This window comes from Erythrobacter sp. WG, from assembly GCF_026586795.1.
Classification (GTDB): Bacteria; Pseudomonadota; Alphaproteobacteria; order Sphingomonadales; family Sphingomonadaceae; genus Erythrobacter.
Map to the genome: position 1 here is coordinate 1 of NZ_JAPFGY010000008.1, position 53,493 is coordinate 53,493.

Below are 53,493 nucleotides of genomic sequence, written 5' to 3' on the forward strand. Positions count from 1 at the left end.
CGCGGCGCCGGGCATCGCCGCGAGCGCGCGGCGCGCCAGCCGGGCGGCGCGTGCGAGGCCGGTGACGAGCGCTTCGGGATCGGTGGCGGTTGCGGATGGGTCGAAGGCGACGTTCATGCGCGTGTCCTAGCACCGCCCGGAGCACCTGTCAGGCCCGCGCGGCAGCTGCGAATCGGCCGGTCGCGGCCACCCGGCAAGTCCCACCCGATCAAGCGGCGGCCCATGTTGGGCTGCGCACGCAGTTCGTCGCGAATCCTTTTCCGCTCACCTGTGTCAGGAACATAGGATTCGACCGCGCCCGCGCGGCTTGATAGCGGGACCGCCCGTGGGGCAGTCACAACGATAATCGGGGCCGCATTTGTCAGTGAAACAAACCGCACAGGCGTGGGGGGAACGGCTGCGGCTGTGGTTCCCGGATCGCGAATTCTTCATGCGCGCCGATGGTCAGGTGCGCTTTGTCAGGATTTCCTCCAAGCTCCAGATGCGCATCGCCGCCGGCGTCGTCGCGATGGTTGTCCTGTGGCTCGTCGCGCTCGCTGTCATGGCCTGGAGCCAGTACCGCGCGCAGGCCGACCTTGCCTCCTTTGCTGCGGAAAAGGCGCGGGTCGCCACCGCCAGCGAGCGCCTGAAGGCTTACGGCGGCAACCTCGACAAGGTGGTGGGCGAGCTTCAGGAGCGCCAGGAATTCCTCGAGGAAATGGCGCGGATGCTTCCCGAGGACATGGTCCAGGAAGGCGCGGCGACCGGGACGGTCAGCGATTCCACCGCCGAGGCCGAGGCGACCGTCAAGAAGGTCGGCGCGCTGATCCCGCAGGCGAAGGGCCTCGCCGCGATCGAGGCGCGCCAGCTCGCCTTCGCCGAGCGCCTCACCCGCTTCGCCGATGCCCGCGCGCGCCGCGCCGAGGCGGCGATCCGCAAGCTCAATCTCGATCCCAACCTCCTGAGCCGCAACACGCAGGCCGCGATGGGCGGTCCCTTCGAGGCGATCAAGGGCGCCGAAGATCCCCGCTTCGAGCGCCTCGGCCTCAGCCTTGCGCGCATGGCGGTGCTCGAACGCGCGATCGACGGCATCCCGCAGGTGGTGCCGGCCAGCGACCAGAACATCACCTCGGGCTTCGGCTATCGCCGCGATCCGTTCAACGGGCAGGGCGCGATGCACGCCGGGATCGATTTCAAGGGGGCGGTCGGCTCGCCGATCTTCGCCGCCGCCGACGGCCGCGTGACCTTTGCCGGACAGAAGTCGGGCTATGGCAACGCGATCGAGATCACCCATGGTAACGGGATGTTGACCCGCTACGCGCACTTGTCGCGGATCGGTGTCCGGGTCGGCCAGGAGGTCGCCGCCGGAGCGACCATCGGCGGGCTCGGCAGCACCGGGCGCTCGACCGGTCCGCACCTGCATTTCGAAGTCCGCATCAATGACCGCGCGGTCAACCCGCGCCCGTTTCTGGAGGCCGCCCCCGATGTTCTCAAGGAAGTCCGCCGAACCGGATCCAACCGTCCCGTCGCCGCCGCCCGCGCGGCCCGTTAACAGGAGCAGCAGCAGCATGGCCAACGGATCGACCTTCTCGGTGATCGGCGCCGACGTGACGATCCGCGGCGACATCGCCGCCACCGCCGACCTGCATATCGACGGGACCATCGAGGGCGACATCAAGTGCGCTTCGCTGGTGCAGGGCGAGAAGAGCAGCATTTCCGGCGCTGTCGTTGCGGAAAGCGCGCGGTTGGCGGGCAAGGTGTCGGGCTCGATCACCGCGCGCGAGCTGGTGATCCTCAAGACCGCCCGGATCGAGGGCGACGTGCATTACGACGCGCTGACCATCGAACAGGGCGCCGAGGTCGACGGCCGTTTCGCCCCCAATGCCCGGCAGGCGGTGAAGGCCGTGCCGAGCGCCCCGCGCGTCGAGGCGGCAGAGTAAGCCTGCATCCCCCCTCCCGCCTGCGGGAGGGGCCGGGGGTGGGCCCCTTGCTTCTCTAGACCCCCTCCAGCCTCGTCTAAGTCGGCGCTAGACCCCCTCCAGCCCCCCGTCACCCCGGCGAAAGCTGGCGCTTGGGGCGGGTCAGGGGGGCGCTTTCGGCCCAAAATCCCAGCTTCCGCTGGGATGACGATGGCATTGGTCAGGAATGTTTCACGTGAAACATTGCGACTGTCATAGCACCTCGGCCCGCAGCGTCTTCCTGTCGAGCTTGCCGATCATGGTCTTGGGCAAGCTTTCGCGCACCACCACCATGTCGACCCGCTCGTGCTTGCCGATGCGGGCGTTGAGCCACGCGGCGAGCTCCTCGCCGGTGGCGCTGGCGCCTTCGTTGAGAGTGACATAGGCGCGCGGCACCTCGCCGCGGTATGCCTCGGGAACGCCGATCACCAGCGCCTCCTTGACTGCGGGGTGCTCGAGAATCACGTCCTCGACGACGCTCGGGAAGACCTTGAAGCCGCCGACGGCGATCATGTCCTTGATGCGGTCGACGATCTCGAGGAAGCCGTCCGCGTCGACCCGCGCGACGTCGCCGGTGCGCAGGTAGCGCTTGCCCTCGATCGTGACGAAGGTGTCGGCATCGGTCTCCGGACGGTTCCAGTAGCCGCGCATCACCTGGGGGCCGTGCACCGCCAGCTCACCCGGCTCGCCTGCGGGAGCGAGTTTCGTGTGGTCTTCCTTGTCGAGCAGCACGACCTCGGTCCCGGGGATCAACTGGCCGATCGTGCCGCGCTTGCGGAACCCGTCATAAGGGTTGGCCGAGACCACCCCGGCGCTCTCGGTGAGGCCATAGCCCTCGCAGATGCGGACACCCGTCACCGCCTCGAACTTCTCGTGGACGGGTCCGGGCATCGGCGCGCCGCCCGAGATGCAGACCTTGAGGCTCGAAAGATCGGTCTTGGCGAGGTCCGGGTGGTCGAGCATCGCCTGGAACATCGTCGGCACGCCGGGAAAGCCGGTGCAGCGGTATTGCTGGATCGTTGCGAGCACCTGCGCGGTCTCGAAGCGCGGCACCATCGCGATCGACGCGCCGGTGACGCAGGCGTGGTTCAATAATGCGGTGTTGGCAAAGACATGGAAGAAGGGCAGCGCCCCCATGAACACCTCGGCAGTCGGATTGCCGAAAGGGTTCAATGCGGCAACCTGCTGGGCGTTCACCGAAAGCTGGTCGTGCCCGAGCATCGCCCCCTTGGGCCGCCCGGTGGTGCCGCCGGTGTATTGCAGCAGGGCGAGGTCGGCAGGTGTGACTTCCACGGAAGGCGGCGTGCCCGCCGGGGTCATCTCCGCCCAGCTCTTCACCGCCGGGCCATGGGCGACCTCGGCAATCTGGCTGCGCTTCAACAGCTTGAGCGCCAGTCCCTTGTACCACGGCAGCTGGTCGGCGAGGCTGCCCACCACCAGCGTCTCCAACGCCGATCCCTCGAGCACCTTGGCGGCCGTCTTGTAGAGCTCCGGCACGTCGAGCGTCACCAGCACGCGGGTGCCGCTGTCGCCGACCTGCCAGCTCAGCTCCTCGACCGAATAGAGCGGCGAGAAGTTCACCACCACCGCGCCCGCCATCATCGCCCCGTAATAGGCGGCGGCGTAGATCGGCACGTTGGGAAGGAACAGGCCAACGCGGTCGCCCTTGGCGAGGCCGAGTTTGGCAAGGCCGAGCGCGAAAGCCTGTGCCTGCGCATGAATGTGGCGATAGCTGTAGGTCCGCCCGAGAAAATGCAGGAACGGCGCATCCGGGTTGCGGCGCAGGGTGCGCTCGAGCATTGCCGGGAGGCTCATCGGCGCGAACGGCGTATCGAGCGGGGTCGGATGGTGATAGGCGGCTGGGGCGGGCGCGATACTGACAGTCATGTCAGTAATTCTGGCGCACAATGGCTTGGCGCACAAGCGAAAGTGGCGGAGAGCCGCCTTATTCTAGGCAAGTGGGACAGAGCGACTTCGGCCCGCCAACGGACGGGCCGCGAGCGCACGGCGCGAGCCGCAGGTGCACGGAACGAAGCGAAGCGAAGTGGAGGAACAGCGCCGAGGACGGGGGCGCGGAGGCGCCCCCGCAATCAGAACATCAAATAAACCCGCTCTCGGGGTCGATCTTCTGCTCTTCGGCCTCGGCGGCGCGGCGGCGGGCGAGCCAGGCTTCGGCCTCGGCTTCCTGCGCGGCCTCGCTCGCGGCCTTGGCCTGCGCGTCACGCTCGGCGCGCAGTTCCTCGATCAGCTTCTCGCGCTCGTTGCGGTCGCCGCGCACCGGGGCGTCGGCGTCCTCGGTGATCCCGGCGCGCTTGGCGGCCTTGGCGACCATCGCATCGAGCTCGCGCTGCGAGCAGAGCCCGAGCGTCACCGGGTCCTTGGGCGTGATGTTCTGGATGTTCCAGTGCGAGCGGTCACGGATCGCGCCGATGGTGTTGCGGGTGGTGCCGATCAGCTTGCTGATCTGCGCGTCCGACACCTCGGGGTGGTTGCGCAGGATCCAGGCAATGCCGTCGGGCTTGTCCTGACGCTTCGACACGGGGGTATAGCGCGGCCCCTTGGTGCGCGTCACCTCGACCGGCGCCTTGTGCATCTTGAGCGAATAGGAGGGATCGGCCTGGCCCTTCTCGATCTCGGCCTGGGTGAGCTCGCCCGAATGCACCGGATCGCGCCCGGTGTACTTGCTGCCCGCGAGATCGTCGGCCATCGCCTGCACCTCGAGGATGTGCAGCCCGCAGAACTCGGCGATCTGCTCGAAGGACAGCGCGGTGTTGTCCACCAGCCACGTGGCGGTGGCATGGGGCATCAGCGGCTTGGGCTGACTGGTCGCCATGAGGGGAATCTCCGTTGAAAATAGAAGGGCCGCCCCTTTCGGAGCGGCCTCTTGGATTCTCAGATAGGCGAAACCCGGCGAAACGGCAAGCAATGTTGCGTCAGAAGGCGAGCGCCGCCCCGAGCGAGACGGCCTCTTCCTCCTCCAGCGCGACGAGCCCGGCGAGGAACTGGCGGGTGGCGGATTCCCACGAATAGCTCGCCCCGTAGGTGGCGCAGGCCTTGCGGTCGCAATAGCGCGCGGCATCGATCGCGCGGGTGAGGTCCTCGGACATGGCGCCGACCCGGTCGGTGAGGATGTCGAGCGGCCCCGCCACCGGGAAGGCGGCGACCGGCGTGCCGCAGGCAAGCGCCTCGATCATGACGAGGCCGAAGGTGTCGGTGCGCGAGGGGAAGACGAAGACGTCCGCCCCGGCATAGCAGCCCGCCAGTTCGACGCCGCTCCGCTTGCCGAGGAACAGCGCGTCGGGGAACCTCGCCTGAAGCGCCGCGCGCGCCGGGCCGTCGCCGACCACCACCTTGGTGCCGGGATAGGGCGCCGCGAGGAAGGCCTCGATGTTCTTCTCGACCGCGACCCGCCCGACATAGAGGAGGATCGGCCCGGCGAGCCCGGCATATTCGGGCGGCGGCGGCGCTTGGGGAGAGAAGCAGGCGAGGTCCACCCCCCGGCTCCAGTGGGTAAGGCGGGTGAGGCCCTGCGCGCGCAGCTGGGCGCGGATCGTCTCGGTGGCGACCATGATCGTCTCGGCCGGGCGGTGGAACCAGCGGATGTAGGGCCAGAAGACGCTCGCCGGAAGCCCGGTGCGCCGCGCCAGGTAATCGGGGAACTGGGTGTGATAGGCGGTGGTGAACGGCACCCGGCGGCGCACGCAATAGCGCCGTGCGGCAAAGCCCAGCGGGCCTTCGGTGGCGATGTGCACGGCCTCGGGCTTGATCCGCGCGAGTTGCCGGCCCACCGCACCCGGAGCGGTGAGCGCGAGGCGGATCTCGGGGTAGGTCGGCGCAGGGATCGAGGGGTAGGTCTCGGGCGAGATCACGGTGACTTCGTGACCCCAGGAGCGCAGCACCGCGCAGGTGGTAGAGAGCGTGCGCACCACACCGTTGGTCTGCGGGTGCCAGGCATCGGTGACGATCGCGATCGATGCCGGGCTGTGCCCGGCGGGAGCGATCGAGGCGGGCGGCGACCCCGCAGCGTCGACTGGGAAGGACGCCCTGCAGCTCACGCCGCTTCGCGGGCCCCGTCGTCGCCGCTCTCGGCGAGGGTGTCCTGCGCGGCGGCGCGGCGCTTCATCTCCTCGGGCCAATGGAGGATCTCCATCCGACCGTCATGATGCTCGACGAGCGCATTGCAGCCCTCCACCCAGTCACCGTCGTTCCAGTATTCGATGGCGCGGCCATGGTGCTCGAACATCCGGAACTCGGCGGTGTGGATATGGCCGCACACCACCCCGTCGACCCCCCGCTCCCCGGCGGCGCGGGCGACGACTTCCTCGTACTTGCCGATGAACTCGACCGCGTTCTTGACCTTGTGCTTGGCCGCCTTGGACAGCGACCAGTAGGGCAGCCCCAGCCGGCGCCGCACCCCGTTCACCGCCTGGTTCAGGCCCATCATCAGGTGGTAGGCACTGTCGCCGACGAAGGCGAGCCAGCGGTGCGAGAGCATCACCGCGTCGAACTCGTCGCCGTGCAGCACCATCAGCCGCCGACCGTCGGCGGTGTCGTGGAATGCGGCGCGGCGGATTTCGATCCCGCCGAAATTGAGGCCGGTGAACTGGCGGAACATCTCGTCATGGTTGCCCGGGATGTAGATCACCCGCGTGCCCCGACGCGCGCGCTTCATGATCCGCCAGACGATGTCGTTATGGGCGGATGGCCAATAAAACTTCTTCTTCAGCCGCCAGCCATCGATGATGTCGCCGACGAGGTACATCGTCTCGCTGTCGACATTGTCGAGGAAGTCGATCAGCAGCTCGGCGTTGCAGCCCTTGGTGCCCAGGTGAACGTCGCTGATCCACACCGTGCGGTAGCTGCGACGGGGGTTGCCTTCGGGCTCGGGCCAGCGCGGGGCGGTGAGCGGAAAGCTTGCGACATTGTCGCCAAGCAGCGTTTCGAGGTCGGCAGCGGTCATCGGGCAGCCCTTGCATCGTGATTTGCGCTGGGCTTGCGATGACAGCGAATTGTTACACCCGACTCACAGAGCCGTGACGGTTTCAAGTCATTGCATTGGCACGAAACCGGGGAGCGCCTGCATCCGCCCGATCCATGACCGGATATGGGGATAGTCGCTCAGAGCGAAGCCGCCTTCTTCGGCCACGTGCGTGTAGGCGAACAAGGCGATGTCGGCGAGCGTCGCGGCGTCACCGCAAAAAAAGGCATTGGCGGCAAGATGGCCATCCATCAGCCGCAGCGCCGCGCACCCGGCCATGCGCTTGGGCATCATCTGCGCGCGCTGTTCGGCCGAAAGCTTCGCCTCGCCCACGAAGGCAAGCCAGAAACGCAGCGTCGCGATGTTGGGCTCGTGATTGTACTGCTCGAAGAACATCCAGCGCAGCATATCGGCCTGCGCGAAGCGGTCTTCGGGGACAAGCGCCGTGCCATGGGCGAGATACCAGCAGGCGGCGTTGCTCTCGGGCAAGAAGCGCGCGCCATCGCCGTCACCGATCTGGAGCACGGGAATGCGCCCATTGGCGTTGACCCCGGCCAGAAATTCCGGCGTCCGCGTCTCGCCCTTCATGATGTCGTAGCCGCGCGTCGCCAGCGGCAGGCCGAGCAGCGCGGCGGTGAGCCTGATCTTGTAGCAGTTGCCGCTGCGGGGATCCTCGTGGAGGATCAACGTGTCAGCCACCGGCCACCTCGAGCACGATCTTGCCGATGTGCTCGCCCTGCTCCATCCGCGCGTGGGCGGCGGCGGCCTCGGCGAGGGGGAAGGTCGCGTCCATGATCGGCGCCAACTCGCCCTCGGTGAACAGCGGCCAGGCGTTCTGCGCGATGTCGTCGGCGAGCGCGGCCTTGAAGGCATCCGAGCGCGGGCGCAAGGTCGATCCGGTCAGGGTGAGCCGGCGCATCATGATCTGCGCCATGTTGAGTTCGGCGCGCGGGCCGCCCAGCACCGCGATGGTGACGTGCCGCCCGTCCTCGGCGAGGCATTTGAGGTTCCTCGGCACGTAATCGCCCGAGACCATGTCGAGCACGACATGGACGCCCTTGCCCTCGGTGTGCGCCAGCACCGCCTCGACGAAATCCTGCTCACGGTAGTTGATCGCGAGATCTGCGCCGATGCGGGTCGCGGCGGCGCATTTGGCGTCATCGCCGCAGGTGACGATCACCTCCATGTCGAAGGCCTTGGCGAGGAGGATCGCCGTCGTGCCGATCCCCGAAGTGCCGCCGTGGACCAGCACCGTCTCCCCGTCACGGGCAAGGCCGCGCTCGAACAGGTTGTGCCACACGGTGAAGAGCGTCTCCGGGAGCGCCGCAGCCTCGGCCAGCATCATCCCCTCGGGAACGGGCAGGCAGTGCTGCCAATGCGCCGCGCAATATTCGGCATAGCCGCCCCCCGGGGTCAGCGCGGCGACGACCTGACCGATCATCTCGCGCGGGACTTCGGTGCCGACGGCGACCACCTCGCCCGAAACCTCGAGCCCCAGCAGCGGCGATGCGCCGGGTGGCGGCGGATAGAGCCCGGCGCGCTGGAGGCAATCGGGGCGGTTGACCCCGGCATAGGCGACGCGGATCAGCACATCGTCGGGGCGCAGGCGCGGCAGGGCCGACGTCTGGAGCCGCAGCACCTCAGGCCCGCCGGGCGCGTCCATCCCGATCGATTGCATGGTGTCCGGCACTTCAAAGCCGGTGCTTGCGATCATCTGTGTTCCCCCGGGGCGCCCCATTAACCACTCTTGCACCGCGATAACCGCCTCGCCGATTGACAGCAAGCCGCTTGGGGCGGATGCTGCGACGCGATGGAAGAACCCGATCGCCCACGCCCCAGTGGAGACGCGGCGACTCGCCTCGCGGGCGAGGATCTCGGCCCCTATTCGCAGGCCGAACTGGATGAACGCATCGCCCTGCTCGAGGCGGAGATCGCCCGCGTCAGGGCGCATCGGGACAAGGCCGCCGCACACCGTGCCGCCGCCGACGCTCTGTTCGGAAAGCCGGGATGAGCGCGCGCGCAACAATCCGTCGCATTCCTGATGCGGGGGAGTCGCAATTCGCGCAGCTTGTCCCATATTGCAGGAAACCGAGTCTCCCCGCCCGCCACACCCGGGCCCACCCTCCCCGCTAGAAGGCCTCTCCCATGCCCAGCTTCGCCCAGAACCTCGAACGCACGCTGCACAACGCGCTCGGCAACGCGTCCGAACGGCGGCACGAATATGCCACGCTCGAACACCTGCTGCTCGCGCTGATCGACGACGAGGACGCAGCCCAGGTGATGGCCGCCTGCGGGGTCGATCTTGCCGAGCTGGGCGAGGTGGTGAAGCAGTATCTCGATCAGGAATACCAGAGCCTCAAGACCGAGGACGGCGCCGATCCGCAGCCCACCGCCGGCTTCCAGCGGGTGATCCAGCGCGCGATCCTCCACGTCCAGTCGTCGGGCAAGGACACCGTCACCGGCGCGAACGTGCTGGTCGCGCTGTTTTCGGAGCGCGATTCCTATGCCGTCTACTTTCTCCAGCAGCAGGACATGAGCCGCCTCGATGCGGTGAGCTACATCAGCCACGGCATCGGCAAGGGCGGGCGACAGATCGAGAGCAAGACCCCGCAGGGGACCGACAAGGCGGAAGAGGCCGCGCAGACCAAGGAAGCGGGCGGCAACAAGAAGGAAACCGCGCTCGACCAGTTTACCGTCAACCTCAACGCCAAGGCGGAAAGCGGCAAGATCGACCCGCTGATCGGCCGCGGGCCGGAGGTTGACCGGACGATCCAGATCCTGTGCCGCCGCTCCAAGAACAATCCCCTCTACGTGGGCGATCCGGGCGTTGGCAAAACCGCGATTGCGGAAGGTCTCGCGCGCAAGATCGTCGAGGGCGATGTGCCCGAGGTGCTGGCAGAAGCGGTCATCTACTCGCTCGACATGGGTGCGCTGCTGGCCGGCACGCGCTACCGCGGCGACTTCGAGGAGCGGCTGAAGCAGGTCGTCACCGAGCTCGAGGCGATGCCCAACGCGGTGCTGTTCATCGACGAGATCCACACTGTGATCGGCGCGGGCGCGACCAGCGGCGGGGCGATGGACGCCTCGAACCTGCTGAAGCCGGCGCTGTCGAGCGGCGCGATCCGCTGCATCGGCTCGACCACCTACAAGGAATTCCGCAACCACTTCGAAAAGGACCGCGCCCTGCTGCGCCGGTTCCAGAAGATCGACGTCAACGAGCCGACCATCGAGGACACGATCAAGATCCTGAAAGGTCTGCGCACCGCCTTCGAAGATCACCACAAGGTCAAGTACACCCCCGACGCGATCAAGACCGCGGTCGAGCTCTCGGCGCGCTACATCAATGACCGCAAGCTGCCCGACAAGGCGATCGACGTGATCGACGAGGTCGGCGCGATGCAGATGTTGGTGCCCCCCAGCCGCCGCAAGAAGACCATCACCGCGCGCGAGATCGAGCAGGTGATCGCGACGATGGCGCGCATCCCCCCCAAGTCGGTCAGCAAGGACGACAAGAAGGCGCTCGAGAACCTCGAACGCGACCTCAAGCACGTCGTCTTCGGGCAGGACGAGGCGATCACCCGCCTTGCCACCGCCATGAAGCTGAGCCGTGCGGGCCTGCGCGATCCGGACAAGCCGATTGGCTCCTTCCTGTTCAGCGGCCCCACCGGCGTCGGCAAGACCGAGGTTGCGCGCCAGCTCGCCACCATCATGGGGATCGAGCTCAAGCGCTTCGACATGTCCGAATACATGGAGCGCCACTCGGTCAGCCGGTTGATCGGCGCGCCTCCGGGCTATGTCGGCTATGACCAAGGCGGCCTGCTCACCGACGCGGTCGACCAGAACCCGCATTGCGTGCTGCTGCTGGACGAAATCGAGAAGGCTCACCCGGACCTCTACAACATCCTGTTGCAGGTGATGGATAATGGCCGCCTGACCGACCACCACGGCAAGACGGTCGATTTCCGCAACGTGGTCCTGATCATGACCACCAATGCGGGCGCGGCCGACATGGCGCGGCAGGGCATCGGCTTCGGCGACGTGTCGAAGGCCGACGCGGGCGACGAGGCGGTGAAGAAGATGTTCACCCCCGAATTCCGCAACCGCCTCGATGCGATCGTGCCCTTTGCCTATCTCGGCAAGAGCATCGTCGCGCGCGTGGTCGACAAGTTCATCCTCCAGCTCGAACTCCAGCTGGCCGAACAGAACGTCCACATCCAGTTCGACAGCGACGCACGTGGCTGGCTCGCCGACAAGGGCTACGACAAGCTCTACGGCGCCCGCCCGATGGCCCGCCTGATCCAGGAAAAGATCAAGCAGCCGCTCGCCGAGGAACTGCTGTTCGGCAAGCTGGCCGAGGGCGGCGAGGTCCACGTCAGCATCAAGGACGGCAAGCCCGCCTTCGAGATGACCCCGGCCCCGCCCAAGGTGAAGCCCGCCAAGAAGGTGTCGGTGAAGAAGAAACCTGCGGCCGAGAAGGACCCGGCGCCGGAAGCCGACGAGGGCTGAGGCGGAGCGACACACAAACGGGGCGCGGAAGAGGAACCTCTTCCGCGCCCTTCTTGTTTAAACCAGCAATGAGCCCCCCCTTTTCCTGGATTCGGCCCGAGCCCTGGGGCATCCACATCGTCCCCGCCGACGCCTGGGTCGATCCCTCGCGGCCCGTTGCCCGCGCGCTCGTCACCCACGGGCACGCCGACCATGCACGCGGCGGGCACGGGGCGACCATCGCCACCCCGGCGACCCTCGCGATCATGGAGCTGCGCTACCAGACCCGCGAGGGCGCGCTGCCGGTGGAATATGGCGAGAGCGTGGAGATCGGCGGCAATGTCACCGCGACCTACCTCCCCGCGGGCCATGTGCTCGGCTCGGCGCAGATCCTGCTCGAGCACGCGGGCGAGCGGGTGGTCATCACCGGCGACTACAAGCGCGCCCCCGATCCCACCTGCGAACCCTTCCAGGTCACCCCCTGCGACATCTTCATCACCGAGGCGACCTTCGGCCTTCCGCTGTTCACCCATCCGCCGATCGGCGAGGAGATCGGTAAACTGCTCGAGGCGCGGCGGGAAAACCCGGATTCCTGCATCCTCGTCGGCGCCTATGCGCTGGGCAAGGCGCAGCGGGTGATCGCGGAACTGCGCGCGGCGGGCCACCACGACACCATCTGGCTGCACGGCGCGATGGAGGCGATGTGCCGGCTCTACGAGACACACGGCGTCCCGCTCGGCGATCTCCGGCTGGTGAGCGATGCGACCAAGGACCAGATGCGCGGGGGCATCGTCATGGCCCCGCCCTCGGCGCTCGGCGATCGCTGGAGCCGCCGCCTGCCCGATCCCGTCACGGCGATGGCATCGGGCTGGATGCGGGTCCGCCAGCGCGCCCGCCAGCGCGGGGTCGAACTGCCCCTGGTCATCTCGGATCATGCCGACTGGGGCGAACTCACCCGCACCATCGCGGAAGTGAACCCGCAGGAGACCTGGATCACCCACGGCCGCGAGGAGGCGCTGCTGCGCTGGTGCGAACTCAGCCAGCGCCGCGCCCGCGCGCTGGCGCTGGTCGGCTACGAGGACGAGGATGATTGAGGCGGGGCACCGATATGCGAAAGGGCAGGCGCGGCCCGGAAAGCCGCGCCTCCCCCTCCACTATCCTGCGGATGGGCCCTTTCCCCCGGCAGGGGAGGAAGGCTTACTTGATCGCGGTCAGATCGGTGTTGATCTTGGTCAGCAGCTCTTCGCTGATCATGCCCTGCGAATAGGGGGCGAGCGCCTTGAGGCTCAGCGCCTTGAACATATCGTACTGCGGGACCTGCACGATGCCGGGCAGGTACTTGTCGAGCACGGCCTTGGCGCGCGCGTCGGCGACCAGCGCCTCGATCGGTGTCTCGATCGAGAACAGCGACGCGGGCGCGGTCGGCGCGGCGGGCGCGTCCTGCGCGGCGGCGGGGGCGGTGATGGCGGCAACGGCCAGGCCGAGGGCGGCAAGCGGAGCGAACTTCATGGAGGGGATTTCCTTTCCTTAGCGCGCGTCCACGGCGCGCCCGCCGCTCTCTCTAACCGATTCGCATGGCCGTGCAATGAACCGTTGCGGGCGTGCGGCTAATGGAGGAGTTCGCCGCCCTCCTCGACGCGCTGGTCTACACCACGAGCCGCAACCGGAAGCTTGCGCTGATCGCCGCCTACCTGCGCGAGGCCCCGGACCCGGACCGCGGCTGGGCGCTTGCCGCGCTTACCGACGGGCTCGATTTCCCCGCGGTCAAGAGCAACACGATCCGCACCCTGATGATGGAGCGGGTGGACCCGGTGCTGTGGGCGCTCAGCCGTGATTTCGTCGGCGACACGGCCGAGACCGCGAGCCTGCTGTGGCCGGAGCCCGACGATGCCGCCCCGCAACCGGATCTGTCGCTGACCGAGGTGGTCGAGCGCCTCTCCGCCCTCACCCGCGCCAGCGCCCCGCGCGAGCTGCCGGGGCTGCTCGACCGGATGGACGCGAACGGGCGCTATGCGCTCATCAAGCTCGCCACCGGAGGGATGCGCGTCGGGGTCTCGGCGCGGCTCGCCAAGACCGCCTTCGCGCTCGCCTTCGAGGTGCCGGTGGAGGCGGTCGAGGAATACTGGCACGCGCTTGCGCCGCCCTATGCCGAGCTGTTCCAATGGGCGGCGCATGGCGGCGCTGAGCCCGATCTCGCCCATGCGCCGCGGTTCCGGCCCTTCATGCTCGCGCACCCGCTCGAGGACGGGGTAGTCGATCTCAAGGATTACGCCGCCGAGTGGAAGTGGGACGGCATCCGCGTGCAACTGGTCCGGGCGGGCGGCGAGACGCGGGTCTATTCGCGCTCGGGCGACGACATCTCGGCGACCTTTCCTGAACTCCTCGACGTGCTGCCGATGGACGCGGTGCTCGACGGGGAACTGCTGGTGCGCGGCTCCGCCCAGGGCGGCGAGGCGGGAGGCGCGGCGAGCTTCAATGCGCTCCAGCAAAGGCTCGGGCGAAAGACCGTGTCGAAGGCGATGCTCCGGGATTACCCCGCCTTCGTGCGGCTCTACGACGTGCTGCTGCTCGAGGGCCACGACTGGCGCGAGGCCCCGTGGAAGTCGCGCCGCGCGACTTTGGAACGCCTGATGCCGCGCCTGCCCGCCAGCCACTTCGACCTTTCGAGCCTCGTCGACGCCGAGGACTTCGCCGCCCTCGCCGCGATCCGAGACACCGCGCGCGACGAGGCGATCGAGGGGCTGATGCTCAAGCACCGCGAGAGCCCCTATGTCGCGGGCCGCAAGGTGGCGCTGTGGTACAAGTGGAAGCGCGATCCGCTGCTGATCGATTGCGTGCTGATGTATGCCCAGCGCGGCAGCGGCAAGCGATCGAGCTTCTATTCGGACTACACCTTCGGCTGCTGGGACGGCGACCCCGATGCCGGCGCCGAGCTGCTCCCCGTCGGCAAGGCCTATTCGGGCTTCACCGACGAGGAGCTGAAGAAGCTCGACCGCTTCGTGCGGCAGAACACGCTGAACAAGTTCGGCCCGGTGCGCGAGGTGGAGAGGAAGCTGGTGTTCGAGGTCGCCTTCGATAGCGTCCACGCCTCCAAGCGCCACAAGTCGGGCCTCGCGATGCGCTTCCCCCGCATCCACCGCATCCGCTGGGACAAGCCCGCGCACGAGGCGGACCGGATCGCGGCGCTCAAGGCATTGATCAAGGACTGATCGCGGCTTAGCAAGGCGGAACACATGGGGAGACCGCGATGTCCTACGCCACCGCCGCGCTTGCCACTTTCGGCAATGTCCTCGGCACGCTCGATCATCTCGTCACCAAGGCGCAAGCCCACGAAAAGGGCGAGGCGCTGCTGCAATCGCGGCTGGCGCCGGATATGTTCGCGCTCCACACCCAGATCCGCTTCACGATCGACCAGGTGCTCGTCGCGCTCGACCGGCTTGGCACGCTCGGCCTGACGCTCGATGCCGCCGACATCACGAGCTTCGCCGAAGCCCGCGCCCGCATCGCCGCCGCCAAGGCACAGCTCGCGGCGACCGATCCGGGCCTGTGGCCGAGCTCGACCGAGGCGGTGTCCTTCGACCTCCCCAACGGCATGGGCTTCCTGATGCGCGCGCACGAATATTGCCGCGACTGGTCGATCCCCCAGGCCTATTTCCACCTCACCGCGACCTACGCGATCCTGCGCATGGAAGGCGTGCCGCTCGGCAAGGCGGATTTCGTGGGCCATATGTTCCAATACGCCAGGCAACCGGTCGCCTGACGGAGCCTGCCGGCCAGCGACCTGCTGGCCGGACCCGGCGTCGCGGATCAAAACGGCGCCTGCGCGACTTTAGCTGTCCATGAAGACCAAAGTCCGCGCCAATTGGTCGCACGCCGTGCTGGTGTGCCGGAAGTGTTCGAAGAAGCTCGCGAAGAAGGATCTGGGCTTCGGCCCCGACGACAAGCGCCTCGCCGTCGCCCTGAAGCGCGAACTGGGCGCGGGCAAGGGCCGAAAGGCGCGGGTCGGGATCGTCGAGGTGCCGTGCCTCGGCATCTGCCCGAAAGGCGGCGTGGTGGTCATCGACAGCCGCCGGCCGCAGGAATGGCGGATCGTCGCAGCCGGGGCCGACGTGGCCGACGAGGCGGTGCTGTTGCGCTAAGGGCCTAGCCGAGCGCCGCCGCCACAGCCTCGGCATGGTGCTTCGCGTTTTCGGCATAATGTGCCGTCCCGATCCGCATCCCCATGATCGCCGCCTCATCTAGGTCGCGCATCTTCTTCGCCGGGCGCCCGCCCCACAGTTCGCGCGGCGCGATCACCTTGCCCTCGGTCAGCATCGCGCCCGCCGCGAGCATCGCATCGCTGCCGATCACCGCCTTGTTCATCACGATCGCGCCGAGGCCGACGAAGCCGCGATCATGGATCGTGCAGCCGTGCACCATCGCCATGTGTCCGATCAACACATCATCGCCGATGATCAGCGGCGAGCCATCCGGATCGCCCGGGCGCGGCGGGTCGCAGTGGAGCACGCTGCCGTCCTGCACGTTGCTGCGCGCGCCGATCACGATGCGCGACACGTCGGCGCGCAGCACGCAGTTGTACCAGACCGACGAGCCCGCCCCGATCGTCACGTCGCCGATGATCGTCACGCCGGGCGCGATGAAGGCGCTATCGTCGATCCTGGGGGTCTTGCCGTGGATGGGGACTATATTGACGCCGGGGCGTTGCATAAGCGGCTCCTCTACAGGAAGTTCGACCACATGATCTGCGGCAGGATCGAGGCATAGTCGTCGCGCCACACGCTCGGTGCCGGCTTGGCGAGCGGGCGCCAGCCGCCGCCCGCCGTCAGCGCGGCAAACTTGGCCGGGTCGCGCGACAGCACCACCCAGTCCGAGGCCGAAAGGTGCCGCGCCTCCGGCCGGTCGGAACGGATCGCTGCGGCGAGGCCCTCGTCGCGGGCGAGCGCGGCAAGCACCGGCTCCAGCTTGATGAAGCGGTTGGAGATGTGGATCAGCAGCAGCCCGTCCTCAGACAGGGTGCGGAAATAGATCTGCGCGGCTTCCTCGGTGAGCAGGTGCAGGGGGATCGCGTCCGAGGAGAAGGCGTCGATCACCAGGACATCGAAGCTGTCGGGGTTCATCGCTTCCAGCTTCAACCGCGCATCGCCGATCACCACCGGCGCCTTTGGCGCGCAGCGTTCGAGGAAGGTGAACTGGCGGGCTTGCGAATAGGCCAGCACCGCGGGGTCGATCTCGAAGAAGGTCCAGCGCTGGCCCGGCTTGCGGTAGCAGGCGAGCGTGCCCACCCCGAGCCCGACCACCCCCACCCGCGCCGCGGGGCCGAACAGCCGATCGGCGGCGCCCAATGTCAGCCCGACCCCGGCCTTGGCGCCGTAATAGCTCGTCGCCATGGTCTCCCGCCCCGGCGCGCGCAGCTGGACGCCGTGGAGCGTGGTGCCGTGCTGGAGCTGGCGCTGCTCGCCCGAGGGGGTGTCGGAGACGGTGTAGATGCCGAAATAGCTGCGGCTGCGGGCCTGCTTGAGCGTCAGCTGCGCCTGGGTCAGCGCGCCGAGCGCGGCGATCAGCGCGAGGCAGGCCGCGATATAGCTCCAGCGCTTTGCTGCCAGCAGCGTGGTGGCGACGATCAGGAGGAGGAAGGCGGCAATGTCGAGGGCGCTCCACGTCGGGCTCTCGATCCGCTGGGTGTGGAAGGCGAGGCTGCCGACGAAGACCACGAACAGCAGCAGGATCACCGCCATGCGGAAGGCATCGGGGCTGCGGAAGATCCGCCCCAGCTGGCCCGCGAAGGCGCCGAGCGGCAACAGCGCGGCGGCCGCGAGGATCAGCAGCGGGTGCTCCCACGTCCAGTCGAACACCAGCGGCGCGATCAGCGCGGTGAACAGCCCGCCCAGCACGCCGCCTGCCGACATGACGAGGTAGAACTGGGTGAGCCGCGCGGGCGCGGGCCGCGCCTCGTAGAGCCGCGCGTGGAGCGCGACCGAGACCACGAACAGCATCGCCAGGCTCGCCGCCACCGCGATCATGCCCGTCCCGGCCGAGGGGAGCATCGCGAGCGCGCCGCCGGTGGCCAGCACCAGCGGGGCGGCGGCAGTCAGCGCGTTCGCGAGGGTGCGGTTTTCCGCGAAGGCGATCGAGAAGGAGAGGAGGTAGAGCCCGAGCGGGATCACCCACAAGAGCGGCATCGCGAAGATATCGGTGGTGAGGTGGGTGGTGGTCGAGAGCATCAGCCCCGAGGGCACCGCAGCGAGCGCCAGCCACAGGGCGATGCGCATGGTCGAGGGCGCCTCGTCGGCAAGGCCGACCTCGGCGGACGGCCGGGGCGCCGCCGCGCCGCGCCGGGCCATGGCGGCGGCGATGACCAGCAGCACCAGCACGCCGTACCCCGCCGCCCACGCGCCGCTCTGCGCGCCGATCGGCAGCAGCGGCTCGGCGATCAGGGGATAGGCGAGCAGCCCGGCGAAGCTCCCGAGGTTGGAGGCGGCATAGAGCGGATAGGGATCGCCCGCGCGGGGGTGCGCGGCGAACCACCCCTGCATCAGCGGGGCTTGTGCCGAGACCACGAAGAACAGCGGCCCGATGGTGAGCAGGAAGAGATACGGCACCCACCACGCCTCGCTCCCCGCCGCCGGCGCAGCGATATCGGGCAGCGCGATCGGCAGGGTGAAGGCGGCGGCAACCAGCAGCGCGAGGTGGATCAGCGCCTGCCGCGCCACCGGCAGTCGCGAAAGCAGGTGGGCATAGGCATAGCCGCCCAGCAGCAGCGCCTGATAGACCAGCATCGCGCTGTTCCAGACGTTGGGCGCGCCGCCGAGCCGCGGCAGGGCCATGCGCGCAACCAGCGGCTGGACAAGGAACAGCAGGAAGCTCCCGGTGAGGATCGTTACCGCAAACAGCCAGCGCTGCGGCGATCCCGTCTCGGCCGCGGCGGCAGGAGCGCCGATGGCGGCGGCGGGGCTGTCACTCATCGCAGGGCCTCCCATCGCGCCCACTCGAGCGCGTATTGGATCGTCGGGTTCGCCTCGGGTGGCATTGCGGGGTCGGTGAAATCAAGGTCGGGGCGGCGGGTCATGCCCAGCTTCTCCATCAGCCGCCAGCTGCCGACATTGGCCTCGAGGGTCAGGGCGACGAGCAAGGGCACGCCATGGACGGCGAAGCCCCAGTCCACCACCGCGCGCATGGCCTCGTGGGCATAGCCCCGGCGCCAGCGATCCTCGCGCACCACCCAGCCGATCTCGTGATCCTGCGGGTTGGGCGCGAGCGGATGGGCGACGTGGCGCAGCCCGCAATGGCCGACGATCTCGCCGGAGGACCGCTCGACCATCAGCATGAAGCCGAAGCCTTGCGCGGCAAAGCTCGCGCGCGAGGCGGCGTGCTTGGCGGCGATCACTTCGCGCGGCTGCACCCCGCCGAGGTGGCGCATCACCGCCGGCGTGTTGAGCAGCGCCATGTGCGGATCGAGGTCGTCCTCGCCGATCTGGCGGAGGATCAGCCGGGCGGTGGTGAGAACCGTCGCCGTCACGCCGCCCCCTGCCAGCGCGCGCGGGTGATCGCATAGGCGATGATCACCGGGTTCTCCGCGTCGAATTCGCCGCTGGCGAAGTCGAGGTCCTCGCGCCGCTCCATCCCGAGCCGCAGCATCAGGCCCCAGCTCGCCCGGTTGCGCTCGACCGTCAGGGCGATCACCTCCTCGGCGCCGAAAGGCCCGAAGGAAAGGTCGAGCGCGGCAGCGGCGGCCTCCTTGGCGTAGCCCTGTCCCCAGGCGTCCTCGCGCAGCCGCCAGCCGACCTCCATCATCCCCTGCGGCCCGCCCGCCTGGTTCGAGCGCTTCAATCCGCAGAAGCCGAGCAGCGCGCCGTCCTCCCAGTGCTCGACCACCCAGAAGGTGTGGCCGTGCTCGGCCCGGTAGCTCTCCAGCCGCGCCCGTGCCGCCGCGCGGCCGGCCTCGTCCGCCACGCCGCCGAGCCAGCGCATGACGGCGGGCGTGTTGGTGACGCGCCAGAACTCCGGCCAGTCTTCCTCGCGCCAGTCGCGCAGGGTGAGGCGCGCGGTGTCGTGACGGAACTCAGGCATGGGGCGCCGCCAGCGACCAGACGGTGGTCGGGTTGTCTTGTGCAGGATAGTCTGGATCGACATAGCCGAGCTCGGGCCGGGCCGTGAATCCCAGCCGCCGCATCATGCGTGTCGAGGCCCTGTTGGAGTCGCTGGTCTGCGCATAGATCAGGGGCAACCCCAGGACCCCGAAGGCGAAGCCGAGGGCCTCCTCGGCCGCCTCGGTCGCATAGCCCTGGCCCCAATGCGCTGCGGCAAAGGTCCAGCCGATCTCGCGCTGGCCGTGCAGCACCGCCGGGGCCGCGGGCGAGCGGATGTGGAACAGGCCGACGCGCCCGACCCGCGTGCCTGCCTGTTGGGGGCCGTCACGCAGCCAGACAGTCCACCGCCTGTGCCCGTCCGGCGCGGCGAAGGCGGCGATATCCTCGGCAAGGCTAGCCGCCACGGCCTCGGGCGAGCGCACTCCGGCAAGATGGCGCATCACCGCATCGGTGTTCATCGCTTCGAGCAGCCACGGCAGATCGGCCTCGTCGGGCGGGCGCAGGATCAGGCGCTCGGTGACGAGCGTGGCGTCAGCCCCCATCTCAGCCAGCAAGGAGGCGCGCGGCATGGGGGGCGTGGTAGGTCAGCACCCCCGAACAGCCCGCGCGCTTGAAGGCGATGAGCTTCTCCATCAACAGCGCGTCGCGGTCGCCGATGCCGGCCGCCTGCGCGGCTTCGATCATCGCGTATTCGCCGGAGACCTGGTAGGCGAACACCGGCACGTCGAAACGCTGACGCACGCGGTAGATGATGTCGAGATAGGCAAGGCCGGGCTTGACCATCACGCTGTCCGCACCCTCGGCAATGTCGAGCGCCACCTCGCGCATCGCCTCGTCGGCGTTGGCGGGGTCCATCTGGTAGGCTTTCTTGTCGCCCTTGAGCAGCCCGCCGCTGCCCACCGCGTCGCGGAACGGGCCGTAGAAGGCGCTCGCATACTTGGCGGCGTAGCTCATGATCTGGACGTTCGGGTGCCCGTTCATCTCCAGCGCCATGCGGATGGCCTTGATCCGGCCGTCCATCATGTCGGAAGGGGCGATGATGTCCGCCCCGGCATTGGCCTGGTTGACCGCCTGGTCGACCAGCACCGCGACGGTCTCGTCGTTGACGACATAGCCGGTGTCGTCCACCAGCCCGTCCTGCCCGTGGCTGGTGTAGGGATCGAGCGCCACGTCGGTGAGCACGCCCAGGTCGTTGCCCACCGCGTCCTTGATCGCCTTGATCGCGCGGCACATCAGGTTGTCGGGATTGTGCGCCTCGGCCCCGTCGTCGCTGCGCAGGTCGTGCGGGGTGTTGGGGAACAGCGCGACCACCGGGATGCCGAGCGCCACCGCCTCCTTCGCCCGCTTGGCGATCCCGTCGACCGACCAGCGCGAGACCCCGGGGAGCGTCGCGATCGGCTCCTCCACGCCCTCGCCCGCGGTGACGAACAACGGCCAGATGAGGTCTGCGGGGGTGACGATGTTCTCGCGGTGGAGCGCGCGGCTCCAGCCGTGGGCACGGGTGCGGCGCAAGCGGGTGTTGGGATAGCTTCCGGTCATGGCCGGGAGGTTTAGGCGCAAGACGCGGCCGACGACAAGCGTGCGGTTACAGCTTCGGCGATCCGCTCCACTTGGCGCTGAGCTCGACCTTCTCGATCTCGCGCACCGGCTCCTTCACCTCGCCCGGCTGGGGCGCGAGGTCCTTCAAGGCGGCGCCGACCTCGATCTGCTTCAGCTTGATGAGCTGGCGCTGGAAGTCGATCAGCTCGGTGCCCGCCAGCAGCGCGCGGGTGACGAACTGGATGCTCGCCGGGTTCACCATCGCGCCATTGCGGTACATCTCGTAGTGGAGGTGCGGCCCGGTCGACAGGCCGGTCGAGCCGACATAGCCGATCACCTGCCCGCGCCTCACGCTCATGCCCGGGGCCACCGCCATGCGGCTCATGTGGCAATAGCGGGTCGAGAGGCCCCCGCCGTGCTCCAGCCGCACCGCGATGCCGCAACCGCCGGCGCGGCCCGCGCTCGAGACGCGGCCATCGGTCGGCGCGACGATCGGCGTGCCGTAGCTCGCCTTGAAGTCGATCCCGGCGTGCATCCGCATATAGCCGAGGATCGGGTGGCGGCGCATCCCGAAGCCCGAGGACACGGCGCCCGGCACCGGGGCAAGCAGCCCGCGGCGCTGTTCGCCCACGCCCGAGGCCTCGTAGAAGCGCCCTTCGCTGCCCCAGCGCATCAGCTGCGTCCGGGGCCGCCCGGCGCGGTCGACGCCGGCATAGAGAAGCTGTCCCGCCTGCCGCTCGCCGGTGGCAGCGCGGCGGTAGGCGATGATGATGTCGAACTCGTCCGAGGGCCGGACCTCGCGCTCCATGTCGATCTGCGCATCGATCGCCTTGAGGTAGTCCTGCACCGCGCTCGCCGGAACGCCCGCTGCGCGCATCGAACGGTAGAGGCTCGATCCGACCGGGCCGCGCACGCGCAGCGGGGTCTCGTCGACACGGATCACGTTGCGCTTCAGCGCGAGCGGGCCTGAAGGCACCACCGGCGTGCCATCAGGCAGGGTCTCGCCCACCCCCGGCCGGGTCAGTTCCAGCGCAAGGTCGAACCGCGCGCGGAAGGCGAGGCTGTCGAGCGGGCGCGGGCTCCCCGGCGCGGGGCGGCGGCCCAGCACCAGGTCCATCTGCGTGCCCGGCTGGATGTCGCCCACCGCCACCGCCTGCCCGACCAGCGCGGCGGCACGGTCGATATCACCCGCCGCCACGCCCGCACGGCGCAGCATCGAGGCGAAGCTGTCGCCCGGCGAAAGGGTCACCGCGAGCTGGATCTGCGGCCGCTCGGGCGCGCTCTTCAGCGGGATCACCGCGCCGGTCGGGCCCATGCGCCGACCCGAATCCGCGCCGAGCGCAAGCGGCAGGATCATCTGGCTGCGCAGCTCGTCCTGCACCGCATCGCCCGAGGGCATGGCGGGCCGCGCCTCGAGCGGGGTGAGATCGGGCCAGAAGGCCAGCGCCAGCGCGCCCAGCGAGACCATCGTGCCGAGCCCGCGCAGCCAGCGGCGGCTGCCAATCTGCTCGGCAAGATCGGGGGCGAGATCGAGCTTCGCGAACCATGCCGAGGCGCGGTCACGCCATGCATCGTAGCGTGCACCGAACCCGGCGACGCTGTCCTCGAGCTTGCGGCGGGCTTCTTCGCTGCGGCTCGGCGGGGCAAGCTTGCGGGCGTTCTGGAGATAGGGCGCAAGACCCCGCGCGAAGGCCGGATCGACCGGTTCGGGCGGCGCGGCGCGGTAGGGCGGGATCGGCACGGGCACCAGCGCAGTCACGCCAGCGGGGCGCGCGACGGGTTCCTCGTCGCCCTCCGGCTCCCGGTTGACATTGTGCGCTTGATCCAACATCGCTGCCCTGAAGCGGTGCCGTCGGTGGCATTCCGGCCGCTTGATCCCGGTTGTCCCATGGCCGATCCTTGTGCCGGAACAAAGTAAATTGCGCCTTAACCAGCGACCAGCCGCGCCCCGCATGCGACGAGGCGACACGGGTGGTGATGGTCGATCGTGCGCCATGTGCTTGCCCCCCTGCGCCAAGCCTGACAGAACTCTCCGCGTCGTGAACTCTCCCCCACCTTTCCGCCCCGCCGATGACGCGCGCGTGCGCGCCGTGCTCGGGCCGACCAACACCGGCAAGACGCACCTCGCGATCGAGCGGATGTGCGGCCATTCCAGCGGCATGATGGGCTTCCCGCTGCGCCTGCTGGCGCGCGAGGTCTATGACCGGGTGCGCGCCATCAAGGGCGACAGGCAGGTTGCCCTCATCACCGGCGAGGAGCGGATCGAGCCGCCGGACGCGCGCTATTTCCTGTGCACCGCCGAGGCCATGCCGAGGACAACGGGCGAGGTCGCCTTCGTCGGCCTCGACGAGGCGCAATTGGGCGCGGACCCGGAACGCGGGCACATCTTCGCCGATCGCCTGCTCCATGCCCGGGGTCGGGAGGAGACGATGATCCTCGGCAGCGCGACCCTCGAACCGATGGTCAAGGCGCTGATCCCCAAGGCCGAGATCACCAGCCGCCCGCGCTTTTCCACGCTCTCCCACGCCGGGATCTGCAAGCTCTCCCGCCTGCCGCGCCGCTCGGCGGTGGTCGCCTTCAGCGTGGAGCAGGTCTACGCCATGGCCGAGGCCCTGCGGCGGTTCCGGGGCGGCGCGGCGGTCGTCATGGGCGCGCTCTCGCCCGAAACCCGCAACAAGCAGGTCGCGATGTTCCAGGCGGGCGAGGTCGATTACATCGTCGCCACCGACGCGATCGGCATGGGGCTGAACCTCGATCTCGATCATGTCGCCTTCGCCAGCCTCTCCAAGTTCGACGGACGCAGGAAACGGCGCCTGACCCCCTCCGAAATGGCACAGATCGCCGGGCGCGCCGGGCGGCACCAGCGCGACGGAACCTTCGGCACTTTGTCGGGCATGGCGAAGGGGGACGGCGAACCCCTCCAGTTTACCGACGAGGAGGTCTACGCGATCGAGGAACACAAGTTCGCGCCCCTCACCCACCTGTTCTGGCGCGACGCCGATCCGCGCTACGATTCGCTCGGCGCATTGATCGCCGATCTCGAAGCGCGACCCCGCAAGCAGGTGCTCAAGGCGGCGCCCGAGGCGATCGACCTCGCCGTGCTGAAGCGCCTCGCCGCCGATCCCATCGCTGACACGGTAAAGGGCGCAGGCAGCGTGCGCCGGTTCTGGGAGGCCTGCTCGCTTCCCGATTTCCGCTCGCTGGGGGTGGAACAGCACGCGCGCTTCGTCGCCCGGCTGTGGGACGACTTGCAGGGGGGATACATCGGCGCGGATTTCGTCGCCGCGCGGATCGCCGAGCTTGACCGGATGCAGGGCGACATCGACACGCTGCAGGGGCGGATCGCGGCGATTCGCAGCTGGGCCTACATCTGCCAGCGGCCCGATTGGGTGCTGGCCCGTGACGAAATGGCCGCGCGGGCACGCGCGGTCGAGGCGAAGCTCTCGGATGCGCTGCACGCGCGGCTGACCGAGCGTTTCGTGAACCGAAGGACGACTCTCTTGATGAAATCGCTGGGGCAGGACGCGGGCGCGCTGCCCGTCACGCTCGAACCCGACGGGCACCTCACGGTCGAGGGCGAGTCGATCGGACGGCTCGAGGGCTTCCGCTTCCATGTCGATCCCTCGGCCGGCGTCGCCGACCGGCGGATGCTGCTCGCCGCAGGAGAAAAGGCGCTGCCCGCGCTGCTTGCGGAACGCGCCGAATGGCTGCTGGCGCAGGGTCTTGCCGAGCTGGCGATCAGCGGCGGCGCGATCCGCTGGCAGGGCCGCGCGCTCGCCGAGATCACCTTCCCCGGCCAGCCCGGTGCCGGGCACTTCGGCACGCCGCGCCTCGCCCTGACCCGCGACCTTGCGCTTCTGCCCGATGCGGCGAAGACGAAGCTGGAAGCGGGCCTTGCCGCATGGCTCGAGAAGGAACTGGAGCCCTTGGAGCCGCTGAGGAAACTCGCCGAGGCGGCGCGCGATCCGGCGGCGGGCTCGCAGGCGCGCGCGCTGGTCATCACCCTGATCGAGGCGCGCGGCGTGATTTCCCGCGAGGAGGCCGGGTTGGAGAATCTCCCCAAGGAGATGCGGCCCTACTTGCGCAAGCTTGGGGTGACCTTCGGCGCGCTCGACATCTTCGATGCGCCGCTGCTGAAGCCGGCCCCGCGCCGGCTGCTCCACGCCTTGGGCCTCGATCCGCGCCCGGTGCAGGAGGCGATGCTGCCGGTGCTCGCCGAGGGAAGCTGGGCGAAGGGGCGCCTGCCCGCCGGCTACCGCTATGCGGGTTCGCAGGCGATCCGGGTCGACCTTGCCGAGAAGATCTTTCGCGCCGCCTTCGAGGCGCGGGCGAAGGTGGCCGAGGCGCATCCCAAGGAGCGGGGCCGCCCGTTCCGCGTCGACCTCGCGCTGGCGGTTTCGGTGGGTCTGGAGGCGGACAACGCCCGCCGCCTGCTCGGCAGCGCCGGGTTCCGCTGCGAACGCGCCCGCCCGCTTGCCGAAGGCGCCTTCGGTCCGGCGGCGCCCGACCGCTGGTTCTGGCGGCCCCGCAAGCCCGGGGACAGGGAAGAGCGCCGACCGCCCGCGCGCCATGACAACAAGGGCAAGCCGCGCGGCCAGCGTCCGGCAGGGGGCGGCCAGACCCCGTCCAGACCCCCGGTAGAGGGCGTCAAGCGTGGCCCAAGGCCCGCCCAGACCCCCGCCAGACCCCCCCTAGACACCGGCCCGGCGCGCGCCGGCGGCGCCTTCGACAAGCTGGCGGACCTGTTCAAGCGATGAGCGCAAGCGGGACGGCGAGCCTGCGGATCGACCGGCTGCTGGTCTATCTGCGCTTTGCCCGCACCCGCTCCGCCGCCGATGCGCTGATCGCCGCCCGCGCGGTCAGGCGCAACCGCCAGCACGTTGCGCGCGGGGCGGAAGGGGTGCGGATCGGCGACGTCCTGACCCTTGCCGTCGGGGGCCGCGTCCGGGTGATCGAGCTCCTCGCGCTGCCCACCCGGCGCGGCGGCCCGGCCGAGGCGCTGGCGCATTATCGCGAGGTTGACGGGGCGGCTCTTGACCCTCAGGGACAAAACGCCATAGGCGCATCCCCTGTGCCGGGCGCGGGGCCCGGCGATCCTTCAGACACCTGGTGAAAGAGCCGCAATGACTTACGTCGTCACCGAAGACTGCATCAAGTGCAAGTACACCGACTGCGTGGAAGTGTGCCCGGTCGACTGTTTCTACGAAGGCGAGAACATGCTGGTGATCAACCCCAGCGAATGCATCGATTGCGGCGTGTGCGAGCCGGAATGCCCGGCCGAGGCGATTCTCCCCGATACCGAGGACGGCCTCGAGAAGTGGCTGGAACTCAACACCAAATATTCCGCGATGTGGCCGAACATCACCAGCCAGAAGGCGCCGCCCGAGGATGCCGACGCGCATAAGGGCGAAAAGGGCAAGTTCGAGAAGTACTTCAGCGCCGAGCCGGGCGAAGGGGACTGAGTTTTCTGCTTATCTGCGGAGTTTTGCAACTCCGCAGGTTGCCTGCAACGAGCGACTCGCAATTTCGTCGCGGGCGTGTTATATAATGTCCCGACCGCGCCGGGCCGAGCCCCGCGCGCAGGCGTGAAAACCAGGAAGGCCCGACACCAGCAACCCCCCGACCGGACGTTCCGCACCCGGCGCTCGCCCCGTGAGGGGCCAGGGTCGCGCCGCCGGGTTCGTCGCCCCTCTCCCCGTTGCCTGGATCGGCCGATTGAAAGGACCTTGCATGGCAAGCACCGCTAACGCGTTCACCGTCGGCGATTATGTTGTCTACCCCAAGCACGGCGTTGGCCGGGTGGTCGAGCTCCAGCGCGAGGAAATCGCCGGGATGCAGCTTGAACTCTATGTCCTGCGGTTCGAAAAGGAGCGCATGACCCTGCGCGTCCCCGTCAACAAGGTCGAAGCGATCGGGATGCGCAAGCTGTCTTCCGACAAGACGCTGAAGCAGGCCATGGAAACGCTGAAGGGCAAGCCCAAGGTCAAGCGCACCATGTGGTCGCGCCGCGCGCAGGAATACGAAGCCAAGATCAACTCGGGCGACCTCGTGTCGATCGCCGAGGTGACCCGCGACCTGTTCCGCCCCGAGGACCAGCCCGAGCAGTCCTATTCGGAACGCCAGATCTTCGAAGCGGCGTCCTCGCGCCTCGCCCGCGAACTGGCGGCGATGGAGGAAACCGACGAGCCCACCGCGCTCGGCAAGATCCTCGACGTGCTGCGCGAGCACGCGCCGCAGTATTACGAGAACGCCGCCGAGGAAGGCTGAGCCCTCCACCAGCGTTGGATTACCGAAGGGCCGCTCCAACCGGGGCGGCCCTTTTCGTTTGCGCGGGCTTGCGAGGTGTATTACACAGACAATACGCCAAGGGAGAACCACCGCATGATCATCGCCCCCCAACGCCGCCTCGCCCCGCTCGCGCTGCTGGCGCTCGCCGCCACCCTCGCGGGATGCGATGGCGCGGATATCGAGATCAACGGCCAGAAGGGCGTGCCGCTCAGCGAGGTCGAGATCGCCGGTCCGCCGCCTTCGGAGATCATCCTGGGCTCGGGCGACACCGTGGTCGTCACCGAGGGCAACACTTTCGCCCTCAAGGTCGAAGGCGAGGACACCGATTCGCTGCGCTTCGTGCGCGATAGCGAGGTGATCGCCGTCACCCGCACAGACGGCTGGTCGGGCCGGAGCGACGCGGTGATCCGCATCACCATGCCCGCCCCCAAGGAGATCGTGATCGGCGGATCGGGCACGGTGAAGACCCCCGCCCTCGCCAGCACCGCATCGGTGAATATCGGCGGCAGCGGCACGGTCGAATTCGGACGCGTCGCCGCGGAGAAACTCGATATCAACATCGGCGGGAACGGCACGGTACAGGGCGCCGGCACGGCCAAGGCCCTTGAGGTGCTGATCGGCGGGAGCGGCAAGGTGATGATGCCGCAGCTCAAGGCCGACAAGGCCGAGGTCTCGATCGGCGGCAGCGGCGATGTCGCCTTCGCCTCGGACGGCACGGTCGAAGCCAATATCGGCGGCGCGGGCGATGTGCGGGTGACCGGCAACGCCAAGTGCACGGTCAACGCCTTCGGCTCGGGCACGCTCACCTGCGCGCCGGGCGGCGGTGCGACAAGCGGGGCGAGCGCGGCGATCCCGGCACCCGCCCCTGAGGGCAACTCCGCGCAATAGCATTTGCCTTCCGGCAAGTCCGGGGCGACAAGGGCGGCGTCATGCGCACCCTCCCAATCCTCGCCCTCGGGCTTGCTTCGCTTGCCCTCCAGGGCTGTCTCGCCAAGGCCGCCGTCGGTGCCGTAACGCTGCCGGTCAAGGCCGCCAGCCGCGGGATCGACCTTGCCACCACCAGCCAATCCGAAGCCGACGAGAAGCGCGGCCGCGAAATCCGCAAGCGCGAGGAACGCCTCGGCCAGCTCGGGCGCGACTATGACCGGGCGATGCGGCGCTGCCAGCAGGGCGATGCGCGGGCCTGCGACAGCGCCCGCGTGATCCGCGCCGAGATGGACGCGCTGATGCCGGGCGTCCCGGTCGAGCGCTAGGCGGCGGCGCGGCGCAGCCGGTCGTTGATCGCCCGGCCGACGCCGTGTTCGGGCACCGGCGCGACCGCGATGCGCGGCTGAGGCGCACGCGCGGCTTCGTGAAGGCAGGCGTAGAGGCGGGATGCGGCTTCACTCAGAACCCCGCCTGCCGATAACGTGCAATCGCCTTCGACCGGCCCGAACCCGATCAGGAACTCGCCCGGCTCGGCGTCCAGCGCATCGAGCCGCACTGGCTTGCCGGGGGCGTAGTGGCTGGCGAGCTGGCCGGGGGCTTCGATCCTCGATCCTGCAGCCTCCGCTTGCCGCGGGTATGGCGTGTCCCGGTAATGCCGGTGCAAGGCATCCAGATCGACCGGCCCCGGCCTCAGCTCTCGCCAGGTCCCGTCGCGTCCTATGGCCAGAATGGTCGATTCCACACCCGCCTCGGTCGGGCCGGCATCGAGCACCATGTCGATCCGGCCGTCGAGCGAGGCGAGCACGTGCTCGGCGGTGGTCGGGCTGATGAAGCCGCTGCGGTTGGCCGAGGGCGCGGCCAGCGGAAAGTCGATCCGCTCCAGCAGCGCGCGCATGACCGGATGCGCAGGCGCGCGCAGGGCGACGGTCGGCAGGCCGGCCGTCACCGCTTCGGCAAGATCGGCATGATCCTTCCTCGGCAGGACGAAGGTCAGGGGCCCCGGCCAGACCAGTTCCGCAAGGAGTTCGGCATCGGGGAGCCAATCGACATACCGCTCGGCCTGCTCCACCCCGCGCACATGGACGATCAGCGGGTTGAAGTCGGGCCTGCCCTTTGCGGCATAAATCCGCGCCACCGCCTCGGCGCTGTCGGCGCGCGCCGCAAGGCCGTAGACCGTCTCGGTCGGCACTGCCACGAGCCCGCCCGATTCGAGGATTCGCGCCGCTGCGGCGATCCCTGCGACGTCCGCCAGCCGCACTTCCGTAACGTTCTTGCCGCTCATGGTCCGGCGCTATATTCGTTTGCCCGCCCTGCCAAGTGCGCCGGGCCTTCCCCTGATCCGAGGACCCTTTCCCAGTGACCCCCTTCACCCCGCCGACCGCCGACCAGCTGCTCGCCATCCGCGTCAACGCCGGGATCGACGAGCTCGCCGCAACCGAGCGCTTCGCCCATGCCGAGCCCGATCTGGTCGAGGCGATCGTCGAGGGCGTGGGCCAATTCGCCGCCGGGGAATTCGCGCCCCTGAACCGCGTCGGCGACCTTGAAGGCGCGAGGCTGGAGAACGGGGTGGTGCGCCTGCCCGACGGCTTCGCCGCCGCCTACAAGGCCTATGTCGAGCAGGGCTGGAACGCCATCGCCTCCCCGGCGGCACACGGCGGTCAGGGCCTGCCCTTCACCCTCGCCTGCAACGTGCTCGAAAACCTGGGCGCCGCGAACATGGCCTTCACCCTCCTGCCGATGCTGAGCGTCGGTGCGATCGAGGCGCTGGAGCACCACGGTTCCCCCGCCCAGCAGGCGATGTATCTGCCCAAACTGGTGAGCGGTGAATGGTCGGGGACCATGAACCTCACCGAACCCGCCGCCGGGAGCGATGTCGGTGCGCTGCGTTCGACGGCGGAACCCATCGAGACAGGCGAACACGCAGGCAAATACAAGATCACCGGCCAGAAGATCTACATCACCTGGGGCGAGCACGACCTTGCCGAGAACATCATCCACCTCGTGCTGGCGCGCCTCCCCGGCGCACCCGAGGGTTCGCGCGGGATCAGCCTGTTCGTGGTGCCCAAGTATCACGTGACCGCCGACGGCAGCCTCGGGCCGAAGAACGACCTCAGGTGCGTCAGCCTCGAGCACAAGCTCGGCATCAACGCCTCGCCCACCTGCGTGATGAGCTACGGCGACAACGGCGAATGCATCGGCGAGCTGGTCGGCCAGCCCAACAAGGGCCTCGCCGCGATGTTCACAATGATGAACAACGCACGCATCAATGTCGGCAACCAGGGCGCGCAGATCGCCGAGCGGGCGACCCAGCAGGCGCTCGCCTATGCGCGCGATCGGGTGCAGTCGGCGCGTGCGGGCTCGCCCGACAAGACCCCCGTCGCGATCATCGAGCACCCCGACGTGCGCCGCATGATCCTGCGCATGAAGGCGCTGACCGAAGGCGTGCGCGCGCTGCTCTACTACTGCGCCGGGCAGGTCGACCGCGGCAACCTCGGCGACGAGGCGGCACGAGCGCGGGGCGAGATCGTGGTGCCCCTGATCAAGGCGTGGGGCACGGATGTGGGCGTGGAAGTCTCGGGCCTCGGCATCCAGATCCACGGCGGCATGGGCTTCGTCGAGGAAACCGGCGCCGCCCAGCACTGGCGGGATTCGCGCATCGCCCCGATCTACGAAGGCACCAACGGCATCCAGGCCGCCGACCTCGTGACCCGCAAGCTCGGGCTCGAGAGCGGCGAGGCGATGGTCGCGCTGTTCGACACCATCGCCCGCGAGACTGCCGACGAATTCGCCCTTTCGGCCCTCGCGCGGGACTGCGGCAATGTCGCGCGGTGGATGCGTGACGATGCCAGCCTCGACGATCGTCTGGCCGGCAGCGTGCCCTTCTGCACGATGGCGGCGGTGTGCGTGGCCGGGTGGCAGCTGACGAAGCAGGCGGCGGCGGTCAAGGCCGGCGCGGCGCCCGAACTCGCTGCGACCAAGCCGGTGACGGTGCGCTTCTTCCTCGACCGGATCGTACCCGAGGCCGCGGGCCTCAAGGCTGGCGCCGTCGCGGGCGCAGACCTGCTTTACGCGCTCCCCGCAGAAGCGCTGGTCGGCTGACGTGAACGGGGAGGCGCTGGAGCGGATCGCAGCCGCGCTCGAGCGGCTCGCGCCCCCGCCCGCAGCCCCGACCGACTGGCTCGCCGCCCCCGCCTATGTCTGGGAAGGCGAGCGCGCGCGGCCGGTGCCGGTGCTCGACGCGCTGCCCTTGCGCGCGCTCCACGGGATCGACGCGCAGGCCCGCGCGGTGCGCGACAATTGCGGTCGGCTCGCACAGGGCACGGCGGCGCACGATATGCTGCTGTGGGGCGCGCGCGGCATGGGCAAGTCGGCGCTGGTGCGCGCCGCGGTGGCCGATGTGCAGGCGGCGGGCGGCGCGCTGGCGCTGGTGCAGCTCGCCCCCGGCACGCTCCCGACCTTTCCAGCGCTGGTCGCCGCGCTGGCGGAGCAAAGCCGTGCCTTCCTCCTCTTCATCGACGACCTCGGTTTCGGCGCCGACGGGCGCGCGGAGATGCTGGCCTTGCGCAGCCTCCTCGACGGCGGGGTGAGCCCCCGCCCCGCGCACATCCGCCTCGCGGTGACCGCCAATCGGCGCGCCATCGTCACGCGCGAGGACACGTCGGCGGCGCTTCACGAACGCGACGAGCGCGACGATGCGCTGGCGCTCGCCGACCGCTTCGGCCTGACGCTCGGTTTCCATCCGGCGGATCAGGACATCTACCTCGCGATCCTCGACGGCTACCTCGCCCCGCTGGGCATCGCCTTCGATGCCGAGGAGGCGCTGGCCTTCGCCATCCAGCGCGGCAACCGTTCCGGCCGCACCGCGCTGCAATTCGCGACCGAAATCGCCGGGCGCGCGGGCCTCGCGCTCTAGTTGACGCTCTGCCCCGCCTGTCGGCGCAGGTAATCGGCCTCGAACTCGGCGCGGGGGTCCTTCAGCGCGCGGGGCGGAAGCCGCTCGCCTTCGAGCCGCGCGATGGCCGGCGCGGGCGCGGCGGAGGGTGAACGCACCCGCCAGACGATCCCAGCGGTATCGTCGGTCACCAGCAGCGCACCGTCCTGCGCCCAGCCCACCCAGGTGGGACGGCCGCGGGTGGTCCCGTCCTCCTTGAGGAAGCCGGTCAGCACCGGCTTGGGCTTGCCGACCGGATTGCCGCGCGCGTCGAAATCGACGAACACCACGTCATAGCCCGAGGGCGGCTTGCGGTTCCACGAGCCGTGGCGGGCGATGAAGGCCCCGCCGCTGAAGCCCGCACCCATCCGGTCGCCCTCCTTCGAGAACACCATGCCCAGCGCCGCGACGTGCGGGCCGAGCGCATATTCAGGCTTGCGCACGTACTCCATCAGGAACTGCGGCATCGGTGCCTTCACCCGGCGATCAATATTGGTGCGGTAATAGACCCACGGCCAGCCATACTGCGCGCCGACGGGCACGTTGGTGAGGTAATCCGGGACGAGGTCGCTGCCGAGCATATCGCGCTCGTTCACGGTGGTCCAAAGCTCGCCCGACCAGGGGTTGAAATCGAGCCCGTTGGGATTGCGCAGCCCCACCCCGAACTGGCGCGGGCGGCCGGCGGCGAGATCATATTCCCAGATCATCGCCCGACCTTCCTCGGCCTCCATCCCGTTGTCGCCGACATTGCTGACCGAGCCGACCGCGACGTAGAGCTTGGTCCCGTCGGGCGAGAGCACGATGTTGCGCATCCAGTGTCCGCCGCCGCCCGGCAGGTCCATCAGCTTGCGAGGGCCGCCGCCGACCCGGTCGCTGCCGAGCTGGTAGGGAAAGGCGAGCAGGGCATTGTGATTGGCGACGTAGAGCGTGCCGTCCTTCCACGCGAGGCCCGAGGGCGAGGACAGGCCGTCGCTGGCGATCACCTTGCGCGTTTCCGCTGTCCCGTTGCCATCGGCATCGCGCAGCAGCACGATCTGGTTGGGCGAGGGGCCGGTCGCGCCCGCCTTCGAGAGCAGCCGGTCGGCCACCCAGGCGGTGATCCTGGCCATGATCCCGCCGCCTGCGTTGTCGTCCTTGGGCGCGCGGGTGAGGCTCACCAGCACGTCGCCGTTGGGCAGGGTGACGAGCGTGCGCGGATGGTCCAGCCCCTCGGCGAAGCGCGTGACCTCGAGACCCTCTGCCGCGACCGGCGCCTCGCCCGCCTGCCAGCCGACCGGCTCGGCGATCTGCACCGTCGGGAAGCGTTCCGTCTTGGCCTTCTGCAACACCGGATCGGTCCCGGCGACCTCCTCGACCGAAAGTTCGGCGGTGTTGCCGCGCGAGAGATAGAAGAATGCGCCCCCGGCGATCACGAGGAACACGACGAGAGCGATTGCGATCTTGCGGAAAATGGCCATGTGGGACGAGATAAGCCCGGCCCGTCCCGGCGGCAACCGGGTAGCGATGAAAGGCGACAGCCCCCGATGTACGATTTCATGCCCGCCGCCCAATCCGCCGCGGCGGACCTCTACCGCGACCTCCTCGCCGCCGCCGATGCCCTGACCGCAGGCGAGCCCGATGCCGTCGCCAACATGGCCAATGTCGCGGCGTTGCTGTGGGAGTTCCTGCCGGACCTCAACTGGGCGGGCTTCTACCGGGTCGGACCCGCCAAGGCCGGCGGCGCTGAGGAACTGGTGCTCGGGCCCTTCGTGGGTCGCCCGGCGTGCATCCGCATCCCCTTCGGCACCGGCGTGTGCGGGACCGCGGCGCAAAGTCGCGCCACGCAACTTGTCGCCGACGTCCACGCCTTCCCCGGCCACATCGCCTGCGATGCGGCAAGCGCCAGCGAACTCGTCGTCCCGGTGCTGCGCGACGGCGCGGTGATTGCGGTGATCGACCTCGACAGCCCCACCCCCGCGCGCTTCACCGCCGAGGACGCGGCCGGCATCGAGGCGCTCGCCACCATGCTCGCCGCGCGTATCTGACCCCAAACGGGACAATCCTGCGCGCGCCGCTTGGGCGCCGGGTGGAGTCGATGGTAAGCTTTCGCTAACCATCGACTCCACCCGGCTGATCTGAGGGGAATCACGCTCATGCCCACCCGTTTGCCGACCCTGCCGCTGGCCGCGCTCGCCCTCGCCGTTCCGGCGTTCGCCCAGGCGCAGAGCTATCCCTTGGCACCGCCGCTCCCGCCGATGAGCGATGCCGAGGTGCGCGCCCTGCCGCAGGATATGCGCAGCGCGCCCATCGCGGCCTTTGAGGATGAAACGCGCACGGTGGTCGACGGGGTGGAGACCATCACCCGCACCCGCCGCATCGATTCGCCCCGCCCGGCCCCGGCCCCGCAAGGTTATGCCCAGGGATATCCGCAGGGTTACACGCAGGGCTATGCCCAACCCGCCGCAGTCGGCGGCTACTACGGCGGTGCCCCCGCGGTGTTCGAGCGCCAGCAGTGGATCGACGAATGCCGCAGCCGCACCCGCGGCCGCAGCCGCAACGATACCGGGCTCATCATCGGCGGGCTGCTCGGCGCGATCGGCGGGGGCTTTGCCGGCAACGCCATCGCGGGCGCAGGCGACAAGGTGCTCGGCACGGTCCTCGGCGTCGGGGGCGGCGGGCTGATCGGGGGCCTGATCGGCAGCCTGTTCGACGGCGGCCGCAAGAGGAGCCTCTATGACTGCGAGGCCGCGCTCGACAGCTACCTGTCTGCCTACGGCACGCCCGCCCCGCGCATCGCGAGCCGCGAGATCGCCTATCCGGGCGGCTACTACGCCGCGCCGGCCTTCGGCTACGGCTACCCGCAGGGCTATTCCTACGGCTACAGCTACGCCCCGCCGCCGCAGATGGTGCTGGTGCCGGTCCGCACCGAGGTGCAGCAGCAGGTGGTGGTGCGCGAAAACGAGCGCTACGAGAGCTACACCGTCCCCGGCGCCGAGCGCACGATCCCGGCGCCCTCGCCGAAGATGATCAAGCTCCCCTCGGGCAAGATGATCAAGAACCGCTAGGTTTTTCCGAAACTTGGCCTCACCCGGTGGGGCCAAAGAGAAGCCCCGCACGGTCAGGCGACAGTGCGGGGCTTCTTTATGCCGGCGTTCGGCAGGTGCGCGGCGGCGGCGTCAGATCTCGCCGCCGGTGAGGCGCTGGCACACCAGGTCGAGCTGGTCGAGCGTGGTGTAGCGGATCGTGATCGTCCCCTTGCGCGGATCGACCTCGGGCTTGATCCGCACCGACAGGCCGAGAAACTCCTCGAGATGCTGCTGCACGGCGAGGATATCGGCGTGCTCGGCCGGCAGGTAGGGCGCGTCCTTGGGCCCCTCGGCGGGCTTGCCCGGCTTGCGGGTCAGGGTCTCGATATCGCGCACCGAGAGCCCTTCGGCGACCGCGACCTCCGCCAGTTCCAGCGCATCGTCCCGCCCGATCAGCGCGCGCGCGTGGCCGACCGTCAATCCGCCCTGCTCGATCAGGTCCAGCACCCGCTCGGGCAGCGACATCAGCCGCATCACGTTGGCGACATGGCTGCGCGACTTCTCGACCATCTTGGCGATATCGACCTGGATCATCCCCTCCTCCTCGGAGAGACGGTGATAGGCGCGCGCTTCCTCGACCGGCGAAAGGTCCTCGCGCTGGAGGTTCTCGATCAGCGCCAGCGCCGTCACCTCGCGATCGGAGAGGTTGCGGACCAGTGCCGGGATCTCGTGCAGCCGCGCCTTCTGCGCCGCCCGCCAGCGCCGCTCCCCGGCGACGAGCTGGAAGCCGCTGCCCTCCGGATGCGGGCGGACGATAATCGGCTGGATCACGCCGCGCGTGGCGATCGACGCGGCCAGTTCGGCGAGCGCGGTCTCGTCGAAATATTTGCGCGGGTTGCCGGGCAGCGGCTTGATCGTCGCGATGGCGAGCATCCGGAGCGGCGAGCTGCCGTCCGCCGGCGCCTCGCCCGGCTCGTCGCGGCGTACCAGCGGTTCCTCCCGCCGGGTTTCTCCGAGCAGCGCGCCGAGCCCCTTGCCGAGCCGCCGCGGCTTGTCCGCCGCACCGCGCGAAATGGAAGCATTTTCAGTGACTTCAGTGCTATTCTCGGTCATGCCGCCTGTCTTTCTGCGGGAAATCGCCCGATCAGCTCGCGCGCGAGGGCCATATAGGCGCGGCTGCCGGTGCAGTGCTGGTCGTAGATCAGCGCCGGGAGCCCGTGGCTCGGCGCCTCGGACAGGCGCACGTTGCGCGGGATCACGGTTTCGAACACCAGCTTGCCGAGGCAGTCGCGCACATCGTCCGACACCTGGTCGGTCAGGCGGTTGCGCCGGTCGTACATGGTCAGCGCCACGCCGATGATGCCGAGATCCGGGTTGAAGCGCTGCTGCACCTGATCGACCGTCTGGAGCAGCTGGCTGAGGCCCTCCAGCGCGAAGAACTCGCATTGCAGCGGCACCAGCAGGGTATCGGCGGCGCACAGGGCGTTCAAGGTCAGCAGGCCCAGCGAGGGCGGGCAGTCGATGAAGCAGATGTCGTGCCCGGTGTAGCCGGTCAGCGCCTTGTCGAGGCGGTGCGTGCGCCCTTCGACCGCCACCAGCTCGACCTCGGCCCCCGACAGGTCCACCGTCGCGGGGACGATATCGAGCTTCGGGATGGACGAACGCATGATCGCGCTCTCCAGCGTGATCTCGTCGACGAGCAGGTCATAGCTCGATACCTCGCGGCTCGCGGCGTGCACCCCCAGCCCAGTGGAGGCGTTGCCCTGCGGATCGAGGTCGATAAGCAGGGTTCGCCACCCCGTCGCGGCCATCGCCGTGGCGATGTTGATCGCGGTGGTGGTCTTGCCCACCCCGCCCTTCTGGTTGGCTATCGCGATGGTCAGCATGGTCTTGCCCGTCCTTCCCTGCGCCCACCTGCCGGTTTGCGCGTGCTTCGCGTGTCCGTTACGCCTTCACGATGATCCCCGCGTCGGAATCGGTCAAGGAATGTTTCACGTGAAACATTGCCCGAATCGAAGGCTTCAAGCTCTCCAACTCCTGCGCCGCCGAGCGCCCCTTGGGCAACACGTAGACCGTGCCCCTTGTGGAGAAGGGTGCGGATAGCTCGAGAAGCTTGGGGAGCGGCGCGAAGGCGCGTGCCGAAATGGCCCGCGCCGGGAAGGCGGCAACCCGCTCCAGACGCTGCCCCTCGACCCGGCACTTCGGCAAGCCGAGCGCCTCTATGGCGCGGTTCAGGAAGTCAACCCTACGGGCGCGGGACTCGACCAGCACCACCGGCATTCTCGGGCAAAGCGCGGCGATGACGAGGCCGGGAAAGCCTGGGCCGCTGCCGAGATCGAGCCACGGGCCTCCGGCGTTAGGACCCAATGTTTCACGTGAAACATTTTCGAGAAGCTGCGCGGAGTCCGCAATGTGGCGCTGCCAGAGGTGCGGCTCGGTGGCCTTGGCGATGAGGTTCTGGCGCTGGTTCTCGTCCAGCACCAGCGCGGCGAAGGTGTCGAGCCTCGCCATCCCCTCGGCATCGGTCAGCCCGGCGACATAGGCGCGGGCCTCCTCCTCGGTCCGGATCACGCCGCCTGCTGCCCGTCGGAAATCCGGCGCCGGGCGTGGACGAGGAGCGCGGAGAGCGCTGCCGGCGTGACCCCCGGCACCCGCCCCGCTGCGGCCAAGGTGCCCGGTGCCGCCTTGGTCAGACGCTCGACCATCTCGTTCGAGAGGCCCGGCACCACGCCATAGGGGAAGTCCGCGGCCAGCGGCAGCGCCTCGCTGGCGCGCAGATCGCGGAGCTCGGCATCCTGCCGGGCAAGATAGGGCGCATAGGCGGCGTCTTCCGCCAGCTCGTCCGCCAAGGCCGGATCGCTGGCGGCCAACTCGCCGAGCCACGGCGCGAGTGCATCGGGCGTGACTCCGTCGAAGCGGAGCCACTCGGCCAGCGTCTTTACCCCGTGATCGTGGCGCACCGGGAGGCCGAGATCGGCAAGCTCCCGCGCGTGGATCCGCTCCGAATGTTTCACGTGAAACATTTCCCGCAAAGCCTCGCGCCGCTCCCACCAGGCGCGCCGCTCATCGCCAATGCACCCTGCGGCGATGCCCAGACCCGTCAGTCGGGTCGCGGCATTGTTGGCCCGCAGGCGCAGACGGTATTCCGCACGCGCGGTGAGCATCCGGTAAGGCTCGGTCACGCCCTGCAAGGTCAGGTCGTCGACCATCACCGCGATGTAGCTGTTCGCGCGGTCGAGCACGGGCGCCGCCTTGCCCAGCGCCGCCGCCGCAGCTTCAAGCCCCGCGACCAGCCCCTGCGCCGCTGCCTCCTCGTAGCCGGTGGTGCCGTTGATCTGCCCGGCACAATAGAGCCCGGGGATCGCTCGCAGCTGCAAGTCCGGCGTGAGGGCGCGCGGGTCGATGTGGTCATATTCCACCGCATAGCCCGGCTGCACGATCCGCACCGCCTCGCAGCCCGGCATGGTCCGCACCACCGTCTCCTGCACGTCCACCGGGAGCGAAGTGCTGATCCCGTTGGGATAGACGATATGCGTGTCGAGACCCTCGGGCTCGAGGAAGACCTGATGCCCCTCCCGGTCGCCAAAGCGGTGGATCTTGTCCTCGATCGACGGGCAGTAGCGCGGCCCTGCCGCCGCGATCGCGCCGGAGAACAGGGGCGAGCGGTGGAGGTTGGCACGGATCGCGTCGTGCCCGGCGTGGGTGGTGCGGGTGATGGCACAGAACACCTGCGGGTTCAGGCGGCGCGCCGTCAGCGGCGACATGGTCCAGCCCTCGTCGTCGGAGGGCTGTTCCTCGAGCGCGGCCCAATCGATGGTCCGCCCGTCGAGCCGCGGCGGGGTGCCGGTCTTGAGCCGCGCCATGGGCAGGTCCGCGCCGCGCAGCTGTGCTGCGAGGCGCTTGGCGGCGTTCTCGCCGATGCGCCCGCCTTCGAATCGCTCTTCACCGCGGTAGAGAATGCCGCCGAGAAAGGTCCCGGTGCACAGCACCACCCGCCCCGCACCTAGGATCGTGCCGTCCGCCAATGCGAGCCCGGCGACCCGTCCGCCCTCCAGCACCAGCGCGGCGGCTTCGCCCTGCACCAGCGTGAGGTTCTGCTGCGAGCGGACCGTCTGCTGCACGGCCGCCTTGAACCGGACCCGATCGGCCTGAACGCGCGGGCCCCACACGGCGCTCCCCTTCGAGCGGTTGAGCATCCGGTAATGGATCGCCCCGGCATCTGCCGCGCGTCCGATCACCCCGTCCAGCGCATCAACCTCGCGCACGAGGTGGCCCTTGCCAAGACCGCCGATCGCCGGGTTGCAGCTCATCGCGCCGATGGCGGCGAGGTCGAAACTGACGAGCGCGGTGCGCGCGCCCATCCGCGCGGCGCCGCAAGCCGCTTCCACCCCGGCGTGCCCGCCGCCGACAACGATGACATCGAAATTCGCCATGACGGCCGCCAGATAGGGGCCAGAACCGCAATCGTCAAAGCTGTTTGGGTCTGGTTCTCGGGCTAGAATGTTTCACGTGAAACATTGGGGTCGGACTGGGAGCCAATGTTTCACGTGAAACATTGAGGCCAGATCCAGAGCCATGTTTCACGTGAAACATTGGCCGCAACGACGCGCTTCACTTCCCGATGCAGAACCGCCCGAACAGCGCGTCGAGCATATCCTCTGTCGTCGCCCTGCCGACCAGTCGATCAAGCGCCAACCTTGCGCGGCGCAGTTCCTCGGCGACCAGCAGGGGATCGGAAAGGCGCTCCGCCGCCGCCAGCGCCTCGGCCACTTCCGCAAGGCGCGCGTGCTGGCGCGCGTTCAGTGCCGCCTCTCCGGGCTTCGGCAACCCCTGACGCGCGGCCGCAACCAGTGCTTGCTTGAGCATCGGCACACCAGCCCTGGTGATCGCCGATACCACGAAGCGTGCGCTGCTCTTCGGGTGGATTGCAGCACGATCGGCCTGTGCCGCGATCTCCCACGCACTCTCCGGTCCCTCCCCTTCGGGGCCAAGCCAGAGGATCACATCCGCCCGCGCCAGGGCCCCGCGGGCCCGGCCGATGCCGATCGCCTCGATCGGATCGGCGGCCTCCTCATCCCTCAGGCCAGCGGTATCGACGAAGGTGAACGGCACTCCGCCAATCGCAACGGAGCGCTCGATCACGTCGCGGGTCGTGCCGGCAATCGGCGAGGTGATCGCCGCCTCGCTGTCGACCAGAGCGTTGAAGAGGGTCGACTTGCCGGCATTCGGCGGGCCCGCAAGAACCACGCGAAAGCCCTCGCCCAGCCGCTCGGAACGAGGGCGGGCAAGCCATTCGCTCAACTCTTCCTTGAGGGCAGCAATGTTCCACGTGAAACATTCGGGCAGATCGGCAGCGTCCTCCTCGTCGGAGAAATCGAGCACCCCCTCGACCTCCGCGGAGAGCGCCAGCACCCGCTCCCGCCAGGCCTCCACCTGCCGCGACAGGGCGCCGCCGGCATTGACGAGGGCCGCGGCCCTTTGCCATTCGGTCTCGGCGGCGAGCAGATCGCCCAGACCCTCGGCCTCGGCAAGATCGATGCGGCCATTGGCAAAGGCGCGGCGGGTGAATTCCCCGGGCTCGGCGCGGCGCAAACCGGGCAGCGCCGCCAGCGCAGCCTCGACGGCCGCGATGACTGCCCTGCCCCCATGGCAGTGGAACTCGGTGAGGTCCTCACCCGTCGCCGTGTTCGGGCCGGGAAACCACAGCACCAGCGCCTCGTCGAGCGGGGCTCCGCTCGCGTCGCTCAGCCGCGCCAGTGATGCGCGGCGCGGTGCGGGCACCCGCCCGGCAAGCGCCAGCAACGCCGAATAGGCGGCCGGGCCCGACACGCGGATTACCCCCACGCCGGCCGGCGGCGCGCCGCTCGACAGCGCGAAGATGGTCGGCGTCTGCGGCATTCGTGCCTATTCGGAGGGCTTGCTTCCGGACGCCGCCTTCATCCCGCCTTCCACGAAGCTCTGGAACAGCTTGAGCCCAACCTGCCCCATCGGGGCGAGCGCGGTTGCATATTGCTGAAGCTGGGTCGGGTCCGAGACCCCGCGCATCGCCTTGGCGATGTTCTCGACATAGACGCTGTTGGCGGCGCTCACGTCGGGCAGGCCCATGAAGCTGCGCGCCTCCTCGGGGGTGCACTCGATCTCGATGTTGATCTTCATGGTGGCGGTCTCCTCTCGCTTGCCTCTCCATTTGCGCTTGGCAGGCGGGCAAGGCAAGCGATAGGCTCCCGGGCAGGATCGAACACTGCAAAGAGAGATCGCCATGAGCCTCAACGAAACCATCCCCACCCTCGCCGGCGATGCCAGCTTCGGCGCCTATGTCGCTCGCCCGGAGGGCACACCGCGCGCGGCGATCATCGTCATTCAGGAGATCTTCGGGGTGAACCCGGGCATCCGCCGCAAGTGTGACAAGCTGGCCGCCGAGGGCTATCTCGCGGTCGCTCCGGACCTGTTCTGGCGGCTCGAGCCGGGCATCGTGCTCGATCCCGACGTGGAGAGCGAGTTCCAGCGCGCGCTCGGCCTGTTCGGCGAGTTCGACCAGGACGCCGGAATTCGCGACATCGAGGCGACCATCCACCACATCCGCCGCACCCTCGGCGTCGCCAAGGTCGGCTGCGTCGGCTACTGCCTCGGCGGGCGCCTCGCCTACATGACCGCAGCGCGCACCGATATCGATGCCTCGGTGGGCTATTACGGCGTCGGGATCGACGGGCTGCTGCACGAGAAGCACGCGATCGCTCATCCGCTGATGCTGCACATCCCGACCGCGGACGGCTTTGTTCCACGTGAAACACAAGCAGCGATGCACGAGGGTCTGGACGATCACCCCAAGGTGACGCTCCACGATTACGAGGGCCTCGACCACGGCTTTGCCACCGAGATGGGCGAGCGCCGCCGGGAGGAGGCCGCCAACCTCGCCGACAGCCGCACCGCGGCCTTCTTCGCCGAGCACCTCGAGTGAGGAGCGCCGCGCTCGCCCTCGCCGTCTTGGCTGCGCCGCTGACCGCGCAGGGACCGCAGCCGCCGCAGCCGGTGCTCGCCAGCGGGGAGAGCCTCGAGGTGATTGTGCGCGCTGACTTCAATGCGGATGGCCGCGCTGACCTCGCTTATGTCGCTGCCGGGGAGGAGCGCCGCGAGCTGCGCGTGGTGACCACCTATCGCAACCAGTTCGAGGTTGGCGAGAACATTCCGCAGGTGCTGGCGCTCGATGCCTACCACCTCGCGCCGGCCGAGCTGACGGCCAAGGGCAACGTGCTGGTGCTGCGCGATCTGACCGGCGGTACTACGGCGGTCGCCTCCACCCACCGCTTCCGATGGGACGCGAAGATGAGCGCCATGCGGCTGATCGGGCTCGACGCGACGCTCTACAGCCGGACCTTCGCGCACGACGGGCGCGAGGCGAGCTGGAACCTGCTGACCGGCGCTCTCGTCACCCGCACGCTGAAGCTGAACAAGGGCAGCGGCGATCAGGCCTATGACACAGTTGCCGAGCGCACATCGAAGAAGCCGAGCCCGCCGCTGCCGCTGGAAGCTTCGCCCGGTGGCGACGCGCTGCTCGGCTGGCCCGGCGGGAAATGAGGGAGGAGCCGATGAACACGGCGCAAGCAGGCCTCGCCCGCTGGCACAGCTACATGGACAGCGCCGGTGACCCGGAGGCGCTCTCGGCGCTGCTGGCAGAGGACGCGGTGTTCCACTCGCCCGTGGTGCATACCCCGCAGGTCGGCAAGCGCGTGGTGATGGCCTATCTGCTCGCCGCCGCGAAGGTGCTCGGAAACGACAGCTTCCGCTATGTCCGCGAGCTGGTCGATGGCGACGAGATGATGCTGGAGTTCGTCACCGAACTGGACGGCATCGCGGTCAACGGGGTCGACATCATTCGCTGGAACAAAGATGGAACAATTGCCGATTTCAAAGTGATGGTGCGCCCGCTCAAGGCCGTCAACAAGGTGTGGGAGGTGATGGCGGCGCAGCTTCAGGCGATGAAGGGCTAGAGCCGGGCGCGCAGGAACCGCAGGCGTTCTTCCACCGGCACCAAGGGCAGATCCTCGACCGTGTAGCCATAGCGCTTCCAGGCGGCGGTAACGGCCCTGTCGCTCTCCACCGCCTCGTCCCAGGTCTGGATGCGCTCCGGGTCCGTCCGGTAGATCTCCTGCCAGGCGGGTGCACGCAGCACGGGTCCATTGTAGCGGACTGTGCGGCAGACCCGATCAATCTCGGGCGGAATGGCCAGTCCCAGCACGTCGAGAAAGCCCGCGACATCGGGAAAGCCGCGATCGAAGACGACGGGTCCGGCCCGGTCGCGCACCGCCTCGTATTCGGCCCGGTGGGCGGCAATCATCGCCGCGGCGAAACCGAGCGGATCATCCGCGCGCAAGGCCATTCCGCCGGGCGCCCGCAGCAAGGTCCGCGCGACCTCCGGCGATGTCGCCAGGCCGGACCTTTCCGCTGCAGCAAGAAGCGTCGTCTTGCCCGCCCCTGGCGCTCCGGTGAGGACCAGATGGCGCGGGCCGGGCATGGTCAGTTCAGCAGCGCGAAGTTCACGATCATCTTGCGCACTTCGGGGTCCAGTCCCCCGGGCAGGTCGCGTTCGAGCATCTCGCGGCGGGTGCCGGTGCTTTCGGTGATCATCACCCGCTTCATCGCCCAGTCCGGGCAGGTGCGCGCGGAAACGCTGCGGCGATCCAGCACCGATACGCCGGTGTGGCGTGGATCGGCGGTGATCCGCTCCATCAGCGCGGCGACCACCTCAGGCTCCCCCTCCAGCAATTGGAGGAAGTTGCGGCCGTTGAACAACAGCAGGCCGGTGATCCCCAGCGCAGGGTTGTTGCGTGCGCTCGCTGCAAGGATCGCGTCCACCTCGTCGCGCGGCAGGCTCGGCGCGGTGCTGATGTAGAGATACTGGGTAAGCACGTCGTCCCGTCCCGATCAGCCCTTGGCGCCGGCCGATCCCGCAGCCGGCGCAAGCGGCAAGCTATTGATTCATCGTTGCGAAGAAATCTTCGTTGGTCTTGGAGTCCTTCATCTTGTCGAGCAGGAACTCCATGGCGTCTACGGTGCCCATCTGCATCAGGATGCGGCGCAGCACCCACATCTTGGAGAGGTTGTCCTTCTGGACGAGCAGTTCTTCCTTGCGGGTGCCGGACTTGCCGACGTCCAGCGCCGGGAAGATGCGCTTGTCGGAGACCTTGCGGTCGAGCACGATTTCCGAGTTGCCGGTGCCCTTGAACTCTTCGAAGATCACCTCGTCCATGCGGCTGCCGGTGTCGATCAGCGCGGTGGCGATGATCGAGAGCGAGCCGCCTTCCTCGATGTTGCGCGCCGCACCGAAGAAGCGTTTGGGCCGCTGGAGGGCATTCGCGTCCACACCGCCGGTCAGCACCTTGCCCGAGGACGGCACGACGGTGTTGTAGGCGCGGCCGAGGCGGGTGATCGAATCGAGCAGGATGACGACGTCATGCTTGTGCTCGACGAGGCGCTTCGCTTTCTCGATCACCATTTCGGCGACCTGGACGTGGCGGTTGGCGGGCTCGTCGAAGGTCGAGGAGATCACCTCGCCCTTCACGCTGCGCTGCATATCGGTGACTTCCTCGGGGCGTTCATCGACCAGCAGGACGATCAGGAACACTTCCGGGTGGTTGTCGGTGATCGCCTTGGCGATGTTCTGGAGCAGCACGGTCTTGCCGGTGCGCGGCGGGGCGACGATCAGCGCGCGCTGGCCCTTGCCCTGCGGGGCGATGATGTCGATCACCCGTGCGCTCTTGTCCTTCACCGTCGGATCGAGCGTGTCGAGCGTGAGCTTCTGGTCGGGGTAGAGCGGCGTCAGGTTGTCGAAATTGGTGCGCAGGCGCACCGCGTCGGGGTCGTCGAAATTGACCTTGGCGAGGCTGGTCAACGCGAAATAGCGCTCCCCATCGCGCGGCGCGCGGATCTCGCCTTCGACGGTGTCGCCGGTGCGCAGGCCCCAGCGGCGGACCTGGTTGGGCGAGACGTAGATATCGTCCGGGCCGGCCAGATAATTGGCTTCGGGAGAGCGCAGGAAGCCGAAGCCGTCCTGGAGCACTTCGATGGTGCCGATGCCCATGATCGGCTCCTCGTATTCCTCGTCCTCGGCGAGTTCGCGCAGGATCGAAAACAGCAAGTCCTGCCGGCGCATGGTCGAGGCGCCCTCGACGCCCAGCTCTTCCGCCATCGCGACCAGTTCGGCCGGGGTCTTTCGCTTGAGGTCCTTGAGATGCATAGATTTTTTCCGAAAGTCAGGAGTGGCCGGATGGTCAGTACCGTTCGGGAAAACGGCGCCCCGAATTGTGCGGGGCTGGGCTTGGAGAAAGCAGACCTTGGCGCGTGTGCATGACGCAGCCGTTACCGGATAGGTGGCCCGGAGATAGGAGCGGCGCGCGGCGAGGTCAATCGCGGATTCGCCGCAGCTGGCCCGGTTGTCAGAAGGGTTTCAGGTAGACGAGGAACACGATCAGCACGAGCAGCAGACCCGGCACCTCGCCGATCATGCGCAGCTGCTTCTCGGTCAGCGGGCGCTCCCCGCGGCTCATCTTCTTGGTCTGGCTGACCATGTAGCCGTGGAAGCCGGTCATCGCGAGCACCAGCGCGAGCTTGGCGTGGAGCCAGCCATAGGCGAACCACCCGCCGGATATCGCCATGGTGAGGCCGAGGACCCACACCACGGTCATCGCCGGGGAAAGGATGATCTTGCGCAGCTTGCCCATGCGATCGGCCCACATCGCCTCGCCCGGCGAGCCGGGGGCGTGGTCGAGCATATAGATGGCCTGACGCGGCAGCATGAACAGCCCCGCCATCCAGAACACCATGAAGATCACGTGCCCCGCCTTGAGGTAGAGGTAGATCGAAAGCAGCAGGTCGTTCATCGGTGTCAGCCCCTGAGCGCGGCAAGCAGTTCCTCGACGTGGGCGATCGGCGTGTGCTGGCCGATCCCGTGGCCGAGGTTGAAGACGTGCGGACGGTCCGCGAAGGCGCGGATGATGGTGCGCACCCGCTCGGGAAGCGCCGGGCCGCCCGCCTCGACGAGCAGCGGATCGAGATTGCCCTGCACCGGCATCCCTTCCGGCAGGCTGGCGTGGGCCCAGGCCGGGTCGAGCGTCTCGTCGAGGCCGACCGCATCGACGCCCGTCTCGCGGGCATAGGCAGGAAGCTTCGCGCCCGCGCCCTTGGGGAAGCCGATCACCGGCGTGTCGGGGTGGCTCTCCTTGAGCTTCGCCGTGATCGCCGCGTTCGGCGCGATCACCCACTTCTCGAACTGGTCGGGAGCGAGGCTGCCCGCCCAAGAATCGAACAGCTGCACCGCTTCCGCGCCCGCGTCGATCTGGCCGCGCAGGTAGGTGACCGAGACCTCGACGATGGCGTCGACGATCGCCTGCATCCGGCCCGCATCGCGGTAGGCGAGCAGGCGTGCGGCGTGGTGATCCTTCGAGCCTTCGCCTGCGATCATGTAGGTCGCGACCGTCCACGGGCTCCCAGCAAAGCCGAGCATGGTCACTTGCCCGCCGATCATCGCGCGGGTGCGGCGCACGGTCTCGTAGACCGGCTCGAAGCGCTCGAAGGCGGGGGTGAAGCTGTCGAGCTCCACGTCCAGCAGCGTCGGCGATAGATGCGGCCCCTCGCCCGCCTGGAAGGTCAGTCCTTGCCCCATGGCGTGCGGCACGATCAGGATATCGGAGAACAGGATCGCCCCGTCGAAACCGAAGCGGCGGATCGGCTGAACGGTGATCTCGGCCGCCGCCTCGCTGTCGTAGACAAGCTCGAGGAAGCCGCCCTTCTCGGCACGCAAGGCCCTGTATTCCGGCAGATAGCGGCCCGCCTGGCGCATAAGCCACACGGGGGCGCGGTCCTGGCGGACACCTTTAAGCGTATCGAGAAGCGGACCGGGCATGGCGTTCCTTAGAGCAAATCAATTCAATTTATAAAAGGATGGATGGAGTCTGTTGGCCCTGTGGAAAGCGGGAATTACCGGCGCGTCCGCGATTGTCCCCGATTGGCCACCGTCCCTCAGCCCCCTGTCGAATCCGTGCGGCTCCGACGTCAAGCGGGCTTTATCCCCACTCTTCCCAGCCTGTCGATAAAACTTGTCCCGTGTGGGCAAATGACCCGGTGAAAAGGCGTGGGGTCGGGGGCAAATTCGCTCACCAGCTTGTCCGGCAACCCCTCCCGTGGTTTATGCCTGCATCTGTCCACAGGGGTCCGGACGATCCACGAGCCATGCAGCGACTCAATCTCCACCTTGTATCGGATTCGACCGGCGAGACGCTGGAGATGATCGCCAAGGCGGCGCTGGCGCAGTTCGACGATCCTTCGGTGAACCGCCACTTCTGGCCGATGGTGCGCTCGCTGCAGCACCTCGACCGGATCGTCCCCGATCTCGCCGCGCATCCGGGGCTGGTGCTTTACACGCTGGTCAACCCCGATACGCGCAAGCGGCTTGAGGAGCATTGCCGCCATCTCGGCCTGCCGGCGGTGCCGGTGCTCGACCAGGTGACCGCGGCGCTTGAGGCGCAGCTTGGCGAGGAGGCGCACGGGCGCCCCGGCCGCCAGCACATGATGGACGAGACCTATTTCAAGCGGGTCGACGCGATCCAGTACACCATCGCCCATGACGATGGTCTTGCGCATGAGGAATGGGAGCAGGCCGATGTGGTGCTGGCGGGCGTGTCACGCTCGTCCAAGACGCCGACCTCGATCTATCTCGCCAATCGCGGCTACAAGGTCGCGAACATCCCGCTGGTGGTCGAGAGTCCCCCGCCGCCTGCGCTGTTCGGGCTGCGGCATCCGCTCGTGGTGGGGCTGACCACCAGCCCCGAGCGGTTGATCCAGATCCGCCGCAACCGTCTGCTTTCCTTGAACGAAGTGACCGAGACCGCCTATGTCGACAACGACCGGGTCAAGGCCGAGCTGCAATTCGCGCGGCGGATGTTCGCCGATCACGGCTGGCCGGTGATCGACGTCACCCGCCGCTCGATCGAGGAGACCGCGGCGGCGATCATCCGGCTGGTGCAGGAACGCGACCGCAAGCCGGCCAGCGAAGGCGGGGTGGGCAAGCCGATATGACCCTGATTCTGGCCAGCAAATCCGCCTCGCGTCGGGCGATGCTCGATGCCGCCGGGGTCGCCTACAGGAGCATCCCCGCCGATATCGACGAGCGGGCGGTCGAGGCAGGGCTGGAGGGCGCAGCGCCGGGCGAAGTCGCAGAGGCACTGGCGGTCGCCAAGGCCGATGCGGTGGCACAGGGACACCCGCAAGCGCTTGTTCTCGGCTCGGATTCGCTGGTGGTGTGCGCGGGTCGGCGCTTCGACAAGCCGCGCTCGCGCGAAGAAGCGGGGGAGCATCTGCGATTCTTCTCCGGGCAGGTGATGGAACTCCATTCGGCCGCGGCGCTGGTCAGGGGCGGGGGGTGCGAGTGGAGCCATGCCAGCCTCGCCCGCCTTCACGTGCGCGATCTTTCCGAGGAATTCATCGAGCATTATCTGGACCTTGAGTGGCCCGCCATCGGGCACACCGTAGGCGCCTTCCGGATCGAGGGGCCAGGGGTGCAGCTGTTCGACCACATCGAGGGCGACCAGTTCACCGTCCTCGGGATGCCGCTCCTCCCTCTGCTCGGCGCCCTGCGCGAAGCCGGGGTGCTGATCGCATGACCCGCCGCCTTCGAGAGGGCTCAGGACAGGCTTATGCCGAGGTGATCGGCGATCCCATCGCACAATCCAAGTCCCCGAAAATTCACGGTTTCTGGCTCGAGAAACTCGGGATCGATGCTGACTACCGCGCGTGCCACGTGACCCCCGGTTCCCTCCCCGACCATATCGCCGCGCGCCGCGCCGACCCGCTGTGGCGGGGTTGCAACGTCACCATGCCGCACAAGCAGGCGGTGATGCCGCTGATCGATGCCATCGCGGCGCCAGCGGACCAGATCGGCGCGGTGAACACGGTCTACCCGGGGTCTGGCGGGGGTCTGGAGGGCACCAACACCGATGCTGAAGGCTTCCTGGAGCCGCTTGGGCGGGACCTGGCGCGGGCACACTATTTCCGCATGGCCCGCATCCTCGGCACAGGCGGCGCAGCCCGCGCGATCATCAGCGCGCTGGCGAAGGAGGGCTTCACGCTGGTTGTCGCCGGGCGAGACCCGGGCAAGGCCCGCGCGCTCCTCGAAGAACTGGCCCCTGCAGGCGAGCACCACGCCATCGACATGGCCCACTTCGCCGATCCCACCGACTTTCCCTTCGACGACCGCGAGGGCTGCCTCGATCTGGTCGTCAACGCCTCGAGCCTCGGCATGACGGGCCAGCCGCCGCTCGCCTTCGACTGGAGCCACGCCCCGCCCGGCGCCATCGCCTACGATATCGTCACCGCGCCGGTGGACACGCCCTTCCTTCAGAGCGCGCGCGCGAGGGGCCACCGGACCATCGACGGGCTGGCCATGCTGATCGGGCAGGCGGCCATCGCCTTTGCGCACTTCTTCGGCCAGCCGCCCCCGCGCGAACATGATGCCGAACTGCGGAAAATCCTCACCTCATGACCAGCCCCAGGATCATCGGCCTTACCGGCTCCATCGGCATGGGCAAGTCGACCGTCGCGGCGATGTTTGCCGAGGCCGGCATCCCGGTGTTCGACGCCGATGCCGAGGTGCGTGCGATGCAGGGGCCGGGGGGTGAGCTCCTCCCCGCCATCGAGGCCGCCTTCCCCGGATCGACCGGGCCGCAGGGTGTGGACCGCGACCGGCTCGGCCAGCAGGTCTTTGCCGACAAGGAAGCGCTTCACCGGCTCGAGGCGATCGTCCACCCGGCGGTCGGGGCGAGGCGCGCCGCCTTTCTCGCGGCCAACCAGGACAAGCGCGCCGTCGTCTTCGACATCCCGCTGCTGTTCGAGCGCGGCGGGCACGAATCGGTCGATCTTATCGTCGTCGTCTCCGCGCCCGAGGCCGTCCAGCGCGCCCGCGTCCTCGCCCGCCCCGGCATGACGCCCGAGAAGTTCGCCCACATCGTCGGGCTGCAACTCCACGACTCCCACAAGCGCGAGCGCGCGCATCACGTCATCGACACCGGCACCTCGCTCGAGGAGACCCGCGCCCAGGTCGCAGGCCTCATCGCCTCGCTCTGAACCGTTCAATTTGATGCAAGCCGCCCCTTGCAAGTCCCCGGACTTGGGCAGATAGTGCATCAAATGCGTGAGGTCATTTTCGACACCGAAACCACCGGGCTCGATCCCAAGACGGGGGACCGCATGGTGGAAATCGGCTGTGTCGAAATGATCGGCCGGGTCGAGACCGGCCGCACCTTCCACGCCTATTTCAACCCCGATCGCGATATGCCGGTGGAGGCCGAACGGGTCCACGGCTTGTCCGCCGCCTTCCTCGCCACCAAGCCGCGCTTTGCTGAAAGTGCCGACGAACTGCTCGAATTTCTCGGCGATGCCCCGCTCGTCGCGCACAATGCGGGCTTCGACTTCGGCTTCCTCAATGCCGAGCTGGAACTGGCCGGGCGCGCGCCCGTCAGCCTCGATCGCATGGTCGACACCGTCGCCATCGCCCGCCGCAAGCATCCGGGCGCCAAGCTCAGCCTCGATGCGCTGTGCACCCGCTACGGCATCGACCGCTCGCACCGCGTGAAGCACGGCGCGCTGCTCGATGCCGAGCTGCTCGCGCAGGTCTATGTCGAACTCACCGGCGGGCGGCAGATCGGGCTCGGCCTGATCGACGGGCCGGCCGAAGCCGTTCCCGTTCTCGACGCCGCACCTGCGGCCCCCTGGTATCGCCCCGCCCCCGACCGGCCGCGGCGCGAGCCCCGTCCCCATGCCGCCAGCCCGGAGGAGCTGGAGCGTCACCGCGCGTTCATCGCCGGAATCAAGGACGCGATCTGGGCCGCTTGAAGCCCGGACGCCCGACACCACCTCAACCCTGGGATCCTCATCACTGACGGGAGGACTGCATTCATGGACATTCGGATTTCCGGCCACCAGATGGACACCGGCGCCGCGCTGCAAACCCATGCGAGCGAGCGCCTGGGCGCGATCGTCGACAAGTATTTCGACCGTGCGCTGTCCAGCCACGTGACCTTCGGCAAGGCGCCGGCGGGCTCCTTCACCTGCGATATCGTCACGCACGTGATGCAGGGGCTGATCCTGAAGGCGCAGGGCACCGCGCACGATGTCCATGTCGCCTTCGACGATGCGGTCGGCAAGATCGAGAAGCAGCTGCGCCGCTACAAGCGCCGCCTCACCTCGCGCCACGAACAGGCGAGCTACGCGCGCGGCGAGGAAGAGGCCGCCTACACGATCTTCGCGGTCGAGGAGGACGAGGAGGAGGAAGTCGTCGCCGAGGCGCCGCTGGTGATCGCCGAGACCCGCGTCGACATCCCGACGGCGAGCGTGGCGGACGCGGTGATGCTGATGGACCTCAGGAATACCAGCGCGCTGTTCTTCAAAAACGCTGGCACGGGGCGGCATAATATGGTTTATCGGCGTGCCGACGGTTCGATCGGATGGGTCGAGCCAAGATAGGGTCTGGTGACAGTTTTGCGTTAAGGGCAAAGCGCCACTATCGACAAGCCCAGGCGGCGGCAGCAGGGGGGGCTCCGCCCCGGACGGCAGGCTCTTGCAGCATGACCGGACCGGATTGTGCCACTGGGCCGCAGGCTACGGGATTCGTGACAAGATGGACGTCAACCTCGCTCTTTCTCCGCAGGCCATCGCCTTTGCGCGGCTGGACACCAAGCCCAAGGTGCTGGCCCGCACCGCGCAGCTGCTGAGTTCGGCCTATGGCGTGGGCGAGGCCGAGGTGCTCGAGAACCTTGAAGCGCGCGAGGCGCTGGGGAGCACCGGGTTCGGGCGCGGGGTCGCGATCCCGCATTGCCGCAGCAAGGATATCCGCCGCCCCAGCCTCGCGCTGATCCGGCTGGAGGCACCGATCGACTTCGCCGCGGCGGATTCGCGCCCCGTCACGCTGGTGTGCGGGCTGGTCTCGCCCGAAAATGCCGGCGCCACGCACCTCCACGCGCTCGCGGCGATCTCGCGGCTGACGCGGGACGAGACGATGCTCCAGATGCTCGCCGATTCGCCGGATACCGAGGCGGCCTATGCGCTGCTGACCAACCAGTTCCTGCGCACCGCGGCCTGATCGCCCCACCACCCGCCATGGCTGCCAGCGTCGATCTCCCTTCGCCGAGCGGGGCCGAGCAGCATTACCGGGCGCTCGAGCGGCTCTATGCCTCGGCGCCGGTCAACGCCAAGTTCGCCTCGAGGCTGCACATCCCGGGCGAGGGCCGCTCGAAGCTGACCTTCACGGTGACCCCCGAGGATTATCATGCGGCAGGCGCTGCGCACGGGACGATCTATTTCAAGATGCTCGACGATGCGGCCTTCTATGCCGCGAACACGCTGGCGACCGACCGCTTCCTCCTCACCACCAGCTTCAACCTCCACTTCACCAAGCCGGTCCGCGCCGGCACGGTGACGGCCGAGGGCCGCTGGGTGAGCGGGCGCCGCCGCGTGTTCGTCGCCGAGGCGCGACTGGTGGACGCCGAGGGCGAGGAGATCGGGCGCGGCACGGGCACCTTCATGCGCAGCCGCATCGCGCTCTCGAGCCTGCCGGGCTATGCGGCCGCCGGGCCTTCCGGGCTGTGAGCGGACGGCTCCCCGCCCACCTCGAGGCGAGCGCGATCATTCGCCGCGCCGAGGCACAGGGGGGATTCGCGACGGTGCTCGCCAAGGGCGAGCGCGACGCGGGGACGATCCTGCTGGTGACTTCGTGTCACGGCAGGGACGCTGTGCTGCACGAAAGGATGCCGCAGCTCGACGGTTCGCGCAGCTTTGTTGCGACGAGACGAGAAGATGCTGAAAAGCCTTGGGAATTCGGTGAATATCTGGACCGCAGGCGCCAGCAGGACCCCGATAGCTGGCTAATCGAGGTTAATATCGCGGATCCGCAACGCTTCGTCGCGGGCTGCGACGAATCGAGTTGACGTAAACGGCAAGCGCAGCCAGAGCGCCGCCACTCCCAAGCGCAGGCTGGCAGGGCGGCAATTCGGCCGCAGCGCCAGCACGCAGACGGGGAGCGGCCGGCAGGCTTCTTCGAACCCGATAAACCGATTTATCGGACAAAGGTTCCCGCCTGCGCCCGTGCGCGCTCACCGCCCGATTTGCAGAGTTCATGAGTCGCAAGACCGCGTTTTCCGCGATCGCCGCCCTGGCGTTCGCCACCACGATGTTCCCGGCCGGCAACCATGCCGTCGCCCTGGCCGAAGCCGCCAGCGAACATCTCGCCTCCCCCGCTCCGGCCGCTGCGCCCGAATTGGTGCCTGCCGCC

58 protein-coding genes (1 of these 58 only partly in view) are annotated in these 53,493 nt (G+C 68.6%); 31 read left to right on the forward strand and 27 right to left on the reverse strand.

The genetic code is table 11. From position 1 onward, the window contains the following. Nucleotides 1-430 precede the first annotated feature (430 nt). On the forward strand, nucleotides 431-1,531 hold the full coding sequence (locus tag OPU67_RS05720) for a M23 family metallopeptidase (RefSeq protein ID WP_267618434.1): 1,101 nt from the start codon (nucleotides 431-433) through the stop codon (nucleotides 1,529-1,531). Between the two features lie 16 nt (nucleotides 1,532-1,547). Further along, nucleotides 1,548-1,919 (forward strand): bactofilin family protein, encoded by a 372-nt coding sequence (locus tag OPU67_RS05725; RefSeq protein ID WP_267618262.1) that lies wholly within the window; start codon nucleotides 1,548-1,550, stop codon nucleotides 1,917-1,919. Between the two features lie 231 nt (nucleotides 1,920-2,150). Here OPU67_RS05725 and OPU67_RS05730 read toward each other — a convergent pair whose 3' ends face one another. The 6 genes from OPU67_RS05730 to OPU67_RS05755 form a co-directional block, all read right to left on the reverse strand. After that, nucleotides 2,151-3,824, reverse strand: a complete 1,674-nt coding sequence (locus OPU67_RS05730; RefSeq protein WP_267618264.1) for an AMP-binding protein — start codon at nucleotides 3,822-3,824, stop codon at nucleotides 2,151-2,153. 211 nt (nucleotides 3,825-4,035) lie between these two features. After that, nucleotides 4,036-4,770, reverse strand: coding sequence for a DUF1013 domain-containing protein (locus OPU67_RS05735; protein ID WP_267618265.1), 735 nt, complete (start codon nucleotides 4,768-4,770; stop codon nucleotides 4,036-4,038). A gap of 100 nt (nucleotides 4,771-4,870) precedes the next feature. Next, entirely contained in the window at nucleotides 4,871-5,938 is a 1,068-nt protein-coding gene (locus OPU67_RS05740; protein ID WP_324255345.1) for a glycosyltransferase family 1 protein, read from the reverse strand. Between the two features lie 50 nt (nucleotides 5,939-5,988). Next, nucleotides 5,989-6,897, reverse strand: coding sequence for a UDP-2,3-diacylglucosamine diphosphatase (locus OPU67_RS05745; protein WP_267618267.1), 909 nt, complete (start codon nucleotides 6,895-6,897; stop codon nucleotides 5,989-5,991). 87 nt (nucleotides 6,898-6,984) lie between these two features. Next, nucleotides 6,985-7,614 carry a glutathione S-transferase family protein gene (locus OPU67_RS05750; RefSeq protein WP_267618269.1) on the reverse strand — a complete coding sequence of 210 codons (630 nt, stop codon included), beginning with the start codon at nucleotides 7,612-7,614 and terminating at the stop codon, nucleotides 6,985-6,987. Continuing rightward, a complete protein-coding gene (locus OPU67_RS05755; protein WP_267618271.1) occupies nucleotides 7,607-8,629 on the reverse strand; it encodes an NAD(P)H-quinone oxidoreductase in 1,023 nt (340 codons plus the stop codon). The genes OPU67_RS05750 and OPU67_RS05755 overlap by 8 nt, the downstream gene beginning before the upstream one ends. A gap of 96 nt (nucleotides 8,630-8,725) precedes the next feature. Here OPU67_RS05755 and OPU67_RS05760 point away from each other — a divergent pair, with 96 nt between their 5' ends. The 3 genes from OPU67_RS05760 to OPU67_RS05770 all read left to right on the forward strand — a co-directional run bounded on the left by OPU67_RS05760 (nucleotide 8,726) and on the right by OPU67_RS05770 (nucleotide 12,494). Further along, a complete protein-coding gene (locus OPU67_RS05760; RefSeq protein ID WP_267618273.1) occupies nucleotides 8,726-8,926 on the forward strand; it encodes a DUF1192 domain-containing protein in 201 nt (66 codons plus the stop codon). A 134-nt stretch (nucleotides 8,927-9,060) separates the two neighbouring features. Next, complete coding sequence (gene clpA, locus OPU67_RS05765) at nucleotides 9,061-11,421, forward strand: ATP-dependent Clp protease ATP-binding subunit ClpA (RefSeq protein WP_267618275.1); 2,361 nt, start codon at nucleotides 9,061-9,063, stop codon at nucleotides 11,419-11,421. A gap of 68 nt (nucleotides 11,422-11,489) precedes the next feature. Further along, nucleotides 11,490-12,494, forward strand: a complete 1,005-nt coding sequence (locus OPU67_RS05770; protein ID WP_267618277.1) for a ligase-associated DNA damage response exonuclease — start codon at nucleotides 11,490-11,492, stop codon at nucleotides 12,492-12,494. Between the two features lie 103 nt (nucleotides 12,495-12,597). Here the strand turns inward: OPU67_RS05770 and OPU67_RS05775 are convergent, their stop codons facing one another. Further along, the gene (locus OPU67_RS05775) at nucleotides 12,598-12,909 is read right to left on the reverse strand and encodes a hypothetical protein (RefSeq protein WP_267618279.1); all 312 of its coding nucleotides are present in this window, start codon (nucleotides 12,907-12,909) and stop codon (nucleotides 12,598-12,600) included. Nucleotides 12,910-13,010: 101 nt separating this feature from the next. Between OPU67_RS05775 and OPU67_RS05780 the strand changes: the two genes are divergently transcribed. The 3 genes from OPU67_RS05780 (at nucleotide 13,011) to OPU67_RS05790 (ending at nucleotide 15,539) form a co-directional block, all read left to right on the forward strand. Continuing rightward, nucleotides 13,011-14,609 carry a cisplatin damage response ATP-dependent DNA ligase gene (locus OPU67_RS05780; RefSeq protein ID WP_267618281.1) on the forward strand — a complete coding sequence of 533 codons (1,599 nt, stop codon included), beginning with the start codon at nucleotides 13,011-13,013 and terminating at the stop codon, nucleotides 14,607-14,609. Between the two features lie 38 nt (nucleotides 14,610-14,647). Continuing rightward, nucleotides 14,648-15,160: a DUF1993 family protein gene (locus OPU67_RS05785; protein WP_267618283.1), complete on the forward strand. Its 513-nt coding sequence runs from the start codon at nucleotides 14,648-14,650 to the stop codon at nucleotides 15,158-15,160. A gap of 79 nt (nucleotides 15,161-15,239) precedes the next feature. After that, the gene (locus OPU67_RS05790) at nucleotides 15,240-15,539 is read left to right on the forward strand and encodes a (2Fe-2S) ferredoxin domain-containing protein (protein WP_267618285.1); all 300 of its coding nucleotides are present in this window, start codon (nucleotides 15,240-15,242) and stop codon (nucleotides 15,537-15,539) included. Between the two features lie 4 nt (nucleotides 15,540-15,543). On the opposite strand, the gene OPU67_RS05795 is transcribed toward OPU67_RS05790, so the two are convergent. Genes OPU67_RS05795 through OPU67_RS05825 form a run of 7 tightly spaced genes read right to left on the reverse strand, consistent with a single transcriptional unit; the run spans nucleotide 15,544 to nucleotide 22,857 of the window. After that, entirely contained in the window at nucleotides 15,544-16,107 is a 564-nt protein-coding gene (locus OPU67_RS05795; protein WP_267618287.1) for a gamma carbonic anhydrase family protein, read from the reverse strand. 11 nt (nucleotides 16,108-16,118) lie between these two features. Continuing rightward, the gene (locus OPU67_RS05800) at nucleotides 16,119-18,362 is read right to left on the reverse strand and encodes a spermidine synthase (RefSeq protein ID WP_267618289.1); all 2,244 of its coding nucleotides are present in this window, start codon (nucleotides 18,360-18,362) and stop codon (nucleotides 16,119-16,121) included. Then, nucleotides 18,359-18,916 carry a GNAT family N-acetyltransferase gene (locus tag OPU67_RS05805; RefSeq protein ID WP_267618291.1) on the reverse strand — a complete coding sequence of 186 codons (558 nt, stop codon included), beginning with the start codon at nucleotides 18,914-18,916 and terminating at the stop codon, nucleotides 18,359-18,361. The genes OPU67_RS05800 and OPU67_RS05805 overlap by 4 nt, the downstream gene beginning before the upstream one ends. Beyond that, nucleotides 18,913-19,467: a GNAT family N-acetyltransferase gene (locus tag OPU67_RS05810; RefSeq protein ID WP_267618293.1), complete on the reverse strand. Its 555-nt coding sequence runs from the start codon at nucleotides 19,465-19,467 to the stop codon at nucleotides 18,913-18,915. The genes OPU67_RS05805 and OPU67_RS05810 overlap by 4 nt, the downstream gene beginning before the upstream one ends. After that, nucleotides 19,460-20,029 carry a GNAT family N-acetyltransferase gene (locus tag OPU67_RS05815; RefSeq protein ID WP_267618295.1) on the reverse strand — a complete coding sequence of 190 codons (570 nt, stop codon included), beginning with the start codon at nucleotides 20,027-20,029 and terminating at the stop codon, nucleotides 19,460-19,462. The genes OPU67_RS05810 and OPU67_RS05815 overlap by 8 nt, the downstream gene beginning before the upstream one ends. A 1-nt stretch (nucleotide 20,030) precedes the next feature. Beyond that, nucleotides 20,031-21,026, reverse strand: a complete 996-nt coding sequence (hemB, locus tag OPU67_RS05820) for a porphobilinogen synthase (protein WP_267618297.1) — start codon at nucleotides 21,024-21,026, stop codon at nucleotides 20,031-20,033. 46 nt (nucleotides 21,027-21,072) lie between these two features. Then, the gene (locus OPU67_RS05825) at nucleotides 21,073-22,857 is read right to left on the reverse strand and encodes a M23 family metallopeptidase (RefSeq protein ID WP_267618298.1); all 1,785 of its coding nucleotides are present in this window, start codon (nucleotides 22,855-22,857) and stop codon (nucleotides 21,073-21,075) included. 307 nt (nucleotides 22,858-23,164) lie between these two features. Between OPU67_RS05825 and OPU67_RS05830 the strand changes: the two genes are divergently transcribed. The 6 genes from OPU67_RS05830 to OPU67_RS05855 all read left to right on the forward strand — a co-directional run bounded on the left by OPU67_RS05830 (nucleotide 23,165) and on the right by OPU67_RS05855 (nucleotide 28,567). Then, entirely contained in the window at nucleotides 23,165-25,783 is a 2,619-nt protein-coding gene (locus OPU67_RS05830; protein WP_267618436.1) for a helicase-related protein, read from the forward strand. Further along, nucleotides 25,780-26,139 carry a S4 domain-containing protein gene (locus OPU67_RS05835; protein WP_267618299.1) on the forward strand — a complete coding sequence of 120 codons (360 nt, stop codon included), beginning with the start codon at nucleotides 25,780-25,782 and terminating at the stop codon, nucleotides 26,137-26,139. The genes OPU67_RS05830 and OPU67_RS05835 overlap by 4 nt, the downstream gene beginning before the upstream one ends. 10 nt (nucleotides 26,140-26,149) lie before the next feature. Continuing rightward, a complete protein-coding gene (gene fdxA, locus OPU67_RS05840; protein ID WP_267618301.1) occupies nucleotides 26,150-26,488 on the forward strand; it encodes a ferredoxin FdxA in 339 nt (112 codons plus the stop codon). Nucleotides 26,489-26,756: 268 nt separating this feature from the next. Continuing rightward, nucleotides 26,757-27,293, forward strand: coding sequence for a CarD family transcriptional regulator (locus OPU67_RS05845; protein WP_267618304.1), 537 nt, complete (start codon nucleotides 26,757-26,759; stop codon nucleotides 27,291-27,293). Between the two features lie 114 nt (nucleotides 27,294-27,407). After that, complete coding sequence (locus OPU67_RS05850; RefSeq protein WP_267618305.1) at nucleotides 27,408-28,202, forward strand: GIN domain-containing protein; 795 nt, start codon at nucleotides 27,408-27,410, stop codon at nucleotides 28,200-28,202. Nucleotides 28,203-28,243: 41 nt separating this feature from the next. Next, nucleotides 28,244-28,567, forward strand: a complete 324-nt coding sequence (locus tag OPU67_RS05855; RefSeq protein ID WP_267618307.1) for a hypothetical protein — start codon at nucleotides 28,244-28,246, stop codon at nucleotides 28,565-28,567. Here the strand turns inward: OPU67_RS05855 and OPU67_RS05860 are convergent. Further along, nucleotides 28,564-29,523, reverse strand: a complete 960-nt coding sequence (locus tag OPU67_RS05860; RefSeq protein WP_267618309.1) for an L-threonylcarbamoyladenylate synthase — start codon at nucleotides 29,521-29,523, stop codon at nucleotides 28,564-28,566. The two genes, OPU67_RS05855 and OPU67_RS05860, sit on opposite strands and share 4 nt — an antisense overlap. Before the next feature lie 74 nt (nucleotides 29,524-29,597). Between OPU67_RS05860 and OPU67_RS05865 the strand changes: the two genes are divergently transcribed. After that, nucleotides 29,598-31,340 (forward strand): acyl-CoA dehydrogenase, encoded by a 1,743-nt coding sequence (locus OPU67_RS05865; protein WP_267618311.1) that lies wholly within the window; start codon nucleotides 29,598-29,600, stop codon nucleotides 31,338-31,340. 1 nt (nucleotide 31,341) lies between these two features. Continuing rightward, the gene (locus OPU67_RS05870) at nucleotides 31,342-32,154 is read left to right on the forward strand and encodes a DUF815 domain-containing protein (RefSeq protein WP_267618313.1); all 813 of its coding nucleotides are present in this window, start codon (nucleotides 31,342-31,344) and stop codon (nucleotides 32,152-32,154) included. Here OPU67_RS05870 and OPU67_RS05875 read toward each other — a convergent pair. Continuing rightward, complete coding sequence (locus tag OPU67_RS05875; RefSeq protein ID WP_267618314.1) at nucleotides 32,151-33,629, reverse strand: PQQ-dependent sugar dehydrogenase; 1,479 nt, start codon at nucleotides 33,627-33,629, stop codon at nucleotides 32,151-32,153. The genes OPU67_RS05870 and OPU67_RS05875 overlap by 4 nt on opposite strands. A 66-nt stretch (nucleotides 33,630-33,695) precedes the next feature. Here OPU67_RS05875 and OPU67_RS05880 point away from each other — a divergent pair, with 66 nt between their 5' ends. Both OPU67_RS05880 and OPU67_RS05885 read left to right on the forward strand, forming a co-directional pair. Further along, nucleotides 33,696-34,196 carry a GAF domain-containing protein gene (locus OPU67_RS05880; protein ID WP_267618316.1) on the forward strand — a complete coding sequence of 167 codons (501 nt, stop codon included), beginning with the start codon at nucleotides 33,696-33,698 and terminating at the stop codon, nucleotides 34,194-34,196. A 108-nt stretch (nucleotides 34,197-34,304) separates the two neighbouring features. Then, nucleotides 34,305-35,216 (forward strand): hypothetical protein, encoded by a 912-nt coding sequence (locus tag OPU67_RS05885; protein WP_267618317.1) that lies wholly within the window; start codon nucleotides 34,305-34,307, stop codon nucleotides 35,214-35,216. A gap of 111 nt (nucleotides 35,217-35,327) precedes the next feature. Here OPU67_RS05885 and OPU67_RS05890 read toward each other — a convergent pair whose 3' ends face one another. The 6 genes from OPU67_RS05890 to OPU67_RS05915 form a co-directional block, all read right to left on the reverse strand. Beyond that, complete coding sequence (locus tag OPU67_RS05890) at nucleotides 35,328-36,290, reverse strand: ParB/RepB/Spo0J family partition protein (protein WP_267618318.1); 963 nt, start codon at nucleotides 36,288-36,290, stop codon at nucleotides 35,328-35,330. Continuing rightward, a complete protein-coding gene (locus tag OPU67_RS05895) occupies nucleotides 36,287-37,063 on the reverse strand; it encodes a ParA family protein (RefSeq protein WP_267618319.1) in 777 nt (258 codons plus the stop codon). Before OPU67_RS05895 ends, OPU67_RS05890 begins: the two co-directional genes overlap by 4 nt. A gap of 58 nt (nucleotides 37,064-37,121) precedes the next feature. Beyond that, nucleotides 37,122-37,748: a 16S rRNA (guanine(527)-N(7))-methyltransferase RsmG gene (rsmG, locus tag OPU67_RS05900; protein ID WP_267618321.1), complete on the reverse strand. Its 627-nt coding sequence runs from the start codon at nucleotides 37,746-37,748 to the stop codon at nucleotides 37,122-37,124. After that, nucleotides 37,745-39,610 (reverse strand): tRNA uridine-5-carboxymethylaminomethyl(34) synthesis enzyme MnmG, encoded by a 1,866-nt coding sequence (gene mnmG / locus OPU67_RS05905; protein WP_267618323.1) that lies wholly within the window; start codon nucleotides 39,608-39,610, stop codon nucleotides 37,745-37,747. The genes rsmG and mnmG overlap by 4 nt, the downstream gene beginning before the upstream one ends. 178 nt (nucleotides 39,611-39,788) lie before the next feature. Next, nucleotides 39,789-41,075 (reverse strand): tRNA uridine-5-carboxymethylaminomethyl(34) synthesis GTPase MnmE, encoded by a 1,287-nt coding sequence (gene mnmE, locus OPU67_RS05910; RefSeq protein ID WP_267618324.1) that lies wholly within the window; start codon nucleotides 41,073-41,075, stop codon nucleotides 39,789-39,791. Nucleotides 41,076-41,081: 6 nt separating this feature from the next. Next, nucleotides 41,082-41,333 carry a DUF6489 family protein gene (locus OPU67_RS05915; protein ID WP_267618325.1) on the reverse strand — a complete coding sequence of 84 codons (252 nt, stop codon included), beginning with the start codon at nucleotides 41,331-41,333 and terminating at the stop codon, nucleotides 41,082-41,084. 103 nt (nucleotides 41,334-41,436) lie between these two features. On the opposite strand from OPU67_RS05915, the gene OPU67_RS05920 reads away from it, so the two are divergent. From OPU67_RS05920 to OPU67_RS05930, 3 genes are read left to right on the forward strand one after another with little or no spacing between them, the layout of a single operon-like run. Further along, nucleotides 41,437-42,135, forward strand: a complete 699-nt coding sequence (locus OPU67_RS05920) for a dienelactone hydrolase family protein (protein WP_267618326.1) — start codon at nucleotides 41,437-41,439, stop codon at nucleotides 42,133-42,135. Further along, entirely contained in the window at nucleotides 42,132-42,752 is a 621-nt protein-coding gene (locus tag OPU67_RS05925) for a hypothetical protein (protein WP_267618327.1), read from the forward strand. Before OPU67_RS05920 ends, OPU67_RS05925 begins: the two co-directional genes overlap by 4 nt. A gap of 11 nt (nucleotides 42,753-42,763) precedes the next feature. Further along, a complete protein-coding gene (locus OPU67_RS05930) occupies nucleotides 42,764-43,165 on the forward strand; it encodes a nuclear transport factor 2 family protein (protein ID WP_267618328.1) in 402 nt (133 codons plus the stop codon). On the opposite strand, the gene OPU67_RS05935 is transcribed toward OPU67_RS05930, so the two are convergent. From OPU67_RS05935 to hemE, 5 genes are all read right to left on the reverse strand, one after another. Further along, nucleotides 43,162-43,689, reverse strand: coding sequence for an AAA family ATPase (locus OPU67_RS05935; protein WP_267618329.1), 528 nt, complete (start codon nucleotides 43,687-43,689; stop codon nucleotides 43,162-43,164). The genes OPU67_RS05930 and OPU67_RS05935 overlap by 4 nt on opposite strands. Nucleotides 43,690-43,691: 2 nt before the next feature. Further along, nucleotides 43,692-44,084 (reverse strand): BLUF domain-containing protein, encoded by a 393-nt coding sequence (locus OPU67_RS05940; protein WP_267618330.1) that lies wholly within the window; start codon nucleotides 44,082-44,084, stop codon nucleotides 43,692-43,694. Nucleotides 44,085-44,145: 61 nt separating this feature from the next. After that, complete coding sequence (gene rho / locus OPU67_RS05945) at nucleotides 44,146-45,411, reverse strand: transcription termination factor Rho (RefSeq protein WP_267618331.1); 1,266 nt, start codon at nucleotides 45,409-45,411, stop codon at nucleotides 44,146-44,148. Nucleotides 45,412-45,610: 199 nt separating this feature from the next. Continuing rightward, nucleotides 45,611-46,054, reverse strand: a complete 444-nt coding sequence (locus OPU67_RS05950; protein WP_267618332.1) for a CopD family protein — start codon at nucleotides 46,052-46,054, stop codon at nucleotides 45,611-45,613. A 5-nt stretch (nucleotides 46,055-46,059) separates the two neighbouring features. Next, nucleotides 46,060-47,076, reverse strand: coding sequence for a uroporphyrinogen decarboxylase (gene hemE, locus OPU67_RS05955; protein ID WP_267618333.1), 1,017 nt, complete (start codon nucleotides 47,074-47,076; stop codon nucleotides 46,060-46,062). Nucleotides 47,077-47,402: 326 nt separating this feature from the next. On the opposite strand from hemE, the gene OPU67_RS05960 reads away from it, so the two are divergent. The 10 genes from OPU67_RS05960 to OPU67_RS06005 form a co-directional block, all read left to right on the forward strand. Next, on the forward strand, nucleotides 47,403-48,248 hold the full coding sequence (locus OPU67_RS05960; protein WP_267618334.1) for a pyruvate, water dikinase regulatory protein: 846 nt from the start codon (nucleotides 47,403-47,405) through the stop codon (nucleotides 48,246-48,248). Continuing rightward, the gene (locus OPU67_RS05965; protein WP_267618335.1) at nucleotides 48,245-48,832 is read left to right on the forward strand and encodes a Maf family protein; all 588 of its coding nucleotides are present in this window, start codon (nucleotides 48,245-48,247) and stop codon (nucleotides 48,830-48,832) included. The genes OPU67_RS05960 and OPU67_RS05965 overlap by 4 nt, the downstream gene beginning before the upstream one ends. Beyond that, nucleotides 48,829-49,710 (forward strand): shikimate dehydrogenase, encoded by an 882-nt coding sequence (gene aroE, locus OPU67_RS05970; protein WP_267618336.1) that lies wholly within the window; start codon nucleotides 48,829-48,831, stop codon nucleotides 49,708-49,710. The genes OPU67_RS05965 and aroE overlap by 4 nt, the downstream gene beginning before the upstream one ends. After that, the gene (gene coaE, locus OPU67_RS05975; protein WP_267618337.1) at nucleotides 49,707-50,291 is read left to right on the forward strand and encodes a dephospho-CoA kinase; all 585 of its coding nucleotides are present in this window, start codon (nucleotides 49,707-49,709) and stop codon (nucleotides 50,289-50,291) included. Before aroE ends, coaE begins: the two co-directional genes overlap by 4 nt. Before the next feature lie 63 nt (nucleotides 50,292-50,354). Next, nucleotides 50,355-51,059 (forward strand): DNA polymerase III subunit epsilon, encoded by a 705-nt coding sequence (gene dnaQ, locus OPU67_RS05980; protein ID WP_267618338.1) that lies wholly within the window; start codon nucleotides 50,355-50,357, stop codon nucleotides 51,057-51,059. 63 nt (nucleotides 51,060-51,122) lie between these two features. Next, on the forward strand, nucleotides 51,123-51,689 hold the full coding sequence (gene hpf, locus OPU67_RS05985) for a ribosome hibernation-promoting factor, HPF/YfiA family (protein WP_267618340.1): 567 nt from the start codon (nucleotides 51,123-51,125) through the stop codon (nucleotides 51,687-51,689). 154 nt (nucleotides 51,690-51,843) lie between these two features. Next, a complete protein-coding gene (locus tag OPU67_RS05990) occupies nucleotides 51,844-52,305 on the forward strand; it encodes a PTS sugar transporter subunit IIA (RefSeq protein ID WP_267618341.1) in 462 nt (153 codons plus the stop codon). A gap of 17 nt (nucleotides 52,306-52,322) precedes the next feature. Next, a complete protein-coding gene (locus OPU67_RS05995; RefSeq protein ID WP_267618342.1) occupies nucleotides 52,323-52,811 on the forward strand; it encodes a PaaI family thioesterase in 489 nt (162 codons plus the stop codon). After that, complete coding sequence (locus OPU67_RS06000) at nucleotides 52,808-53,149, forward strand: DUF1491 family protein (RefSeq protein WP_267618343.1); 342 nt, start codon at nucleotides 52,808-52,810, stop codon at nucleotides 53,147-53,149. The genes OPU67_RS05995 and OPU67_RS06000 overlap by 4 nt, the downstream gene beginning before the upstream one ends. A gap of 188 nt (nucleotides 53,150-53,337) precedes the next feature. Continuing rightward, nucleotides 53,338-53,493, forward strand: partial view of a cell wall hydrolase gene (locus OPU67_RS06005; protein WP_267618344.1) — the start only. It continues 492 nt past the right edge of the window; 156 of the gene's 648 nt are visible here — the first part of the coding sequence; it begins with the start codon at nucleotides 53,338-53,340; the stop codon falls past the right edge of the window.

Excerpts from the sequence above, each read along its gene's own strand:
- OPU67_RS05720 (WP_267618434.1), top strand. The coding sequence starts at position 431 with ATGCGCGCCGATGGTCAGGTGCGCTTTGTCAGGATTTCCTCCAAGCTC.
- OPU67_RS05725 (WP_267618262.1), top strand. The coding sequence starts at position 1,548 with ATGGCCAACGGATCGACCTTCTCGGTGATCGGCGCCGACGTGACGATC.
- OPU67_RS05730 (WP_267618264.1), bottom strand. The coding sequence starts at position 3,824 with ATGACTGTCAGTATCGCGCCCGCCCCAGCCGCCTATCACCATCCGACC.
- OPU67_RS05735 (WP_267618265.1), bottom strand. The coding sequence starts at position 4,770 with ATGGCGACCAGTCAGCCCAAGCCGCTGATGCCCCATGCCACCGCCACG.
- OPU67_RS05745 (WP_267618267.1), bottom strand. The coding sequence starts at position 6,897 with ATGACCGCTGCCGACCTCGAAACGCTGCTTGGCGACAATGTCGCAAGC.
- OPU67_RS05755 (WP_267618271.1), bottom strand. The coding sequence starts at position 8,629 with ATGATCGCAAGCACCGGCTTTGAAGTGCCGGACACCATGCAATCGATC.
- OPU67_RS05760 (WP_267618273.1), top strand. The coding sequence starts at position 8,726 with ATGGAAGAACCCGATCGCCCACGCCCCAGTGGAGACGCGGCGACTCGC.
- clpA (WP_267618275.1), top strand. The coding sequence starts at position 9,061 with ATGCCCAGCTTCGCCCAGAACCTCGAACGCACGCTGCACAACGCGCTC.
- OPU67_RS05770 (WP_267618277.1), top strand. The coding sequence starts at position 11,490 with ATGAGCCCCCCCTTTTCCTGGATTCGGCCCGAGCCCTGGGGCATCCAC.
- OPU67_RS05775 (WP_267618279.1), bottom strand. The coding sequence starts at position 12,909 with ATGAAGTTCGCTCCGCTTGCCGCCCTCGGCCTGGCCGTTGCCGCCATC.
- OPU67_RS05780 (WP_267618281.1), top strand. The coding sequence starts at position 13,011 with ATGGAGGAGTTCGCCGCCCTCCTCGACGCGCTGGTCTACACCACGAGC.
- OPU67_RS05785 (WP_267618283.1), top strand. The coding sequence starts at position 14,648 with ATGTCCTACGCCACCGCCGCGCTTGCCACTTTCGGCAATGTCCTCGGC.
- OPU67_RS05790 (WP_267618285.1), top strand. The coding sequence starts at position 15,240 with ATGAAGACCAAAGTCCGCGCCAATTGGTCGCACGCCGTGCTGGTGTGC.
- OPU67_RS05795 (WP_267618287.1), bottom strand. The coding sequence starts at position 16,107 with ATGCAACGCCCCGGCGTCAATATAGTCCCCATCCACGGCAAGACCCCC.
- OPU67_RS05800 (WP_267618289.1), bottom strand. The coding sequence starts at position 18,362 with ATGAGTGACAGCCCCGCCGCCGCCATCGGCGCTCCTGCCGCCGCGGCC.
- OPU67_RS05810 (WP_267618293.1), bottom strand. The coding sequence starts at position 19,467 with ATGCCTGAGTTCCGTCACGACACCGCGCGCCTCACCCTGCGCGACTGG.
- OPU67_RS05815 (WP_267618295.1), bottom strand. The coding sequence starts at position 20,029 with ATGGGGGCTGACGCCACGCTCGTCACCGAGCGCCTGATCCTGCGCCCG.
- hemB (WP_267618297.1), bottom strand. The coding sequence starts at position 21,026 with ATGACCGGAAGCTATCCCAACACCCGCTTGCGCCGCACCCGTGCCCAC.
- OPU67_RS05825 (WP_267618298.1), bottom strand. The coding sequence starts at position 22,857 with ATGTTGGATCAAGCGCACAATGTCAACCGGGAGCCGGAGGGCGACGAG.
- OPU67_RS05830 (WP_267618436.1), top strand. The coding sequence starts at position 23,165 with ATGTGCGGCCATTCCAGCGGCATGATGGGCTTCCCGCTGCGCCTGCTG.
- OPU67_RS05835 (WP_267618299.1), top strand. The coding sequence starts at position 25,780 with ATGAGCGCAAGCGGGACGGCGAGCCTGCGGATCGACCGGCTGCTGGTC.
- fdxA (WP_267618301.1), top strand. The coding sequence starts at position 26,150 with ATGACTTACGTCGTCACCGAAGACTGCATCAAGTGCAAGTACACCGAC.
- OPU67_RS05845 (WP_267618304.1), top strand. The coding sequence starts at position 26,757 with ATGGCAAGCACCGCTAACGCGTTCACCGTCGGCGATTATGTTGTCTAC.
- OPU67_RS05850 (WP_267618305.1), top strand. The coding sequence starts at position 27,408 with ATGATCATCGCCCCCCAACGCCGCCTCGCCCCGCTCGCGCTGCTGGCG.
- OPU67_RS05855 (WP_267618307.1), top strand. The coding sequence starts at position 28,244 with ATGCGCACCCTCCCAATCCTCGCCCTCGGGCTTGCTTCGCTTGCCCTC.
- OPU67_RS05860 (WP_267618309.1), bottom strand. The coding sequence starts at position 29,523 with ATGAGCGGCAAGAACGTTACGGAAGTGCGGCTGGCGGACGTCGCAGGG.
- OPU67_RS05875 (WP_267618314.1), bottom strand. The coding sequence starts at position 33,629 with ATGGCCATTTTCCGCAAGATCGCAATCGCTCTCGTCGTGTTCCTCGTG.
- OPU67_RS05880 (WP_267618316.1), top strand. The coding sequence starts at position 33,696 with ATGTACGATTTCATGCCCGCCGCCCAATCCGCCGCGGCGGACCTCTAC.
- OPU67_RS05885 (WP_267618317.1), top strand. The coding sequence starts at position 34,305 with ATGCCCACCCGTTTGCCGACCCTGCCGCTGGCCGCGCTCGCCCTCGCC.
- OPU67_RS05890 (WP_267618318.1), bottom strand. The coding sequence starts at position 36,290 with ATGACCGAGAATAGCACTGAAGTCACTGAAAATGCTTCCATTTCGCGC.
- OPU67_RS05895 (WP_267618319.1), bottom strand. The coding sequence starts at position 37,063 with ATGCTGACCATCGCGATAGCCAACCAGAAGGGCGGGGTGGGCAAGACC.
- mnmG (WP_267618323.1), bottom strand. The coding sequence starts at position 39,610 with ATGGCGAATTTCGATGTCATCGTTGTCGGCGGCGGGCACGCCGGGGTG.
- mnmE (WP_267618324.1), bottom strand. The coding sequence starts at position 41,075 with ATGCCGCAGACGCCGACCATCTTCGCGCTGTCGAGCGGCGCGCCGCCG.
- OPU67_RS05915 (WP_267618325.1), bottom strand. The coding sequence starts at position 41,333 with ATGAAGATCAACATCGAGATCGAGTGCACCCCCGAGGAGGCGCGCAGC.
- OPU67_RS05920 (WP_267618326.1), top strand. The coding sequence starts at position 41,437 with ATGAGCCTCAACGAAACCATCCCCACCCTCGCCGGCGATGCCAGCTTC.
- OPU67_RS05930 (WP_267618328.1), top strand. The coding sequence starts at position 42,764 with ATGAACACGGCGCAAGCAGGCCTCGCCCGCTGGCACAGCTACATGGAC.
- OPU67_RS05935 (WP_267618329.1), bottom strand. The coding sequence starts at position 43,689 with ATGCCCGGCCCGCGCCATCTGGTCCTCACCGGAGCGCCAGGGGCGGGC.
- rho (WP_267618331.1), bottom strand. The coding sequence starts at position 45,411 with ATGCATCTCAAGGACCTCAAGCGAAAGACCCCGGCCGAACTGGTCGCG.
- OPU67_RS05950 (WP_267618332.1), bottom strand. The coding sequence starts at position 46,054 with ATGAACGACCTGCTGCTTTCGATCTACCTCTACCTCAAGGCGGGGCAC.
- hemE (WP_267618333.1), bottom strand. The coding sequence starts at position 47,076 with ATGCCCGGTCCGCTTCTCGATACGCTTAAAGGTGTCCGCCAGGACCGC.
- OPU67_RS05960 (WP_267618334.1), top strand. The coding sequence starts at position 47,403 with ATGCAGCGACTCAATCTCCACCTTGTATCGGATTCGACCGGCGAGACG.
- OPU67_RS05965 (WP_267618335.1), top strand. The coding sequence starts at position 48,245 with ATGACCCTGATTCTGGCCAGCAAATCCGCCTCGCGTCGGGCGATGCTC.
- aroE (WP_267618336.1), top strand. The coding sequence starts at position 48,829 with ATGACCCGCCGCCTTCGAGAGGGCTCAGGACAGGCTTATGCCGAGGTG.
- coaE (WP_267618337.1), top strand. The coding sequence starts at position 49,707 with ATGACCAGCCCCAGGATCATCGGCCTTACCGGCTCCATCGGCATGGGC.
- dnaQ (WP_267618338.1), top strand. The coding sequence starts at position 50,355 with ATGCGTGAGGTCATTTTCGACACCGAAACCACCGGGCTCGATCCCAAG.
- hpf (WP_267618340.1), top strand. The coding sequence starts at position 51,123 with ATGGACATTCGGATTTCCGGCCACCAGATGGACACCGGCGCCGCGCTG.
- OPU67_RS05990 (WP_267618341.1), top strand. The coding sequence starts at position 51,844 with ATGGACGTCAACCTCGCTCTTTCTCCGCAGGCCATCGCCTTTGCGCGG.
- OPU67_RS05995 (WP_267618342.1), top strand. The coding sequence starts at position 52,323 with ATGGCTGCCAGCGTCGATCTCCCTTCGCCGAGCGGGGCCGAGCAGCAT.